The 56,235-nt window shown below is 60.3% G+C and carries 52 protein-coding genes (2 of these 52 only partly in view); 26 read left to right on the top strand and 26 right to left on the bottom strand.

The features are described from left to right. Nucleotides 1–457: the 5' portion of a class I SAM-dependent rRNA methyltransferase gene (locus MUN80_RS04935; protein ID WP_244720389.1), read on the bottom strand. Its footprint begins 731 nt before the window's first position; only the first 457 of its 1,188 coding nucleotides appear in the window; it begins with the start codon at nucleotides 455–457; its stop codon lies off the left edge, out of view. A 74-nt stretch (nucleotides 458–531) separates the two neighbouring features. Beyond that, complete coding sequence (locus MUN80_RS04930) at nucleotides 532–972, bottom strand: SRPBCC family protein (RefSeq protein WP_244720387.1); 441 nt, start codon at nucleotides 970–972, stop codon at nucleotides 532–534. A gap of 187 nt (nucleotides 973–1,159) precedes the next feature. On the opposite strand from MUN80_RS04930, the gene MUN80_RS04925 reads away from it, so the two are divergent. The 3 genes from MUN80_RS04925 (at nucleotide 1,160) to MUN80_RS04915 (ending at nucleotide 3,341) form a co-directional block, all read left to right on the top strand. Beyond that, entirely contained in the window at nucleotides 1,160–1,417 is a 258-nt protein-coding gene (locus MUN80_RS04925; RefSeq protein WP_244720385.1) for a hypothetical protein, read from the top strand. Nucleotides 1,418–1,516: 99 nt separating this feature from the next. Beyond that, nucleotides 1,517–2,239, top strand: a complete 723-nt coding sequence (locus tag MUN80_RS04920) for an SIMPL domain-containing protein (protein ID WP_244720383.1) — start codon at nucleotides 1,517–1,519, stop codon at nucleotides 2,237–2,239. A gap of 97 nt (nucleotides 2,240–2,336) precedes the next feature. Beyond that, nucleotides 2,337–3,341: an LLM class flavin-dependent oxidoreductase gene (locus tag MUN80_RS04915; RefSeq protein ID WP_244720381.1), complete on the top strand. Its 1,005-nt coding sequence runs from the start codon at nucleotides 2,337–2,339 to the stop codon at nucleotides 3,339–3,341. Between the two features lie 92 nt (nucleotides 3,342–3,433). On the opposite strand, the gene MUN80_RS04910 is transcribed toward MUN80_RS04915, so the two are convergent. The 4 genes from MUN80_RS04910 to MUN80_RS04895 all read right to left on the bottom strand — a co-directional run bounded on the left by MUN80_RS04910 (nucleotide 3,434) and on the right by MUN80_RS04895 (nucleotide 9,353). Continuing rightward, nucleotides 3,434–6,403 carry a DEAD/DEAH box helicase gene (locus MUN80_RS04910; RefSeq protein ID WP_244720379.1) on the bottom strand — a complete coding sequence of 990 codons (2,970 nt, stop codon included), beginning with the start codon at nucleotides 6,401–6,403 and terminating at the stop codon, nucleotides 3,434–3,436. A 178-nt stretch (nucleotides 6,404–6,581) separates the two neighbouring features. Continuing rightward, nucleotides 6,582–7,811: an FtsX-like permease family protein gene (locus MUN80_RS04905; RefSeq protein ID WP_244720377.1), complete on the bottom strand. Its 1,230-nt coding sequence runs from the start codon at nucleotides 7,809–7,811 to the stop codon at nucleotides 6,582–6,584. Nucleotides 7,812–7,985: 174 nt separating this feature from the next. Beyond that, a complete protein-coding gene (locus tag MUN80_RS04900; RefSeq protein WP_244720375.1) occupies nucleotides 7,986–8,795 on the bottom strand; it encodes a class I SAM-dependent methyltransferase in 810 nt (269 codons plus the stop codon). 120 nt (nucleotides 8,796–8,915) lie between these two features. Next, entirely contained in the window at nucleotides 8,916–9,353 is a 438-nt protein-coding gene (locus tag MUN80_RS04895) for a ribosome-binding factor A (protein ID WP_244720373.1), read from the bottom strand. 180 nt (nucleotides 9,354–9,533) lie between these two features. Between MUN80_RS04895 and MUN80_RS04890 the strand changes: the two genes are divergently transcribed. Continuing rightward, nucleotides 9,534–10,961 (top strand): hypothetical protein, encoded by a 1,428-nt coding sequence (locus MUN80_RS04890; RefSeq protein ID WP_244720371.1) that lies wholly within the window; start codon nucleotides 9,534–9,536, stop codon nucleotides 10,959–10,961. 87 nt (nucleotides 10,962–11,048) lie between these two features. Here MUN80_RS04890 and rpiB read toward each other — a convergent pair whose 3' ends face one another. From rpiB to glyA, 3 genes are all read right to left on the bottom strand, one after another. Continuing rightward, nucleotides 11,049–11,477, bottom strand: coding sequence for a ribose 5-phosphate isomerase B (gene rpiB / locus MUN80_RS04885; RefSeq protein ID WP_244720368.1), 429 nt, complete (start codon nucleotides 11,475–11,477; stop codon nucleotides 11,049–11,051). Nucleotides 11,478–11,604: 127 nt separating this feature from the next. Continuing rightward, nucleotides 11,605–12,462 (bottom strand): twin-arginine translocase subunit TatC, encoded by an 858-nt coding sequence (gene tatC, locus MUN80_RS04880; protein WP_244720365.1) that lies wholly within the window; start codon nucleotides 12,460–12,462, stop codon nucleotides 11,605–11,607. 150 nt (nucleotides 12,463–12,612) lie between these two features. Continuing rightward, nucleotides 12,613–13,905: a serine hydroxymethyltransferase gene (gene glyA, locus MUN80_RS04875; RefSeq protein WP_244720362.1), complete on the bottom strand. Its 1,293-nt coding sequence runs from the start codon at nucleotides 13,903–13,905 to the stop codon at nucleotides 12,613–12,615. Between the two features lie 165 nt (nucleotides 13,906–14,070). On the opposite strand from glyA, the gene MUN80_RS04870 reads away from it, so the two are divergent. Together MUN80_RS04870 and MUN80_RS04865 are read left to right on the top strand one after the other, a co-directional pair. After that, nucleotides 14,071–14,592: a hypothetical protein gene (locus MUN80_RS04870; RefSeq protein WP_244720360.1), complete on the top strand. Its 522-nt coding sequence runs from the start codon at nucleotides 14,071–14,073 to the stop codon at nucleotides 14,590–14,592. A gap of 63 nt (nucleotides 14,593–14,655) precedes the next feature. Then, nucleotides 14,656–15,447 carry a tetratricopeptide repeat protein gene (locus tag MUN80_RS04865; RefSeq protein ID WP_244720357.1) on the top strand — a complete coding sequence of 264 codons (792 nt, stop codon included), beginning with the start codon at nucleotides 14,656–14,658 and terminating at the stop codon, nucleotides 15,445–15,447. 17 nt (nucleotides 15,448–15,464) lie between these two features. Here the strand turns inward: MUN80_RS04865 and MUN80_RS04860 are convergent, their stop codons facing one another. The 5 genes from MUN80_RS04860 to MUN80_RS04840 form a co-directional block, all read right to left on the bottom strand. Continuing rightward, entirely contained in the window at nucleotides 15,465–16,163 is a 699-nt protein-coding gene (locus MUN80_RS04860; RefSeq protein ID WP_244720354.1) for a metallophosphoesterase family protein, read from the bottom strand. 76 nt (nucleotides 16,164–16,239) lie between these two features. Beyond that, the gene (locus MUN80_RS04855; protein ID WP_244720352.1) at nucleotides 16,240–18,705 is read right to left on the bottom strand and encodes a T9SS type A sorting domain-containing protein; all 2,466 of its coding nucleotides are present in this window, start codon (nucleotides 18,703–18,705) and stop codon (nucleotides 16,240–16,242) included. Nucleotides 18,706–18,745: 40 nt separating this feature from the next. Continuing rightward, a complete protein-coding gene (locus tag MUN80_RS04850; RefSeq protein ID WP_244720349.1) occupies nucleotides 18,746–19,477 on the bottom strand; it encodes a hypothetical protein in 732 nt (243 codons plus the stop codon). A gap of 245 nt (nucleotides 19,478–19,722) precedes the next feature. Further along, nucleotides 19,723–19,938 carry a hypothetical protein gene (locus tag MUN80_RS04845; RefSeq protein WP_244720347.1) on the bottom strand — a complete coding sequence of 72 codons (216 nt, stop codon included), beginning with the start codon at nucleotides 19,936–19,938 and terminating at the stop codon, nucleotides 19,723–19,725. Nucleotides 19,939–20,034: 96 nt separating this feature from the next. Beyond that, nucleotides 20,035–20,541, bottom strand: a complete 507-nt coding sequence (locus MUN80_RS04840) for a hypothetical protein (protein WP_244720344.1) — start codon at nucleotides 20,539–20,541, stop codon at nucleotides 20,035–20,037. Between the two features lie 110 nt (nucleotides 20,542–20,651). Between MUN80_RS04840 and ybiA the strand changes: the two genes are divergently transcribed. The 10 genes from ybiA (at nucleotide 20,652) to MUN80_RS04790 (ending at nucleotide 27,632) form a co-directional block, all read left to right on the top strand. Next, nucleotides 20,652–21,221 carry a riboflavin biosynthesis intermediates N-glycosidase gene (gene ybiA, locus MUN80_RS04835; RefSeq protein WP_244720341.1) on the top strand — a complete coding sequence of 190 codons (570 nt, stop codon included), beginning with the start codon at nucleotides 20,652–20,654 and terminating at the stop codon, nucleotides 21,219–21,221. A 5-nt stretch (nucleotides 21,222–21,226) separates the two neighbouring features. Then, complete coding sequence (locus MUN80_RS04830) at nucleotides 21,227–21,475, top strand: 4a-hydroxytetrahydrobiopterin dehydratase (RefSeq protein ID WP_244720338.1); 249 nt, start codon at nucleotides 21,227–21,229, stop codon at nucleotides 21,473–21,475. 176 nt (nucleotides 21,476–21,651) lie between these two features. Then, nucleotides 21,652–22,350, top strand: coding sequence for a 16S rRNA (cytidine(1402)-2'-O)-methyltransferase (rsmI, locus tag MUN80_RS04825; RefSeq protein ID WP_244720335.1), 699 nt, complete (start codon nucleotides 21,652–21,654; stop codon nucleotides 22,348–22,350). After that, nucleotides 22,322–24,004 carry an apolipoprotein N-acyltransferase gene (gene lnt, locus MUN80_RS04820; protein WP_244720332.1) on the top strand — a complete coding sequence of 561 codons (1,683 nt, stop codon included), beginning with the start codon at nucleotides 22,322–22,324 and terminating at the stop codon, nucleotides 24,002–24,004. Before rsmI ends, lnt begins: the two co-directional genes overlap by 29 nt. Beyond that, complete coding sequence (locus MUN80_RS04815; protein WP_244720329.1) at nucleotides 24,001–24,345, top strand: hypothetical protein; 345 nt, start codon at nucleotides 24,001–24,003, stop codon at nucleotides 24,343–24,345. The genes lnt and MUN80_RS04815 overlap by 4 nt, the downstream gene beginning before the upstream one ends. A 15-nt stretch (nucleotides 24,346–24,360) precedes the next feature. Further along, nucleotides 24,361–24,579 carry a hypothetical protein gene (locus tag MUN80_RS04810; RefSeq protein WP_244720327.1) on the top strand — a complete coding sequence of 73 codons (219 nt, stop codon included), beginning with the start codon at nucleotides 24,361–24,363 and terminating at the stop codon, nucleotides 24,577–24,579. Nucleotides 24,580–24,624: 45 nt separating this feature from the next. Then, a complete protein-coding gene (locus MUN80_RS04805; RefSeq protein ID WP_244720325.1) occupies nucleotides 24,625–25,443 on the top strand; it encodes an inositol monophosphatase family protein in 819 nt (272 codons plus the stop codon). A gap of 118 nt (nucleotides 25,444–25,561) precedes the next feature. Further along, nucleotides 25,562–25,759 (top strand): FeoB-associated Cys-rich membrane protein, encoded by a 198-nt coding sequence (locus tag MUN80_RS04800; protein ID WP_244720323.1) that lies wholly within the window; start codon nucleotides 25,562–25,564, stop codon nucleotides 25,757–25,759. Between the two features lie 144 nt (nucleotides 25,760–25,903). After that, complete coding sequence (locus tag MUN80_RS04795) at nucleotides 25,904–26,245, top strand: hypothetical protein (RefSeq protein ID WP_244720321.1); 342 nt, start codon at nucleotides 25,904–25,906, stop codon at nucleotides 26,243–26,245. Between the two features lie 88 nt (nucleotides 26,246–26,333). Further along, nucleotides 26,334–27,632, top strand: coding sequence for an erythromycin esterase family protein (locus tag MUN80_RS04790; protein ID WP_244720319.1), 1,299 nt, complete (start codon nucleotides 26,334–26,336; stop codon nucleotides 27,630–27,632). A gap of 200 nt (nucleotides 27,633–27,832) precedes the next feature. On the opposite strand, the gene MUN80_RS04785 is transcribed toward MUN80_RS04790, so the two are convergent. The 3 genes from MUN80_RS04785 to radA all read right to left on the bottom strand — a co-directional run bounded on the left by MUN80_RS04785 (nucleotide 27,833) and on the right by radA (nucleotide 32,083). Further along, nucleotides 27,833–28,852 carry an SPASM domain-containing protein gene (locus MUN80_RS04785; RefSeq protein ID WP_244720317.1) on the bottom strand — a complete coding sequence of 340 codons (1,020 nt, stop codon included), beginning with the start codon at nucleotides 28,850–28,852 and terminating at the stop codon, nucleotides 27,833–27,835. Between the two features lie 178 nt (nucleotides 28,853–29,030). Further along, nucleotides 29,031–30,500, bottom strand: coding sequence for a TlpA family protein disulfide reductase (locus MUN80_RS04780; protein ID WP_244720315.1), 1,470 nt, complete (start codon nucleotides 30,498–30,500; stop codon nucleotides 29,031–29,033). 197 nt (nucleotides 30,501–30,697) lie between these two features. Then, the gene (gene radA, locus MUN80_RS04775; protein ID WP_244720313.1) at nucleotides 30,698–32,083 is read right to left on the bottom strand and encodes a DNA repair protein RadA; all 1,386 of its coding nucleotides are present in this window, start codon (nucleotides 32,081–32,083) and stop codon (nucleotides 30,698–30,700) included. A 237-nt stretch (nucleotides 32,084–32,320) separates the two neighbouring features. Between radA and MUN80_RS04770 the strand changes: the two genes are divergently transcribed. Then, nucleotides 32,321–32,773, top strand: coding sequence for a DUF2846 domain-containing protein (locus MUN80_RS04770; protein ID WP_244720310.1), 453 nt, complete (start codon nucleotides 32,321–32,323; stop codon nucleotides 32,771–32,773). Between the two features lie 127 nt (nucleotides 32,774–32,900). Here the strand turns inward: MUN80_RS04770 and MUN80_RS04765 are convergent, their stop codons facing one another. Continuing rightward, complete coding sequence (locus MUN80_RS04765; RefSeq protein WP_244720307.1) at nucleotides 32,901–35,423, bottom strand: T9SS type A sorting domain-containing protein; 2,523 nt, start codon at nucleotides 35,421–35,423, stop codon at nucleotides 32,901–32,903. Between the two features lie 140 nt (nucleotides 35,424–35,563). On the opposite strand from MUN80_RS04765, the gene MUN80_RS04760 reads away from it, so the two are divergent. From MUN80_RS04760 to MUN80_RS04745, 4 genes are all read left to right on the top strand, one after another. Beyond that, complete coding sequence (locus MUN80_RS04760) at nucleotides 35,564–36,964, top strand: sensor histidine kinase (protein ID WP_244720304.1); 1,401 nt, start codon at nucleotides 35,564–35,566, stop codon at nucleotides 36,962–36,964. A 269-nt stretch (nucleotides 36,965–37,233) separates the two neighbouring features. Then, on the top strand, nucleotides 37,234–38,889 hold the full coding sequence (locus MUN80_RS04755) for an NAD(P)/FAD-dependent oxidoreductase (protein WP_244720301.1): 1,656 nt from the start codon (nucleotides 37,234–37,236) through the stop codon (nucleotides 38,887–38,889). A gap of 238 nt (nucleotides 38,890–39,127) precedes the next feature. Continuing rightward, entirely contained in the window at nucleotides 39,128–39,958 is an 831-nt protein-coding gene (locus tag MUN80_RS04750; RefSeq protein ID WP_244720298.1) for a metallophosphoesterase family protein, read from the top strand. Then, nucleotides 39,958–40,596, top strand: coding sequence for a hypothetical protein (locus tag MUN80_RS04745; protein ID WP_244720295.1), 639 nt, complete (start codon nucleotides 39,958–39,960; stop codon nucleotides 40,594–40,596). The genes MUN80_RS04750 and MUN80_RS04745 overlap by 1 nt, the downstream gene beginning before the upstream one ends. Before the next feature lie 88 nt (nucleotides 40,597–40,684). On the opposite strand, the gene MUN80_RS04740 is transcribed toward MUN80_RS04745, so the two are convergent. The 5 genes from MUN80_RS04740 to MUN80_RS04720 form a co-directional block, all read right to left on the bottom strand. Beyond that, complete coding sequence (locus MUN80_RS04740; RefSeq protein WP_244720293.1) at nucleotides 40,685–42,082, bottom strand: lysophospholipid acyltransferase family protein; 1,398 nt, start codon at nucleotides 42,080–42,082, stop codon at nucleotides 40,685–40,687. 630 nt (nucleotides 42,083–42,712) lie between these two features. Beyond that, on the bottom strand, nucleotides 42,713–43,783 hold the full coding sequence (locus MUN80_RS04735; RefSeq protein ID WP_244720290.1) for a chorismate mutase: 1,071 nt from the start codon (nucleotides 43,781–43,783) through the stop codon (nucleotides 42,713–42,715). Nucleotides 43,784–43,856: 73 nt separating this feature from the next. Continuing rightward, entirely contained in the window at nucleotides 43,857–44,702 is an 846-nt protein-coding gene (locus tag MUN80_RS04730; RefSeq protein ID WP_244720287.1) for a prephenate dehydrogenase, read from the bottom strand. After that, entirely contained in the window at nucleotides 44,699–45,892 is a 1,194-nt protein-coding gene (locus MUN80_RS04725) for a pyridoxal phosphate-dependent aminotransferase (RefSeq protein ID WP_244720284.1), read from the bottom strand. The genes MUN80_RS04730 and MUN80_RS04725 overlap by 4 nt, the downstream gene beginning before the upstream one ends. Before the next feature lie 41 nt (nucleotides 45,893–45,933). Further along, nucleotides 45,934–46,767, bottom strand: a complete 834-nt coding sequence (locus MUN80_RS04720; RefSeq protein WP_244720281.1) for a prephenate dehydratase — start codon at nucleotides 46,765–46,767, stop codon at nucleotides 45,934–45,936. Between the two features lie 487 nt (nucleotides 46,768–47,254). On the opposite strand from MUN80_RS04720, the gene MUN80_RS04715 reads away from it, so the two are divergent. After that, a complete protein-coding gene (locus MUN80_RS04715) occupies nucleotides 47,255–48,460 on the top strand; it encodes a tetratricopeptide repeat protein (RefSeq protein ID WP_244720278.1) in 1,206 nt (401 codons plus the stop codon). 12 nt (nucleotides 48,461–48,472) lie between these two features. On the opposite strand, the gene MUN80_RS04710 is transcribed toward MUN80_RS04715, so the two are convergent. Together MUN80_RS04710 and MUN80_RS04705 are read right to left on the bottom strand one after the other, a co-directional pair. Continuing rightward, nucleotides 48,473–50,101 (bottom strand): vWA domain-containing protein, encoded by a 1,629-nt coding sequence (locus tag MUN80_RS04710; RefSeq protein ID WP_244720275.1) that lies wholly within the window; start codon nucleotides 50,099–50,101, stop codon nucleotides 48,473–48,475. A 587-nt stretch (nucleotides 50,102–50,688) separates the two neighbouring features. After that, nucleotides 50,689–51,483, bottom strand: a complete 795-nt coding sequence (locus MUN80_RS04705) for a carboxypeptidase-like regulatory domain-containing protein (RefSeq protein ID WP_244720272.1) — start codon at nucleotides 51,481–51,483, stop codon at nucleotides 50,689–50,691. A gap of 734 nt (nucleotides 51,484–52,217) precedes the next feature. Here MUN80_RS04705 and MUN80_RS04700 point away from each other — a divergent pair. Further along, nucleotides 52,218–52,934, top strand: coding sequence for an RNA polymerase sigma factor (locus MUN80_RS04700; protein WP_244720269.1), 717 nt, complete (start codon nucleotides 52,218–52,220; stop codon nucleotides 52,932–52,934). Then, nucleotides 52,921–54,054, top strand: coding sequence for an energy transducer TonB (locus MUN80_RS04695; RefSeq protein WP_244720267.1), 1,134 nt, complete (start codon nucleotides 52,921–52,923; stop codon nucleotides 54,052–54,054). The genes MUN80_RS04700 and MUN80_RS04695 overlap by 14 nt, the downstream gene beginning before the upstream one ends. Nucleotides 54,055–54,283: 229 nt before the next feature. Here the strand turns inward: MUN80_RS04695 and MUN80_RS04690 are convergent, their stop codons facing one another. Beyond that, complete coding sequence (locus MUN80_RS04690; protein ID WP_244720265.1) at nucleotides 54,284–54,667, bottom strand: dodecin family protein; 384 nt, start codon at nucleotides 54,665–54,667, stop codon at nucleotides 54,284–54,286. 349 nt (nucleotides 54,668–55,016) lie between these two features. Here MUN80_RS04690 and MUN80_RS04685 point away from each other — a divergent pair, with 349 nt between their 5' ends. Together MUN80_RS04685 and fumC are read left to right on the top strand one after the other, a co-directional pair. Further along, on the top strand, nucleotides 55,017–55,781 hold the full coding sequence (locus MUN80_RS04685) for a porin family protein (protein ID WP_244720263.1): 765 nt from the start codon (nucleotides 55,017–55,019) through the stop codon (nucleotides 55,779–55,781). 145 nt (nucleotides 55,782–55,926) lie between these two features. Beyond that, on the top strand, nucleotides 55,927–56,235 hold the 5' portion of the coding sequence (gene fumC, locus MUN80_RS04680; protein WP_244720261.1) for a class II fumarate hydratase. 1,095 nt of this gene lie beyond the right edge of the window; 309 of the gene's 1,404 nt are visible here — the first part of the coding sequence; its start codon is at nucleotides 55,927–55,929; its stop codon lies off the right edge, out of view.

Genomic DNA, 56,235 nt, shown 5'->3' with positions numbered 1-56,235 from the left:
AGCCCGGAATAACGGCTTGCAAGGCGGCGGCAATCAGCGGCCGGGCCTTGTACATGCCCGCGCTGTGGGCCTGCACCACAGCCACGTCGCCGTACACGTCGATGATGAGGCCGGGCAGTCCGTCGCCCTCGGCGTGGGCCAGGCGGTATACGTTAGTATCGCCCTGACCGGTGAGTTGCAGACCTTTGCGCAGCTCGTAGGCGTTGCGGATACGGCTTTCCCAGAACGTGGCGTCGGGCAGTTGGGCCTCGGTGCCGAAGTCGAGCATACGCACGGCAATGGAGCCGGGAGCATAGTGACCCATGCCCAGCACTTCGCCATTCGAAGCCTGCACCATCACCACTTCGCCTTCCAAAACTTCGCCTTGCATCCGGCCGATGGCGCCCGAAAACACCCACGGATGACGGCGGCGCAGGGATTGGTCTTTACCAGGTTTGAGCGTGACAATGGCAGTCATAACGAAGAAGCTAAGTGACGATACGAATTACAAAAGTACGCCAAACCCGGCCAGCCGCCGTTATGCCCGGCGCATTAAGCGAATGCGCGGCGGTAAATGGGCTTGCGGTAGGCAAACTGGGCCCACATCAGCGGGTAAAGCAGGGCATCGAGCAGGCGGGAAGCGGTGCGAAACTCCAGGTCATCCACAATCACGCTGCCACCACCAGAGTCGGGCTCGATGAGGTGACGATGGCGCCAGAACCGCAGCGGCGCGGGCAGCACCTGGCCTTCGTCGATAAAGAAATGGGTGCCGTCGGGCTGCACGCCGTGGTCGGTAATGAGGCTGGTCCAGCGCTGTCGTAGCGGCCCGCTGATGAGTTCAATTTCAACCTGGTCGCCGCGGTGGCAGCCGTCGAAGCGGTGGAGCTCGAGGCGCGGAAACGGTGGGGCCAGGGCCAGAAATAGCTCCCGGGTGAAGCCGGCAAAAACCTGAGCCGGCGGCTGGGCTACAGGCGTACGAAGCGTGACGTGCATAGGCCGTGCTAACTCTGATTTAGGCGCTTTGGTTTTGGGCTGCGGTTGGTTTGGCCAGCCAACAGGCTGAACAGTAAAATCCGAAAAAGCGCTGAAAACAGGTCGAGCTTAGCGTTTTTTCGGCCCACAAAGCCAGCCTCAGAGCAAAAACGGGCCGTACAAAGGCGGTACCCATATTCCAAGCACCATGCCGCTCCACCCCGAACTAGACAAGAAGCTGAGCAAGACCTACGAGCCCTCGGCCAGCATCAATGATGTGTTCAAAGGCTACGACATAACGTTTGTAACCAACGAAAACGGGGAGCCGATGACCTTATTTTTCGGTAAGCGCCGCCCCGATGGCCTCATTGCCGGGGAGCGCTACACACGCACAATCAAGCGGGAGCCCGACGGGGTGGCCGTGAAGTCGAGTCACTGGGATTTGCGCGGTAAAATTATGCGCTGAAGCTGAATTTTACCTTGGCAAAAGAAAACGGTGGCGCTTCATACGCTGATGAGCCTAAAATCAGTTATATAGGCTCACTCCTATCTTGCTGCTTTCCGTATGGCTCGACTTTTTCCTTTTGCAACAACTGTTCTTCTTCTAGGCGGGCTCGGAGCCTGTCAGTCGGTTCCATCGGCGTCGACGGTCCCGCGGCAGGTGCGGAGCGTGGGCTACGGCAGCGTCACGGTGTATCCTGATTATGCCGAGCTAACCGTAGACGCGGCCTTTACCCGGCCCCGGCTCAAGGATGCGGTGGCCGAAGTGCAAGGGGTTGTCGACCAGGTCCTGACGCTGTCCAAGCGGTATGCGCCGGGCCCCAACGACGTACGAGTGAGCAGTACTTCGTCGAACAAGGAATTCACCTACGCCCGGGGCAAGGAGGTATTCGTGGGCTTCAACTCCACGCAATCCGTAACGGTGCGGATTACTGACCTAAAACAGCTAAGCCCATACCTGGAAGAGCTGCTGGCAACCCGCATCAGCCGCATCAAAAACCTAAGCTACGGCCACACCCGGGCCGACAGTCTGCGCCGCGAGGCCGACGTGCTGGCCCTGCGCGACGCAGTCAAAACGGCCGACAAGATGTGTGCCGCCCTCAACGTGAAACGGGGTGCGGTGCTGGAAGCCAGTGATTCTTCCAGCCCCGAAAGCAGCTCCGGCGGTTATGGGCAGTCGGCTGATATCGAGCTGTACGGCAAGGGGTTCGGAGGGCAAGGCTTCAAGACGACTCCCGAACTGCTGCGCTTCAACAGCACCTGCACCTTAGCTTCGGCACTAGAGTAAGCGTTGAGCAGATCATCGGACGTGAAGCCGGGCAGTAGTTGCGGCCAGGGAAACAACCGGGTGCCGTAGGCTGTTTTAGAGCCTTACGTCGAAACCAATGCCTGAACATAGCTCCCGAGTGCCCGTTTCCATTCTCGATCTGGCGGCCATTACTGAAGGCTCCACGCCCGCCGATACGTTCCGCAACAGCCTGGACCTGGCCCGGCACGCCGAGCAGTGGGGCTACACCCGCTACTGGCTGGCTGAGCACCACAACATGGCCAGCATTGCCAGCTCCGCTACTGCTGTGCTCATCGGCCACATTGCCGGCGGCACGTCCCGCATCCGGGTCGGGTCGGGCGGTATTATGCTGCCTAACCACGCCCCGCTGGTCGTAGCCGAGCAGTTTGGTACCCTGGCCTCGCTCTATCCCGGCCGCATCGACCTGGGTTTGGGCCGGGCCCCAGGCACGGACCAGGTAACGGCCCAGGCCCTGCGGCGTGACCGGCTCGGGGCCGGCACCGATTTTCCGCAGCAAGTCCAGGAGCTCGAGCAGTATCTATCGGCTGATAACCGGGTGAACCGGGTGCGGGCCGTGCCTGGCGAAGGGCTGGATATTCCCATCTGGCTGCTGGGCTCCAGCACCTACAGTGCCCAATTGGCCGGCATGTTGGGCCGGCCCTTCGCCTTTGCCAGCCACTTCGCCCCGACACATTTGCAAGCGGCCTTGCAGCTGTACCGCTCTTCTTTCCAGCCCTCCGAGCACCTCGAAAAGCCCTACGCCGCCGCCTGCGTCAACGTCATCCTGGCCGACACCGACGAGCAGGCCCAGCAGCTGGCCACGTCTTTCCACCAGTTTGCCCTGAACATCATTCGCGGCACGTCGCGCCCCCTGCAGGCCCCGGTACCCAGCATGGATGGCCTGTGGAATGAGCTGGAAGAAGAAGCCGTGAGCCACATGATGGCCTATTCCTTTATCGGCAGCCCCGCCACGGTGCAGAAGCAGTTGCAGTATTTCCTGGGTGCCACTCAGGTCGATGAGTTGCTGGCCGTAGCTCACATCTACGACCACTCGGCCCGCCTGCGCTCCTACGAACTGCTGGCCGAGGTTAGCAAGTGGTAGGTTAGCCGATACAACAGCGCACAAAAACAGCCGAGGCTTCCACGGGAAATTTCCTGTGAAAGTCTCGGCTGTTTTTATTTTAATCAAGGAGGCTACCCCAGCAGTTCTTCAATATCCTCCTTGGTCAGGCTCTTGATAATGGCCTCGTCGGTGGTTATCAGGTCCGTTACCAGCTGAATCTTCTTGTTCTGCAACGCCAGGATTTTCTCTTCTACCGTGTTCTTGGTGATGAACTTGTAGGTGAACACCGTGCGCTGCTGCCCAATGCGGTGGGCCCGGTCGACGGCCTGCGCTTCTACGGCGGGATTCCACCAGGGGTCCAGGATGAAGACGTAGTCGGCGGCGGTGAGGTTGAGGCCCACGCCGCCCGCCTTGAGCGAAATCAGGAACACGCGCAGCTCCTCGGTTTCCTGGAAACGGGTTACTTCCTTGTGCCGGTCCCGAGTGTTGCCGTCGAGGTAAGCATACTCCACCTGCTTCTCATCGAGAGAGGCCCGCACGATATCCAGGTGCTTTACAAACTGACTGAACACCAGTACCTTGTGTCCTTCCGAAACCACGCTGCGAATCATCCGAATCACCTCCCGCAGCTTGCCCGACTCGTGCTCGTAGTCCTCGTGAGCCATACGGGGGTGGTTGGCAATCTGGCGCAGCTTGGTCAGGCCCTGCAGGAGCATAAATTGGGTGCCAGCCGTGCCGTGTTCCTCAATGTTCTTGAGGATTTTATTGCGGTAGTAGCTCTTGGTTTCCTCGTAGCACTGAGCCTGCTCCTCGGTCATAGGACAATAGCTCAGGTGCTCAATTTTGCTCGGCAATTCCTTGGCTACCTGGGCCTTGTGGCGGCGCAAAATGAACGGCTTTATCAGGGCGTGCAGCTTGCGGGTGCGCACCTCATCCTTGCCTTTTTCGATGGGCTTGAGGAATTCCTTGCGGAAAAATGTCTGGGTGCCCAGCAAGCCAGGGTTGATAAACGACATCTGGGACCAGAGGTCCATCGTGCTGTTTTCCACCGGCGTACCGGTCAAAATCAGGCGGTGGCGGGAACGGAGGCCGCGCACGGCCTGGGAGGTCGTGGAGCTCGGGTTCTTAATGGCCTGCGACTCGTCCAGAATCACGTAGTCGAAGCCGTAGCTCCGCAGCAGCTCTGCATCCAGCCGCACGATGCCGTAACTGGTCAGCACCACGTCGTAGTCGGCAAACTGCTCCACGTTTTTGTCGCGGTAGGTGCCGGTATATGTCAGAATACGCAGGCCGGGCGTAAACTTGGTAGCCTCACTCAACCAGTTGTATACCAGGGAAGTCGGCATCACCAGCAATGACGCGGCCCCTTGGGATTCCCCGCTTTCTTTGCGCTGCAGCAGCAGGGCCAGGGTTTGCACCGTCTTGCCCAGGCCCATATCGTCGGCCAGGCAGCCGCCGAAGTGGTAGTCTTTCACGAAGTGCAGCCAGTTGTAGCCCGCCTTCTGGTAGGGCCGCAGCTCCCCCATGAAGCCGGCCGGCATAGGCTGGTCTTCCACCGTTTCAAACCCGCGCAGGCGCTCCAGCTTGCGTGACATGGTCACGGTGGCCAAGTTGCCGTTCTGCAGATCCGACACCAACGCCAGGTGGTGCTTGCGCAGGGTCAGGGTAGACTGATGCTCCTCGGCAAAGGCAAACAGCTCCAGGTACTGCGTAAACCACTCCTCGGGGATAATGGCAATCTGTCCGTTGGGCAGGCGGAACTCGTGGCGCCGACCCAGAATGTAGGGCCGCAGCTTGATAAAAGGTATTTCGAACTCGCCGAAGCTCACCGTGCCGTGCACGTCAAACCAGTCGTTGCCCTCGGTGATACCCACCTGCACCGTTACGGCACCGATGAAATAGTCTTTGCTGGAGGTAGTACCCTGCTGCACCGTGAAGCCCATGCGGGCCAGCTCCTCGGCGTGGCTGTGGAGCCAGCGGAAGGCAGTGGCTTTTTCCAGCACAGCCCGGCCGTTGCGTACTTCCAGGGCGCGGTCGGCCAGCTCCCGGATGATTTCCTGCTCCCGGTCCAGGTTGCGGATCAGGCGGTGGAAAATGTAGGAATCCTCGTTCTTTTCCAGCTTCACGCACACCCGCTTGTCGTAACTGTTGTGCACAGTATGGTCGCCGTAGCGGAACGAGAGGTCGAAGTGGATGTGCTCCGAAGGGGCCATAACGGCTGTAACCGAGTCGCTGCTGCTACCGCCGCGGCGCAGGGCTGCGGGCCGGCTGCGGTCTTCCTCAGCTACTACGGTAGCGCCGGGCACGTCGGAGAAAGTCAACTGGGGCCGGGCCACGTAGCGCTCCGAACGGATATCGAAGCCACGGGCGTGCACGTCGAATGACTCTACCAGGGGGGCTACAAAGCGCTGGAAGTAGCTATCCTCGACCTGGCGCGGAATGATGATGAATTTCTTGTTTAGAAAAGGCTGCAGCTTCTTGCCGTCCACATCGTTGCGGAAGTTGTGCAGCGTATCGTTGAGCAGCATCCAGGCGGGCTGGAAGCACACCATTACCGCATTCTTAAACTGGAAGTCGAGCTTTTGGCCCTGGTACTGGATGGTAGGAAAATAGTGGGTACTGTCCTCGTTGCGGCGGAAGTGAAACAAAACCGAGGCGGCCTCCGGAGCCACGTTGATTTCCTTCCAGGTTGGCTCCCCATCCTTGCCCATAATAAAGACCTGCTTGCCCTGTAGCCGCTCCAGAATCTGGCCCATGCGGTCCTGCACGTAGCGGCAGATGTTGTCCTGCAGGCCTTTGTCGCCTTTGTCGGGGTCGTAAATCTTGAAGAAGAAATCAGCGGGCGTGGTTTTTTTGGCCCAGAATTCTTTAATCACCACATCCTGCTGGATCTGGTCGGTGAGGGCAATCAGCTCGAAGTCGACTTCGTCCAGGCCATCCGCAAATTCGGGCGCGTTCTTGGCCGATACTGTCTGGTGCTGCAGCGTAAGCTGCCCTTTGGCATTACGCTGAACCACATAAGATTCAAATAGATAGCCTAGATACTCGTGCTCAAGTAACGAATATACAATCTGAAAAGGCTGTGAAGTGGAAACCTTCATAGTCGGATGAGAAGCCTGAATAAGGCATTGAAATTAAGGACAAATACTAAATACCATGGTATTTATAGAAAAGTAAAATTTATTATTGAAATAGTGAAATTTATAAGACAGGGACACTTGCTGTGGGGGATGAATGGGCCTTGTAGGTAGATGAACTACTACACTAACCGCGAAAGGGTTACAAGTTCTCCCGCAAATCCAGCCGTGCTGCATTCAGGGCCGGCCGGATGGAAACGGTGATGGTGATGACGATGATGGCAATGCCGGTAAGTACAATATCGGAAAGCTGCATCTTCACTGGGTATGAGTCGACTACGCTCGTGGCCATGCCCATAGATACAATATGGAAGGTCTGTTGGGCCCAGCAAATACCAATGCCTAGCGTGAGGCCGGTAATGGCACCCACCTGGGCCACGATGGCGCCTTCGAGGAGGAAGATGTTGCGCACGGTGCGGCTGGTAGCACCCATGGCCAGCAGAATAGCTACATCCTTCTTCTTATCGAGTACCAGCATCGAGAGCGAAAAGAAGATGTTGAGCGAGGCAATCAGCAGAATGAAGGCGAAGGTGATAAACACGAACATCTTCTCCACCTTAATGGCCTTGAGCAGGCTCACGTGCTGCTCGTCGGAGTCGTGCACGTAGAAATCCTTGCCCAGTACTTGCTGCAAATCCTGCTTGACTTCCTCGATGGTGCGGCTGGCCCCGACTTTCACTTCCAGGGCTGTGCGGCGGTTGCCGTAGTTGAGCAGGCTCTGGGCAAAGTCGATGGGCACGAAGATGTAGCTGTCGTCGATGTGCTGCTCGATCAGGAAGACCCCGCCGGCAATGATGGTTTGCTGGCTGAAGGCCGTTTCCGGGTTCATCGACAGCGTTTTCTTGCCCGTGTTGCGCGGGTAGAGCAAGTGCAGGGGCGCAAAGCGGTTGTCGAGGGCGATGCTGAGTTCGTGCTGCACGCCGGCCCCGAGCAGGGCGTAGCTTTCGCCGCCGCGCACCAGGCGGTGGTCACCTTCCACGATGGCCGAGTCGATGTCGCTCTGAGCGAAGTAGTTTTCACTCACGCCCTTCATCTTCACGACCATCTGCCGGTCGTGGTACTGCAGCAGGGCGTTGTCTTCGATTACCTCGGTGAGCAAGCCCACGCCGGTCGTGCTGCGGATGCGCTGCAAAAGCTGCTCGTTGGTTTCGAAAGACTTGCCTTGCACGGCAGTGATGAGCAGGTCGGGGTCCGACTTACCGTAGAGCGTGCGCACCAAATCCTCCAGCCCGTTGAACACCGACAGCACGATGATCAGCGCCATGGTACCCACGGCCACCCCCACCATCGAAATGTTGGAGATGATGCTGATGATGTTCCGCTTGTTCTTGGACGAAAAATAACGCCGGGCGATGAGCAGGGAGACGTTCATGCAGGGCGCTTTTTAGGGTTGAAGGGAGGAGAAGGTCGGCAACACGAAGCACTTGTACGAAAGAAGCTGCAGAAAGCCGTGTTTACTGGCTGCGCTTCCAGAATTAGCAGGCAAGATAACGCGTGCAAGGCAATTAAGCCCAACCGCGGCCTGCTTACTTGGCCGGGTGCGGCATTATTTCCAGGCTTTCACAATCAGGCCCGTACCCGAGTCGTGCTTGGCCGTGGAGTCAATCCAGTTTAGCAGCAGGCAGAAGGGGAAGGTGATGAGGTAGTAAAACGGCAGCAGGATGAAAAACCACTTCGAGATGCCCAGCATCAGAATCGGGTATTTCATGCTCAGGCGCCACGAAATCTGGCCCGGCTCGCCGTAGCTGTAGCGGGCCTCAATCCGCTCGAAGCCGGCGGTGCGCAGCTTCTGCTGAATCTCATGGATGTTGTAGCCGTCGCGCACGTGCTCCTCGATGAAGCTCGTTTCACCATCGGCGTGCACGTCGGAGCCGCCCTGGTCACTGGGCGTCGAAATCAGCAGCATGCCGCCGTCCTTGAGGGAGGCGTGGATGTTGCGGAACACTTCCACGTCCTCCAGGATGTGCTCCATCACGTCGACCGACAAGGCCAGATCAAACGAGTTGGGCTCCTGGTACAACACTAGGTCCTGGACGGCAAACTGCACGTTGGTGCGCCCGATCTGGCGGAAAAACTGGTTGGAATCGGCAATCTGCTCGTCCTTCACGTCGACGGCCAGGATGTTCCACTTCTTGCTCAGGCCCGACAGCCAGTAGGTGTACTGCCCGTAGCCCGAGCCGGCGTCCAGAATGTTCAGGTTCTCATCCTGGCGGCCGGCGGCCCACTGGCGCAGCTCGCGGTGCACGTGCCAGGTGCGCAGCAGCAGCAGATCGAGCAGGGTATAGAACAAGCGGCGCAGCCACGGCGTGCGGTTAAACACCTGGCCCAGTGACTTCTTAATCGGGTCGTAATACAAGGGGGAAAATCGTGAGATGGTGAGATGGTGAACTGGTGAGTTTGCTCTTCTGGTGGCTCGATTCGCGCAGACTGCGCAGATCAAACATCAACTCACCAGTTCACAATCTCACCCTCTCACCTATTCGTCTTCGTCGGCGAACAGCTTGGGGCGGGCGGGGCCTTTCTCGTCGGTAGATTTGGGGTCGGAGCTGTCCTCGGGCGTTTCGGCCGGAATATCCAGCTTGCCCAGCACGGCGTCCATGTGGGCAGCGTACTCGGCACTGTCGTCGAGGAAGAATACCAGCTCGGGGATGATGCGTACCTGCTTCCGAATCCGCTTAGCCAGGGCCTGGCGAATCTCTTTGCTGTTGTCGCGCACTAGTTCGAGCAAGGCCGGACCGGTGTTGGCCAGCAGGCTGCTCAGATACACGCGGGCCACGCCCAAATCAGGCGACACCCGGATAGTACTGATACCCGGCAGCAGGCCGGGAAACAGGTGCGGTAAGTCGCGTTGAAAGACGGCTGCCAGGTCCTGCTGCAGGAGACTGGCAAACTTTTGCTGTCGTTTACTTTCCATAAGAATCAGCAAAGATAGGGAGTTGAGCAGTCAGGAAGTTAGCTACTTGGCTTTTCCCCGATAATTACGGCCGTAGGCTAAGGCCAGCTAGGAAAGCCTGGGGGTGGCGGCGCGGCTTGCCCGGATGCGCGTACCTTTGCCTTCCCTTGTCTTCGAGCATCTTAGAACCCCGCTCCCATCTTGCTTCGTTTCTTTAAAAGTCCGCTCCCGACGCGCCTGGTGGCGTTGCTGCTGCTGGTGCTGGCCCTGCGCCTGCCGCTGCTCTGGCTGGGAATACCGCTCACGGCCGCCGAGCTGCGGGCCCTGCTCATTGGCGAACGGCTCAATGAAGGCGCCCTGCTCTACCGCGACATCTACGACAGCACGGCGCCGCTGGCGGCGCTGCTGTTCGGGGCCCTCGATGCCCTGCTGGGCCGGCCGCTCTGGCTCTACCGAATTCTGGCCCTGGTGCTGCTGCTGTTTCAGGCCCTGCGCCTCAACCTCGTGCTCAACCGCGCCGACGTGCACCCCGACCGGGGCTTCGTAGCGGCCCTCACCTATCTGCTGCTGGCCAGCCTCACCACCGACCTAGATACTCTCTCGCCGCTGCTGATTGGTCACACCTTTATCATAGCAGCCCTGAGTGCCCTGCTGCCGACTTCGCGGGAAGGCTACGACAACCGCCGCCTGTTTCGGGCGGGTTTCCTGATCGGGGTGGCGGCCTTGTGTTACCTGCCGCTGGCCTTGTTTCTGCTGGTGGGTTTGTTTGCCGTTATCATCTTCGCCGCCAACTCGTTCCGGAGCTTTCTGCTGCTGGTGTGCGGCTTTCTGTTTCCTTACGCGGCGGCCGGCACCTTCTTTCTCTACACCGAGTCGTTGCCCAGCTTCGCCCAGCTTCACCTCAAGCCCGTGCTGAGCGGCCTGGTGGCTGGCACCGACGGCCTGCCGCTGTTTGTGCAGCTGCGCCTGCTGATTCTGCCTGGCATCGTGCTGTTGCTGGCCTTGTTCCGCTCCTTTACCACCTCGTTGGGCCTGGTGTTTCAGGTTAAGTTTCAGCAGCTGATGCTGGTGTGGCTGCTGGTGGCGGTGGCCATGGCGGCGGCGGGCCGGGGCATGGCGCCGGGCACAATGGTGCTGGTGTTGCCGCCCATCACGTATTTCTGTCTGTATCTGTGGCAAAAAGCCTCTCGGGCCTGGGTTCCCGAGTTGCTGCTGCTGCTGATTATTGGGGCCGTAGTGGTGGGGCGTTACCGCACCACGCTGGGCCTGGAAAGCGTCATTCAGATTCCGGCCGAGCAGCGCTACGCCGTGCAGCCCAACCCCGCCTATGCTGCCTTGCAGGGCCACCGCCTCCTGGTGCTCGGGCCCGACCGGCGCTCCTACCTGAATAACCGCCTGGCCACGCCCTACCTCGACTGGCGCCTGGCCCAGGTCGATTTTGGCCACCTGAACGAGTACAGCGCCATCTTCCGTTTGGCTCACAACTTTGCCCAACTGCCCCCGGAGTATATCATCGATGAAGCCGGCCTTGTGCCCGAGTTGCAGTATAAAGTGCCCGCCGTATTTGCCCGCTACCAGCTAACCCGGATTCCGAAAGTGTACCAGCGGAAAGGTGAAATGGTGAAATAGTAAAATGGTGAGTTCCATGTTCAGACGACGCAAACTGCGCATCCAGAACATAAAACTCACCATCTCACCATTTCACTATCTCACTGCCTAGCAGTCAATCTTGCTCACACGGTTTTGGTGGCGGCCGCCTTCGAAGGCGGTGTTGAGGAACTTGCTGACGATGGCGCGGGCGGTTTCCTCGCTCACGAACCGCTCAGGCACGCAGATGATATTGGCGTTGTTGTGCTGCCGGGCCAGTTCGGCCAGCTCCGGCTGCCAGGCAATGGCGGCCCGGATACCCTTGTGCTTGTTAGCGGTAATAGCCACGCCGTTGGCCGAGCCGCACACCAGAATTCCCTGCTCAAACTCGCCGGCGGTAATGGCGTCGGCTACTGGGTGCACAAAGTCTGGATAATCCACGGAATCAGCGGAATGGGTGCCGAAATCTTTTACTTCATAGCCGTTGTCGCGCAGCCAGTGGGCCAGCATTTCCTTGTAAGCAAAGCCGGCATGGTCGGAACCGATGGCAAGTTTCATGGGTAAGGTGCTAATTACTTAATGGGCTGATGCGTTATTAATGTGACGAATGGGAAAATGGGGGAATGTGCTGGGGGATTATTCTCAAATCACTAGCACACTCCCCCCATTTTTCCCATTCGCCACATTAGCTAATCCCGTTATTCTGGGCTAGCTGGGCGTTTAAGGCTGCCGTGCGGCCTTTGGCCACGATGCGGGCAATATTGATGCTCAGCTCGTAGAGAATCAGAATCGGGATGGTGACGATGATCTGGGCCGAAATATCCGGGGGGGTGATGACGGCGGCAATGATGAGGATGACCACAATGGCGTGCTTGCGGTACAAACGCATGATTTCGGGAGTAATCAGTCCGGCTTTGGCCAGGAAGAACACTATCATGGGCAGCTCAAAGACGAAGGCCGTGGAAATGGACATCGTAGTGAGCGTGCTCAGGTAGCTCTGCATATCAATCTGGTTCTCGATGGTCGGATCGACAGTGTACGAGGCCAGGAAGTTGATGCTCAACGGGGCCGCAATGTAGTAACCGAACATGAGGCCCAGCGCAAACAGCACCGATACGAAGAATACCGCGCCCCGGGAATTTTGCTGCTCGTGCGGATAAAGCCCGGGCTTAATAAAGCGCCAAATTTCCCAGAATGTGTACGGGAAAGCCAGCACGATGCCCACCATAAACGAGGTGCTGATGTGCATCGTCAGCTGCCCGCTCATCTCCCGGTTCTGGATGATAAAGCCGACTTTGTCCATGCACAAATCCGGGGCCCCGATCCACTGGCCAAACCGGCAGAACATGCGGTAGGTCCAGAAATCGGCCCGTGAGGGGCCTAGCAGCAGATCGTGAAAAAGGAAGTCTTTGTTGAAAAAAGCTATGGTGGCAAAAACGACAATCGAGATGGCCGAGCGGATAATGTGCCACCGCAAGGCCTCCAGATGGTCGATGAAGGACATTTCGTGCGCTTCACCCACAATGGGTTGGTCAGTATTCAAGGGAACAGGTGAAAGGGTGAGATGAGGAAATGGTGAGTTGTCGTGCAGACAAATACCGGTGGAGAAACAAACGAAAAACCCCGGCAACAGGATGCTGGTTGCCGGAGGACGGTGAAAAACTCACCATTTCCCCATCTCACCATTTCGCAGTTAAGCAAACAGCGGATACTGCTGCATCCATTCGTTGATCTGGCCGCGCACCTTCAGCAGGTGGGCCTCGTCACTGTGGTGCATCAGCACGTCGTCGATAAACTCCACGATGCGGCCCATGTCGGTCTCACGCAGACCTCGGGTCGTCACGGCAGCCGAGCCAATGCGCATGCCGCTGGTCACGAAGGGCGACTTGTCGTCGAAGGGCACCATGTTCTTGTTGATGGTGATGTCGGCCTTGATGAGGGTGTTTTCGGCCAGCTTGCCGGTCAGGCCTTTGCTGCGCAGGTCAATGAGCATCAAATGGTTGTCGGTGCCGCCGCTGATAATCTGGTAGCCACGGTCCACGAAGCCTTTGGCCAGGGCCTGGGCGTTGCGGATAACCTGCTGGGTGTATTCGGTGTAGGCGTCCGAGAGGCACTCGCCGAAAGCCACGGCCTTGGCGCCGATAACGTGCTCCAGGGGGCCGCCCTGGGTGCCGGGGAACACGCCCGAGTCGAGCAGGGCCGACATCATGCGCAACTCACCCTTGGGCGTTTTCAAGCCAAAGGGGTTTTCGAAGTCCTTGCCCAGCATGATGAGGCCGCCGCGGGGGCCACGCAGGGTTTTGTGGGTCGTGGTGGTCACGATATGGCAGTGCTCGAAGGGCGAGTTGAGCAAGCCCTTGGCAATCAGGCCCGAGGGGTGGGAAATATCAGCCAGCAGCAGAGCGCCTACTTCGTCGGCGGCTTCGCGCAGGGCTTTGTAGTCCCAGTCGCGGGAGTATGCCGAGGCCCCGCAGATGATGAGTTTGGGCTGCTCCCGGCGGGCGGTTTCCTTTACTTTCTCCCAGTCAATCAGGCCGGTTTCGGGCTCTACGCCGTAAAACGAAGGCTTGTAAAGCTTGCCCGAGAAGTTGACCGGGGAGCCATGGGTCAGGTGGCCGCCGTGGCTTAGGTCGAAGCCCAGAATTTTGTCGCCGGGGTTCAGAATAGCCAGCATCACGGCTGCGTTGGCCTGAGCACCGGAGTGGGGCTGCACGTTCACCCATTCTACCCCGAACAACTCCTTGGCCCGGTCGATGGCCAGCTGCTCGACCTGGTCCACGATTTCGCAGCCGCCGTAGTAGCGCTTGCCGGGTAGGCCCTCAGCGTATTTATTGGTCAGGATGGAGCCCTGTGCCCGCATCACTTGCTCCGAAACGTAGTTTTCCGAGGCAATCAGTTCAATTCCGTGGGTCTGACGTTCCTTTTCCTGGCGGATGAGGTCGAACAGGACCGTGTCCTGGGCAATGGGGGCAGTGCGAGTTTCCATAGGTTCAAAGGTACGGGTGAATCAATTATCAGGGAACACTTGGCGGGCAACAATCGGTGAGAGGCCACAAGGTGGTGCGAACTTACGAGCGCCAGCTTATTAATACCGGGTTCGGCTTTTTGTGGCCTTCGCTCGTATTGTCATCCGTTAGTTGTTACTTGAAGCATGAACCAGCCTCTGGCCGAAGCGCTGACCCACCTGCGGATGGGCAATCAGACGTTTCTGATTACATTTTACGAGGCGCAGCGGGACCATTTTGCCCGTTGGGCCCGCCGTCAGCACCAGCTTGAGCCTGCCGCGGCTCACGAGTTGCTGCGCAGCGTGCTGCTCGATTTTTACGACCAGGTGGCTGATGGACGGGTAACCAAGCTGCCGCCCGACCTGCGCAACTATCTTTACGGCATGGCCCAGGAGCAGATTCAGGCCCAAAAAACCACTGCCGAGCTGCCCAAAGTGGAAGCCGGCCGCCGCCAGCAACTGCTCCGGGTATTCACCCAGCTCGGCTCCGACTGCCAGCAGGTGCTCATGTACTTCTACTTCCGGGGCTACAACTTCGAGAAAGTGGCGGGCAAGATGGGCTTCGCCAACGCCACCGTGGCCCGTTTGCAGAAAGCCAGCTGCCTGCGCAAGCTCATTGAGCTGCGGGCCCGGGCCATCGGCGAAGACGGCGAGTCAGTCGCCAGCTGATTCTGCGTAGCTTAGCGCCCTCCGACCGTTATTTTCTTCCGCTTTCCTCTGTTTTAACCCTGCATGATGTCGCCCGCTGAGCTACGCCCGTTTTTGGATGAGCTGGAACGCTTTGCCGATGGCCAGATGACGACTATCGAGCAGGATGCTTTCGAGGAGCGCCTGCAGCACGACCCTTACCTGCGGGAAGCCTATCAGGCGTTTGAGCAGGTGACGGCCGACCTGCGCTGGGTGGCCGGCCACGAAACCCTGCGCCACCGCCTACTGGCCCTCGACCGCCGCCTCGACCAGCGTCAGACGGCCCTGGTGCGCATCAAACGGCGGCAGCGCCGGGCCCAGACACGCTGGGGTACTGTGTTTACCGTGCTGGTAGCAGTATTGCTCGGCCTGTGGTTTTTGCTGCGTCCTGGTGGCGGCACCGATACTTCCTGGAGCACTTATTACGTCGCGGACCCCGGCCTGCCGCCGTCGGCAACGGAAGATGAGCACCGCCCGCTGCTGGGCCAGGCCATGGAGCAGTACCGGCAGGGCCACTACCCGGCTGCATTGCACGCCCTGCGCCGAGTGCCCACCGACAACCTGGGTGCCGATACCATGCTGTATTACAACGGGGTGTTTCTGCTCAGCCAGGGCGACGGCAGCGCGGCCCGGCCTTACCTGCGCCGCGTGATTCAGCAGCCGGGCTCAGCGTTGGTGCGCAAGGCCCGCTATCATCTGGCCGTGGCTCACTGGGCCGCCAAGCAGTGGCCCGAAGCCCGAGCCGCCTTCCGCGAAGTAGCCTCCGACTCGCTGAACCCGTACCGGCGGGCCGCCCAGAAAGTGCTGCACGCCGACGTGCTCCGGGGCGAGGAGTAGGCTCCCAGCGGCGGCACTTAGCGCTGCATGATAAAGTATGCCGGCTCAATATTGGGTTGCAGCGTGAGCTCAAACGAGTCCAGCTCCAGCACGGCCAGGTGGGAAAGCTCCGGGTTGAGGCGGTACACACAGCCGGCATCCAGCCCGATGGCCCCGGCTTTCTGCTTGACCCCCTGCTTTATATGAGCCGTAGGCGTAGGCACGTGGCCGTGCAGTAGGCGGCGACCCTGCAAGCGGGAAGCGTCGAAGGTAAACTGCTTGATGTTGAGCATCGTGTGCCAGTCGGTGCGCATCTTCTCGGGCGGCTGGCGAAAGTCGAAGCCGGCGTGGACCAGCGTGAAGCCCGGAATATCGAGCTGGTAAGGCAGCGCCTCCAGCCACTGCAGGTAAGGCTCGGGAATTTCCGCTGGCGCCGCCACTCCGAAGCTTTCGAGCGTCAGGCTACGGTCGGCCTGGGAGGCCCAGGCTAGGTGCGTCCGGCCTCGGGCCGCGTCGAGCAGCTCTTGATCGTGGTTGCCGCGTAGGCATTGCACCTGGTAGCCGCGCCGGGACAGATCCATCAGATAGTCGAGCACGCCGCGGCTGTTGGGGCCCTTGTTGACATAGTCGCCTAGCAGGTAGAGCTCATCACGGGGCTGTAAAACAAGCACACCCTCCACCAGATGGCGGAAGGTGTGCAGACAACCGTGAATATCGGTAGTGACGTAGCGGGCCATGCCAGGGGATAAATCCTGCCCGGGAGATAGGGCAGAATTTTTATACGAAGCTCCTGCGGTTTCCGGTTTGCCGGGCTTATTCGACTACCACTTTCTGGCTTACGCTCTTGGTGGGCGTACGCATTTTGAGCAGATACACGCCAACCGGCTGGCCCTGCAGGTCGAGCTGATACGCCGTGCTACCGGCCGGAATGTCTTTGATTTCGCGCAGCGTCCGACCGTAGAGGTCATACAGGGTCAGGGTGATGGGGCCGCTGGCCGCCAGCACGTTGGTTTCCACCGTTATTTTGCCCCGCGTCGGGTTGGGATACACCACGAAGCCCTCCGAGCGGACCGGATTGGTTTCCGTGGCGGCCAGCACCATGGGGCGGTAGGCGTTCAGGTTGTAGAGCGAATTCTGCACGTTTACCTCCACCAGACTATTGCCACAGTTGTTCTGGAACACCCCACCCGCGACAAAATTGGTACCGGGCGTGACGCCAAAGCCAGGCAGTAAGCTCACGGAGTAGCCCATGTAGTACGTCGGCGTGGTCGTGTTGGCATGGTCAACAAGGCCGGAGGCCGTGAGGTCACCCATGGCCTGGTACGTTCCGGGCCAGGTATACGTCGGGTCGTTGAGCGACTGCCAGTATTCGGGCTGCCCGGCCAGCAGGTTCGAGAAGGGCGGATCAGCAGGGTAGGCGGCATTTGGATAGCGGGGGTTGGTAGCCGTTACACCGCTGGTATTCACCTGCACAGCATAGTCCTGCACGAAGTAGATAACCGGCGAGTCATCGGTGGTACCCTGGCGCTTCAGCTCGGCTTTTACTCGCACGAAGACCTTAGTCCCACGCTTCACTGTGAAGGCCATGTTCTTGAAGCAGCTGATATCCACGAACTTGGTCTGGAACATGTTGGGCTGACCGGGTACATCGAGGCGGGTAATTTCCAGGATGTCCGAGTTGAACTGCCAGTCCATGTAGTTGTGGTAGACGCCGTCCTGGGTGACACCCGCACCATTATCCTCGTGGTACTCATAACTGTGCTCGAAAAGAGGTCCAGCTAGCTCCCCAACCAGAGCAGCCTGGGCCGAAACCAGCTCCAGCCCGGCAGGCTTGTTGAACGCGCCAACCAGGTCGTTTTGCACCTGGTACGAGTCCATAGCTTCTCGACGGTCCCGATAGTGACCCGTCGACATGCAATTGCCGTCCTGTCCATTGGCGCCGCAGGGGTCGTAAGACGTGTCGTAGCCGGCATAGTAGGTGTACTGCATTTTGTTCAGTACCGGCGTGTTCTTGATGGTAAAGACGCCCAGCGGGTTATTATAGTACGGCTGGGTCGACCGGTCATTGGCGTTGTGCGGCGTGCCGGGCACCTGTATGCTCACGCCCATCAGCGGATACGTGGTAGTAATGCTGCCCGACATCGAGATAGAGCCTTCGGAAATGGTGGGCGTAAAGGCGGGCTCGGAAGGAGCCGTGGCTTCATCAGCGGGCCAGATAGCGCCCACAATCTGCCCGATGATACCAAAGGCACTGCTGACCACGCTGGCCGCGCCCAGCACCGTGCCCACCGTTTTGCGCAGACCGCCGCCTTGGTTTGCCGGGCGGGTGGCATTGGCAATGGACAAGCCGGTGTTAGAGGCTTTGCTATTGCTGGAAGCTGCCAGCTTCAGGCCACCTTCGTGAACCTTGTTCAGAAACTTGTCGGCGTCGTCGGCCGAAACGGAACCCAGAACCCGCTTGCCGGTAGCCAGAAACTTCTTCAGGCGCGTCGGGTCACTCGGGTCGTTCTGCACCATCTGGGTTTTGGGCCCGGCCAGGGCATACCCTTCCTGCGCATCGGTCTTAAAGCTTAGGCTGCCGCCCAAGGTAATGTCGCTCGAAACCGTGCCAAAGATGTTGAAGTCCAGGGAATTGCCCGAGTAGCGGGAGTTGGCAAAGTGGGGGTCGTAGGTGGCGCTAAACTCCCCGACAATCCAGCCTTCCTGCGAGGTCATCTTGGCCACGTAGGATATCATTTCGTCGGTGTAGTTGTTGGTAGCCAAGTACTTGTCGGCCGCTACGAGCTGGGTATTGGTCATGGCCAGCACACCGGTGCTGCCGGTGCCGTTTACGGAGCTGTGGCTCATCGTAATAACGGCCCCGTTCTGGTACGTCCGGTTGTTAAGCCAGAAGTACGTCCGGATCATGCCCGTGTATTTGTTGTACAGAATCACGTAGGGCACGGCCACCGGGCTTTGAGCGCCCAGGTTCATCCGCAGCAATTCCCAGCCTTTGGCGCGGGTATAGTCCCGGTCGTAGGCAATGCGCTGAAGTTTGCCGGTTGCCCGCTCCCAAGGGGCCCCATGCGACACGCCCTGGGCTTGGTTGGTAGTCCGGATTGCCCAGATTTTGCAGTAGTTGGGGTCGGAGGGTGCGGTTTCCCAGTCCCAGGCGGCGAAGTTGCCCACCATGTCGGTGGGGTTTACCGCCCCGCACGATACCGGTGCTTGGGCCCAGGTAGGGGTGCTGCTACCGAGCAGCGAAAGGCCCAGTAAGCACCCGAGTGCAGTCTTTTTCATACGTAAGAGCTTCTAGTTAAGAGGGGTAAATAGAAGCCGCTTACTTGCTGGCCTGCGCGCTCTGGAGCTGCTGCACTTGCTTGTTGAGTTCAATCAGGTGTAGGGTCAGCTCCTCTACCTTTTTGAGCAGCAGCACGTTCATTTCACCCAGGTTGGCCCCGTTGGCGGCTACGTCGGCGGTGGTGGGCACTTCGGGCAGGTGATGATTCTGCTGCACGTAGCGCTCCAGTTCGGGCAGTGGGGTGAGCCGGTATTCTTTGTCGAACACGTAGTCGGCCCAGCTGCCGGGGCCGTCGGCCAGGATGTAGAGCGAAGTGGCCGTCACCTTACCATGCACCGACAGCTTGGCATCCTGGTGGACGCCGATGCTGCGCTTGTTGCCGATCTGCAGGCGGCCGTCGGGGTGCAGGGTCATGCGCACCAGGTTGGGCATGTTGACGTCGGAAATGGTCTGGCCGCCAGCCACCGCATTGGAAGTGGGCAGGGTCAGAAACATCAGAGAGCCCCCGATGCCGCCCACCACGGCCGAAGCGCCGTTGTTGCCACCGTCGGAGAAGGTTTTCCAGTCGCTGGTCCAGTAGTTTTGCTTGTTCAGGTTGAAGCCCACGTAGGAAGTGCTCCACAGATTGTAGGAAAAGGACGAGCCAATGCCCAACGAGTTGAGCGAGTTGTCGGCGTATATCTTGTGCTCCTGCTGGGCCTGGGCGGCAGAGGTGGCACCTACCAGAGCGGCAGCAATGAACAGAGGGCGGAGTAGCTGTTTGTAATTCATAGCACTAGAAGATGGATAAGGGCTAGCGGGCTGCTGCCAGGGGTTGAGGTATACCCTAAAGGTGGCAGGCAGGGGGCCTGGGCTAAAGTTTATTACACCAACACGCCGTTGGGCATGATAAACGGGGTGATTGTATAGCACTACTCGTATATTCGGTTGGCGGCTCAGCAAAAAACGAAGGCGCCCGGCCTCCGACGTAGTGTCGGGAGCCGGGCGCCTGTTGGTCGCCTAAGGTGTAAGCAGGTCTAGCTGTACGGAGGCTTGTCGAGGTCGGGCTTTTCGAGGTTGCGGTTGGGGTGGCGCTGCGGCGCATCCTGCGCTTCCTGTTCCAGACGGTCTTCCACTTCCTCGGGCCGGTCGTTTACCGGCAAATTACCGGCGCCTTTAGGCTGCTCGGTCTGGGAAGGGCTGCCGTGGTTTTCCTTGGACTGCTGGTTGGTGTTATTGCTCTTGTAAGGCATGGCGTTCTGCTGGTTAAGGGTGGAAAAGCAATGCAATAGAAAAAAATAAACCAACGGGCAAGGGGGCGCTAACGCACTGGCTACCGCCCCGCTGCCTTATTGGTCAATAGCCGTATCAGTGGCGTTGGGGTCGGTTAGCTCGGCGTTGGTCTGGGTGGAGGCCCCTACCTTGGAAGGGTCGGGTTGAATCTGCTCCATCTGGCCCATGCCCACGCGGGAGTTAGGGTTCTGCATTTCGTCGCGGCCGCGGCGCTGGTCGTCGGCTTCGAGTTCATCGATGGGCGGGGCTACGCGGCGCTCGTCCATGTCGTCTTCCGAAGGCAGGTCCTGGTTGGGGCGCTGGTCGGCACCTTCGTCGGCGGTGCGGAAGTTGTCGGCGGGGTGGTCGGGGCGGTCGGCATCTTCGTTGACCGATACGGCCGTGCTGCCCGTACCGCTGTCGGTGCCGTAGCCTTCCTTGCCTTCGCGGTTGCCGAAGCCCCCGCGGGCTGCTTCGTTCTTGGGCGGATCAGCATCGGGGATGATGTGGCCGGCCTCAAACTCCTGGTTGGTCGTGTCGTCGTTTATTACCCGCACAGGGCGGTTATTCGGGTCAATAGCCATGGGGGTCGGTTGTAGGGTTAGGTTGAACAGGGTGGTAAGGAGGTGTACTAGGTTTTTTTGCCTAGGGTTGTGCAATGTGGTTTCGGGAAAGGCCGTAAACTGCGGCTGCTATGGCAAACTCTCCTTACTCCGCTCCTATCTACACCCTGGACGCCCTGCGCACGGCACTGGCCGCCGGGCAGTCATTTGAGTACTTCTACTTCTGGGGCCACACTGGCAAACCCGGCACGGTGGGCAAGGAATGCTTCAGCCAGTGGTACCCGGCTGTTTTTGAGCTCGAAGGACATTCCTACCCCACAGCCGAGCACTACATGATGGCCGAAAAGGCCCGGCTCTTTCAGGACGAAACCACCCGGGCCGCCATCCTGGCCGCCAAAAGCCCCAACGATGCCAAGCGCCTGGGTCGCCAAATCAAGAACTTCGACGAGGCCGCCTGGCTGGCGGCCCGCTTCGACATTGTGGTGCAAGGCAACGCGGCCAAGTTCAGTCAGCACCCGGCTTTGCAGGAGTTTCTGCTCCAGACCGCAAGCCGAGTGTTGGTAGAAGCCAGCCCCGTGGATGCTATTTGGGGCATCGGCCTAGCCCAGGACCACGCCGACGCTGCCACTCCCGAAACCTGGCGTGGCCTCAACCTGCTCGGCTTTGCCCTGATGCAGGTGCGCTACCAGCTAACTGCCTAACCGCCATGTGGACCGAATACGACAATAGCCTGACTCGCAGCTTCGTCTTCCCTGATTTTAAAACCGCCTGGGCCTTTATGGCGGAAGTGGCCGCCGAAGCCGAGCGCCTCGACCACCATCCGTGGTGGGCCAATGAGTACAATAGAGTCGAATTTCGCCTGCGCACCCACGACGCGGGCAACACCGTCACCAAGCGCGACCACCGTCTGGCCGCTGCCATTGACATTGTGGCCGTGCGGTATGGCGTGAGCTAGTAGGTATCAAAACCAGGCTTCAGTGTATCTGAAATCGGTTTTGGGGTATACTAATGCTTCTGCGGTGTATTCAAGTAGAGCCTGAGTGGCAGAAAGGCAGCTTGGATGGACGGGTAAGTCGGTAGACTTACCAAGGGCGGGTGCCGGTAGCGGCTGCGGGTGTTACCTTTGCTTCTATGTCTGACTCGTCTGAAACGCCTACTGTTCTGTATCTGGTGCCCACGCCCATCGGCAACCTGGAGGATATCACCCTGCGAGCCATCCGGATTCTGGGCGAAGTGGATGTGGTGCTGGCCGAAGATACCCGCACCAGCGGCCGGCTGATGCAGCATTTGGGGTTGAAAAAGCCCATGCTCAGCTACCACCTGCACAACGAGCACCAGACCGTGCAGCGGGTGCTGGACCGCCTCGAAAAAGGCGAGAAAATGGCTCTGGTGTCGGATGCCGGCACGCCCGGAATTTCCGACCCGGGGTTTTTGTTGGTACGCGAGTGCCTGGCCAAAGGGCTGAAAGTGGAGTGCCTGCCCGGGGCCACGGCCTTCGTGCCGGCGCTGCTCAAGTCGGGCTTCGGGGCCGAGCGGTTCACGTTTGAGGGCTTTTTGCCGGTCAAGAAAGGCCGGCAAACCCGCATTCGGGAGTTGCAGCAGGAAACCCGCACCATGATTTTTTACGAGTCGCCCCACCGCATCGTCAAGACGCTGGAGCAGCTGGCCGAGGCCTTTGGGCCCGAGCGGCTGGCTTCCGTGAGCAGGGAGCTGACCAAATTATTCGAGGAAACCGTGAACGGGACGCTGGCCGAGCTGGCGGCCGATTTTGCGGGCCGTCAAGCCATTAAAGGAGAAATCGTTGTCGTCGTTCAAGGAAATCGGGAATAGCACGTGGGGGCCGGCGGGGCTGGCCCTGCTCACCGCGGCATTGTTGTGGACGGGCTGGCCGGTGCATCCGGCGCCGCTGGCCTTGCTCTTGCTCGTGGCCTGGGTGCCGTATCTGCGAATGGAGCAGGTACTGGTGCAGCGGGGCAGCAGCGGCTGGAAGGTGTTTCGCTACACCTACCTCACGCTGGTACTCTGGAACCTGTTTGTAACCTACTGGGTGAGCTACAGCACGGTGGGCGGTGGCGTCACGGCCGTGGTGCTCAACTCCCTGCTGATGTGCCTGCCCACCATGGCCTTCTACCACACCAAACGGCTGGCGGGCCCGGTGCTGGGTTACATTTCCCTGCCTATCTACTGGATTGCCTTCGAGCAACTCCATCTGCACTGGGATTTTACCTGGCCCTGGCTTACGCTCGGCAACGGCTTTGCCCAGGCCAACCAGCTGATTCAGTGGTATGAGTACACCGGCTTTTTGGGCGGCTCGCTCTGGGTGTGGGTGGTCAATCTTCTGATCTTCAAGGCCCTGTTTGGGTTAGGTGCCAAGTCCGAAACGACGGTAGCCACTATGCCCTGGCGCCGCTGGCTGGGTCCAGTGCTGGCTACGGTTCTGCCCATCGGCCTGTCCTTTTTGATTGGCGAAACCTACCAGGAAAAGGGCAAGCAAGTGGAAGTGCTGGTGATTCAGCCCAACGTAGACCCTTTCCAGGAGAAGTTTGAGGGTACGGCCAACTTCATTTCCTACGATGAGCAGCTCACCCGCCTGATTCAGCTCACCGAAAAGCAGCTCACCCCCCAGACCCGCCTGGTGCTCTGGCCCGAAACTGCCCTGGATGAACCTTACTGGGAGCAAAACTTTGAAACCTACCCCAAGGTGCAGCGCGTGCGGCAGTTTTTGGGGATGCACCCCGGCGTCGAGCTCATCACCGGCGTGACCAGCGTGGTGGCTTACCCAAGCAAGGAAACGGCCAGCGAAACGGCCCGCTTCCGCGACGACCTGGGCTACTACGACTTCTTCAACACGGCCGTCCATTTTCCTAGCGCAATAGGCAAAGCCGAGTTTTACCATAAGTCGCGGCTGGTGCCGGGCGTGGAGGGCGTGCCCAACTGGGTGAAAGCCGCCACCATCGACCTGGGCGGCACGGCCGGCGGCCTGGGCAGCCAGAAGGAGCGCACCGTGTACCGCATGGCCGCTGCCGACTCCACATTGCGCGTGGCCCCGGTCATCTGCTACGAATCGGTGTACGGCGACTTTGTAAACCAGTACATTAAGAACGGGGCCACGCTGATTGGCATCATCACCAACGACGGGTGGTGGAGCGACTCACCCGGCCACAACCAGCACTTGCAGTACGCCACGCTGCGTGCCATCGAAACCCGCCGCGACATTGCCCGCTCGGCCAACACCGGCATTTCGGCCTTCATCGACCAGAAAGGCCGTATCCGGAGCCAAACCGGCTGGTGGGTGCAAACCGGCCGCCGCTACACCGTGCAGCTCAATGAGGAGCTGACGTTCTACGTGCGTCACGGCGAGCTGCTGGGCCCGGGGATGCAAGTACTGGCCGTGCTGCTGCTCATCGGCACGCTTATTATGGGCCTGAACCGCCGCTTTGCCGGCCAGCCTGCCGCAACGGAGCCGGTAGCCCGCCCGGCATGAGGAAGGGCGCCCAGGTACCCCAGCCCACCACGGAAGTAGTGCGGTTGATGATTCATGACGATAGCGCCAGTGGCGTGTACCTCTTCGGCTTTGCTTCTCTCCAAGACGGCGAGAACCTCTGGGATGAGTGGTACGAGACAGTGGCAGACGCCGAAAGCATGGTGCAGCAGAAGTACAGCGTAGCGCCCAGCGACTGGTATCCGTTGCCTGACGTAGTCGAGCATTGTCAGCAGAACTGGATTGCCCCGGTGCGCATTAAAGGCCAGGCGGAGGGAAATCCGCAGTGGGGCAGCCGGGAAAAGCTCGTTGATGGCCGGTGGGTTGATTTCCGGCCCGAATAATCTGTTTCTGAACCTATGGAACTTGTGCCCCCGTGGCTGCTGCCGCTGATTTTCTACACCATCATGCTCTGGTTTTACCGTCTGACGGAAGGCAAAACCGTGCTGGGCAAACCCCGGCAGCAGGTGGATGAATCCTGGAAAGCTACCACCGGACGCACGTTGCGGCGGGCCATTATTATCATTTCCGGGGCCTACACCGCCCTGCTCCTGCTCCAGCTGCGCGCCACACTCTAATCCCTGCTTCCGTAACCCGGCACCCGTGCCGGAGTATTCTTCCTTATGACCGATTTGACCCAACTTAGCCTCGGCCTGGCCGAAGTATGCCGCCGCGCCGGCCAGTTTATTCGCCAGGAAGCCGCCTCCTTCGACCGGAGCCGGGTCGAAACCAAAGGCTTGCACGACCTGGTCTCGTACGTCGACCAGGAAGCAGAGCGCCTGCTCGTGGCCGGCCTCCGGGAGCTCCTGCCCGCCGCGGGCTTTATCACTGAGGAAGGCACTGCCGGCGGCAACAGCCTGGCTACCAGCTCCGATACCGAATACACCTGGATTATCGACCCGCTTGATGGCACCACCAACTTCATCCACGGGCTGCCCTGCTACTGCGTAAGCGTGGGCCTCTTGCACAACGGCGAATTGGCCGCTGGTGTGGTGTACGAAGTGACCCGGGACGAAGCCTTCCGGGCCGTGCGCGGCGGCGGGGCCTTCTGCAACGACCAGCCCATCCGCGTGTCCGATGCCGAAACGCTAAGCCAGAGCCTGATTGCCACCGGTTTTCCCTATACCCAGTTTGGTCAGCTTCAGGACTACCTCCAGGTACTGGGTGCCTTTATGCAACGCTCCCACGGCGTGCGCCGGGTAGGCTCCGCCGCCGCCGACCTGGCCTGGGTAGCCGCTGGCCGCTTCGAGGGCTTCTTCGAATTCAACCTCAACTCCTACGACGTAGCGGCTGGCATCCTGCTCGTGCGCGAAGCCGGCGGCCGTGTCACACAGTTTCTGCACGACGGCGACCCGCTCTTCGGCCGCCAGATAGTGGCCAGCAACAGCCGCGTCCACACCGAAATGCAGCAAACGATAGGGCAGTTCTGGCAGCAGGGGTAAGGTGCGACTTTCCCGTCTGTCCTTCTTCCTCACAGGGACACGTGGAGCATCAACTCATTCTCCCTTTTAGCCCATTAGCCTTAAACTTTTCTCCCTTCCTCGTAGTTTTGTGGGCGTTATGATTCTGCAATACACCATCATTGCCCTGCTTTTCCTGGCGGCTACGTTCTACGTGGGCCGGATCTTCTGGCGGGCCTTTTTCGTCAAAACGGCCAGCGGCTGCGCCAAAGGCTGCGGCGGCGCCTGCTCGACCATTGACGTGGACCGGCTGCAGCGTACCATCGAAACGGCTACGGCCCGGGCTGCTGCTAAATAAGCTTCCGGCGCGGTTTTAATTTCCGCTTAACTTCAGACAACCTGCCCCCGTCTTCGCTGCGTATAGCGGAGACGGGGGCTTTGTTTTTACCTTTCTTTCCTACTTTCCAAAACACCACTCCCGCCAACCCGAACCCCTACGACCATGCAAGACAAAGAAGAAGAACGCTCCCTGATTAACGTAGAGAAAAAGCTCAGCTCCGACGGCTTCTCCGAAGACTTTACCGTGCGCGAAGGCCGCCTCTGCTCTTTCAACTCGGAGAACAAGAAAACCTACGGCCCTGAGGAAGTAACCATCGTCGATTTCTACCGTTTCGAGGGCGAAAGTGACCCCGACGATATGTCGATTCTCTACGCCATTGAGTGTAATGACGGTCTGCGGGGTACTATTTCTTCCGCCTATGGCACCTACGCCGAATCCGATACGCTGGAGTTCTTTACCAAGGTAGAAGACCTCGGTAAAAACCTGAAAAAGGCCCACAAATAGCCTTTTAGCTTAACTACCAAGCTCAACTGAGCGCGCTTTGGCCTGGCCAAGGCGCGTTTTTGCGTTTTCACCCCACCCAACCTGAACTGTGAAGAACGTTGCCCTACCCACCCACCCGCTTCGCTCCGCCACCGACCTCGATGCGGTGCTCTCCGCCATTGGCGACGCCCGCATCGTGCTGCTTGGGGAAGCCTCCCACGGCACCCACGAATACTACACCTGGCGCGCGGCCCTGAGCAAGCGCCTGATTCAGGAAAAAGGCTTCAACTTCATTGCCGTGGAAGGCGACTGGCCCGACTGCTTTGAAGTCAACTGCGCTATTAAGCAGGACCAGAAGGAGTATGGCACTGCTGCCAAGCTCCTGCAAACCTTCAACCGCTGGCCCACCTGGATGTGGGGCAACTGGGAAATAGCGGCCCTCATCGACTGGCTACACCAGCACAACCAGCAGCACCCCATGCCCGAGCGGGTGGGCTTCTACGGCCTCGACGTGTACAGCCTCTGGGAGTCGTTGCAGGAGATTTTGCAGTTCGTTAGCAAGCAGGGCGACGGAGCCGTGGCCGCCGCGCATAAAGCCTTCAAGTGCTTTGAGCCCTACGGCGACGACCCGCAGGAGTACGCCCAGGCCGTGGCCTTCGTTTCCGACGACTGCGAGGACGAGGTAACCACCATGCTACAAACCCTGCGGCGGCAGCTACGTGCCACCAAAACTCACGCCGGCCTCGACCGGGAAACGGCCTTTGCCGCCGAGCAGAATGCCCTAGTCGCCGTGAATGCCGAGCGCTACTACCGGGCCATGATCAAAGGTGGGCCTGCTTCCTGGAATGTGCGCGACGGCCACATGATGGAAACCCTGACCCGCCTGCTCGACTTGCACGGCCCCGACAGCAAACCCATTATCTGGGAGCACAACACCCACATCGGCGACGCCCGTTTCACCGACATGGCCCGCGACAACACCGTGAACATCGGCCAGTTGGCCCGGGAGCAGTACGGTCGGGAGCAGGTGTTTGCCGTGGGCTTTGGCTCCTACCAGGGTAGCGTCATTGCCGGCAAGCGTTGGGGGGCGCCGTGGGAGGTGATGCCCGTGCCGCGCGCTACCCGGGGCTCCTGGGAGGAGCTGCTGCACAACCAGTTGGAAGGAGAAAATGCTTTGCTTCTTTCCTCCGAGCTAAAAGGCACGGCCGCCCGGCAGCAGACCTTTGGCCACCGCGCCATCGGTGTCGTCTACCGTCCGGAGTTTGAGCAGTACGGCAATTACGTTCCCTCCCTGATGGCCGAGCGCTACGACGCCTTCCTCTTCCTCGACCAGACCAAAGCCCTGCACCCGCTACCCACTGAGGCCAATAAACACACTCCGCCGGATATGTACCCCTGGACGGAATAGCGGTGAGATAATGAAATGATGAAATGGTGGTTCTCTCTTCTACCAGAAAGCCCTTTTCCGTTGCGACGAAAAAGGGCTTTTCATATAAGGGAGCTTAGTACATTTCACAGGACGGATGGCCACGGCTGCGCCTCGCAATGACACGGGGGGTGCCGTCAGCTCTGCTGGAACAAAAAACTCACCAGTTCACCAGTTCACCGCTACCCCCACACTTTGGTGCCTTCGGTGCAGTTGCGGCACATTTCTATCTGGTCCCGGCCTTTGAGCAGGGAGGCGCGGAACTGCTGGTACTTGGCACCATGCCAGAGCTGGCGGAATGACTCGGTTTTGAGGTCGCCCTGGCGGTATTCAGCGTCTTTGTCGAAGCAGCAGGGCACTACCAGGCCGTCCCAGGTGATGACGCAGCTATGCCACATTTTCCAGCAGTGGTTGATGAGCTTGTTCTTGATACTCCAGGTACCGTTGTTGTTCTCGTAGCGCGAGTAGTAGTCGATGGTCGGGATGAGCGGGGAGCCTTGCTGGTAGTCGTAGATTTGAGCGGTTTTAAACCAAACGTCATCCACGCCCAGATCTTTGGCCAGCTGCTTGGCGTCTTCAATCTGGTGCTCGTTGGGCCGCACCACCAAGAATTGGAAGATAATGCGCGGGGTGCTGGATTTCAGTTCCTTGCGCCACTTTACGATGTTCTTGGTGCCTTCCAGGACCTTATCCAGCTTGCCGCCCACCCGGTACTGCTGGTACACTTCCTGGGTGGTACCATCGAGGGAAATAATCAACCGGTCGAGGCCTGACTCCACCGTGCGCCGGGCATTGTTGTCGTTGAGGTAGTGGGCGTTGGTGCTGGTGGCGGTATAGATACCCTTATCGGCGGCATACTTTACCAAGTCCAGGAAGTTAGGGTGCAGATACGGCTCCCCCTGGAAGTAGAAAATCAGGTACCACAGCCGCTTGTGCAGTTCGTCGATGGTGCGCTTGAAGAGCTCGTCGGGCAGCATGCCAGTAGGGCGCGTGAAGGAGCGCAGGCCGCTGGGACACTCCGGGCAGCGCAGGTTGCAGCTGGTTGTGGGCTCGAAACTTAAGGCCAGCGGCAAGCCCCAGTGCCGGGCCTTGCCCGTGAGTTTGCTCAGGGCGTAGCCGCCCACCACCTGGGCCGTGTTCAGGGCCCGGCGCGGGGTGAGCTTGCTCAGAAAATTCAGACCGTCGGTAAGAGTGGAAGCCATGCGCAGTAAAGGTCGGCAACAGCAGCCGAAGTGCGGCAAGTAACCCCGCGTTACGGTAAAGAGTTTGCGCCCGAGTTCATTTCGGTGGTTTTGGCTGCTCGTTGCTACAAGCAAAGGGCAAGAAAAACGCCTCCCAGATAACTGAGAGGCGTTTTGAGTAACTGAATATGGGCTGCGCTTATTTGCCTGCTGATGAGGGTAGCGTGCTGCTATACGTGGAAGCCTTGCCGAACGACTCCTTGATTTCGTCTACGGCAGCGCGGCTGCTCAGGCGCTTAGGCTTGGTATTGAGAAAAGTGCCATCCTCGGCGAGCAGGAAGTAGGCCGGCACGTCCTGAATGGCATAGGCCCGGGCAATGGCGGAGCGCATACCACCGGTAGCCCGGACGTGGGTGCCCGCCAGCTTTTTGCCGATAACCAGTTGTTTCCAGGCCGGCTCGTTCTCGTCGAGCGCCACATTGAGAAACACAATAGGCTTACCGTCGAACTTCTTGGCCAGCTCGGCCGCATAGGGCAGGTCGCGCAGACTCAGGCCGCTGGTGGTGCGCCAGAAGTTGATATACACCAGCTTGCCGCGCAGGCTGTGCAGGGTAATACTGTCGCCGGTAGAGGAAATTAGCTTGAAATCCGGGGCCGGGGCGCCAATGGCGAAGGCCTTATGAGTTTCAAAATCGTGCTGGAGCACGGGGTAATACTCGTTCTTGGTGTCGATGCTGTGGTAGTTCTGCAGCATAGCCGCCGACTGCTTCACGTGCCCGAAGCGGAACGACTCCTGCAGTACCCGGCCCATAATAACCGCCCGTACGGGGTCGGAGAGCTGGTTTTTGGCCATGTCGTAGCACACCTGGTAGAAGTCGGGGTCGGAGCGTTGGTGGTTGCTGGCAACGGCCAGGTGATGCACGTAGTTGATGAGAAACTCCTGGTACTGCTCGTTCTCCAAAGCCGCCGGGTTGTTGATCAAGGCCTTGTCATTGAGGAAGTCGTAGTAGGTCGGCGTCATTTTCAGACGACCCTCGGTGGCGACCACCTGTTCGCGCAGGTCCTGGAACGTAAGCCGGTCGTTGGCGTAGCTGTACTCGATTTCGGCCTTGGCGTATTCCTTAAAGGCCGGGCTCAGATCGTTGCTCTGGGAGTAGTTCTCAAAAAACTTCTTTTCCTCTTTGCGCCGGTAGTCCAGAAACGACAGAAAAGGGGCCTCGTAGAGGTTGATGTTGTCGGGCAGTACCTGAAAACCGTCGTTTTCCACAAACCGCTCATCCAGCTCGGCCAGGTAGGTGTTGGCTTCGGCGCCCTTGCCCTTAAAGCTCACCGTCGAGGACAGGTCCTTGCCCTTGAAGCGGATTTCCATGGCATTGCCGGGCTCCAGAAACAGGCTGGCCACGTCGTCGCCGTACACTAGGTCAGCCTTGGTGGGGCCGTTCACCGTCAGGGCCAGGCGAAACTCACCCCGGTTGTCGACCTTGGCATAGGTGATCTGCTCTTTGGGGTCCAGCGGACTTTCGCGCACGGATACGGCTACTGTATCGTTCGTTTTACTGCTGATTTTGCCGGTCAGGGTCACGGTGCCCTGCGCCCGACCCACCAGGGGTAAGGCTAGCAGCGCGCCCACGAGTAGGCCTGGTATACAGGAGCGGAAAGAATATGCCATCGGTAGGTGATATCAAGCGCTAGTTATTCGTGGGAATTAGCTTTATCCCAGCCCGTATTGTTTAAAACCGTGCGGGACTAGGATTTCGCGGGAAAAGCCAATTCTTATACCGAAGATACGGTATTCGGGTTGAGAAAGTCCAATCCAGATTTTGGCTTTTTTCGTAAGGGCCCCGCAGAACCTAGGTTTTAAAGGTTTTACCCGAATAATCCGCTAAGTACTTCGTCGAGGCGGCCTACCGGTTGAGCTCTGATTCCGTATCGGGCCAAATCTAATCCGCGGGCGTTGAACTGGGAGATGTACATTTCCCGGAACCCCAGCTTCTCGGCTTCCGACAGCCGCTGATCCAGCCGGCTTACCGCCCGGATTTCGCCACTCAACCCCACTTCCGCCGCCAAGCACACGTTGCCAGGAATTGGCAAGTCGTTCAGCGACGATACCACCGCGGCGCACACGGCCACGTCCAGGGCCGGGTCGTCGAGGCGCAGGCCGCCGGCAATGTTGAGGAACACGTCGTGCTGGCCCAGGCGCAGGCCGCTACGCTTTTCGAGCACGGCCAGCAGCATGTTCAGGCGCTTGGCGTCGAAGCCAGTGGCCGAGCGCTGGGGCGTGCCGTAGGTAGCCGGCGTTACCAGGGCCTGCACTTCCACCAGCAGGGGCCGGTTACCTTCCAGCGTGGCCCCAATGGCCATGCCGCTGAGGCTCTCGGTGCGCTGGCTGAGCAGAATCTCCGAGGGGTTGCTCACCTGGCGCAGACCGGTGCCCTGCATTTCGTAAATACCGAGCTCCGAAGTGCTACCGAAGCGGTTTTTGGTGGTGCGCAGGATGCGGTACGAGAGGTGCCGGTCGCCCTCAAACTGCAGTACGGTGTCCACCATGTGCTCCAGGATCTTGGGGCCGGCAATGGAGCCGTCCTTGGTGATGTGGCCGATGATGAGCACCGGCACGCCGGTTTCCTTGGCAAACTTGAGCAGCTCAGCGGTGCACTCGCGCACCTGGCTTACCGAGCCCGCCCCCGATTCCACCAGGCCCGAATGCAGGGTCTGGATAGAGTCCACGATGACCACGTTGGGCTGCAGCTGGTCGATCTGCTTGAAAATGTTCTGGGTGTTGGTTTCGGTCAGGATATAGCACTGCGGGTGCTGGGGACCCAGGCGCTCGGCCCGCATCTTGATCTGCTGCTCACTTTCCTCGCCCGAAATGTAGAGCACCTTCATTTGCTGCAAGCTCATGGCAATCTGCAGCATCAGGGTGCTTTTGCCAATGCCCGGCTCCCCGCCAATCAGCACCAACGAGCCCGGCACGAGGCCGCCGCCCAGTACCCGGTTTAGCTCCGAGTCATTGGTGTCGAAGCGGGATTCTTCCTCGTAGTGAATTTCACCGATGACGCGGGGCTTGGCTACGGTTTTGCCGCCGGGGCTGGCCGTAGGCGGTTTCCAGGAGCCAGCCGCCTGGGTGTCGTCCTTCTGGATTACTTCCTCCACGTAGGTGTTCCACTCGCCGCAGGACGGGCAGCGCCCGATCCACTTAGCTGACTGGGCACCGCATTTTTGACAGAAATAGAGAGTCTTGAGCTTGGCCATGTAAACAGGTAGGAGAGAATACTAAATAATGCGTGCGGCGGCTAAATAGTTTGGCAAGAACGGAGTTTTTGCCGGCTTTCACGCGGGAGCGGCGGGGCCGGGACCCTGAGCCAGAAGCCCGGAGAGTTACGGAATGAAGAAACGATTAAATCGGCGAGAAATCCGGCCCCAAAGCTGAACAATGCGGCCCACGGCTCTATATTTAGGGGTTAAACTCTTTATCCTTCTTAACTGCATATGCGCTACGCACTCTGCACCGGCCTGTTCTTGGCCGTAGCCTCCGGCACCTGCTTTGCCCAGGGCCCCTTGCCCACCCCCACGCCCGAAATGGCCACCGTGGTATTCTACCGTCCACCGATGCTGGGGCAGGCTGCCACCAACTTTACCGTGCGTGCCAACGGTGTGGAGCTGTGCCGCCTTAGCAACAAGCGCTACTTCGTGAGTACGCTCAAGCCCGGAGAAACTTCGTTTACTTCGGTGGCCGGCGGCCTCAATCTGCCCGACCAAGACAAGTTCGACCTGAACCTGGAAGCCGGTAAAGTGTACTACATCCAGGGCGACGTGAAAACCCGCCTGATGACGGTGAAGATGACGTTCACGGAAGTAACCGAGTCGACGTACAAAAAGAAGAACGCCGACCTAAAACCCGACAACTGCGAGACTCCGGCCGCCCCAGCCACGGGCAAGTAAGCACGCGACTGGTTCTCTAACTGCCGCTCCGACCAGCCCGAACGGTCTTTGTGCGTTGGGGGCGGTAACCAAAAAAGCCGGCCTGTCGAACGACGGGCCGGCTTTTATACATTAGGCTCAACTCTTATCAGTGCGCTACTACCTTTTGCTGGTATAAGCCACCGGCATCCTGTACCTGCAGCAAGTACACACCGGCCGGCAGGGTCTCCAGGCTCAGGGGCATCTCGGCCTGGCGGGCTGGTATGGTCCAGGTGCGCACGAGGCGGCCCTGCAAATCGAGCAGGGTAGCGGGTCGGGCCTGCAAGGTCGCGGGCAGCCGCACCGTCACGGCCTCGTGGGCCGGGTTGGGATACACTTCCAGCGGCCGGGCGGCCAGGGCGGGGCGCGTCGCCAGAACGCCGACGTTGGTGAGCCGGGCCAAACCGATGCGCACCTGCCCGGCTACGTAGTAGAACGAGCCGTAGAGCAGGATTTTATTGTCGGCGGGCTGCAGTTTGATACCCGTTATGTTACCATCATTGGTAAAAATCGAATGTGGCACGGCCACCGGGCTGAAGCCGGTATCCAGACTGCCATCGGCATTGAGGCGCACCAGTGCGGCGCTAGCACCGGGTGAAGGCGTGTTGCTCTGCAGGGCCAGTAAGCGGCCATCGGGCTGCACTAGACGCGGAATGTAGTAAGTCGTTACGCCCGTGTAGGTAGGGTCGGGGGCGCCGTCGGCGGTCAGGCGCGTGAGGCCGTAAGGGGCGGCCTGTCCGTTGAAGCTGGTAAAGGGGCCGCTTACCAGCAGCTTGCCATCAGGCTGCATCACTACCTGGTAGCTGGCCCCGGAGCCGGCGGCACTACCCACCGAGAAGCTGTTGTCGGCACTGCCGTCGGCGTTGAGGCGGGTCACGGTGGTGATGAAGGTATTCACTACATCGGACACGACGACAAGCTTACCGCTGGGCTGGGTCAGCACTTGCTGCACGCGCCGGTCGGTGGGGGCAGAGGCCGGCACGAAGGTATTATCCGGGGTACCGTCGGCGTTGAGACGTATCAGTCCGCTCAGGCCCGTGCGGCTGCCATAGCTATTAAACTGGCCGTGCACAAACACCTGCCCGTTGGGTAGCGCCACTACGCCCTGGACTGAGGAGAAGGAGGAAAAAGCCTGGGCGGTGAAGGTATTGTCCAGGGTACCATCGGCCAGGTAGCGGCGCAGCGTAGTGCCGCTGGTGACGTAGAAGCTGCCATCGACCTGCACGGCATGCAGCGTTCCGGTTGCCAGTGCCGTGAAGTTGCCATCCAGGCTGCCGTCGGGGTTGAGGCGGCGCACTGAGTTAGCGGCCCCAGCTACGGCCTGCCCGTTGAGCTGGGTGAAGTTGCCGCTGACCAGCATCTGCCCGCTGGGCAAAGGTAGCAGCTGGCTCAGCGTGCCACGGGCTTCGATAATCGGACCAAAAGCCGCTTCGGCCTGACCCGTAGTGGCATTCAGGCGCACCAAACCGCTGTAGTTAGCCCCGTCGTGCTGCGTGAAGCCCCCGGCCAGCAGTATTTGCCCGGTGGGCAGCAGCGCCAGGGCGCTGGTAGTGGCATTCACGCCGGCTCCGGTCGCGAAGCTGGCATCCAGGCTACCAGTGGCCGATAGGCGGGCTACGCGGCCCCGGCTCACGCCGTTTACTTGCGTGAAAGACCCAGTAATCAGAATGCCGCCGCTGGACTCCAGATACAGGGCCCGCACGACGCTATTAGGACCGGTGCCCGGCTGGAAGGAGTTGTCGTAAGTACCGTCGGGCAATAGGCGGGCTATGTATTTTGCAGGCTGGCCGCCCAGCTGCAAGAAGCTGCCACCCACGAGCAGCTTACCATCAGGCTGCTGAGCCAGCGTAAATACGGGGCCTACGGTCGTATTTATATTGGCCGTATAAAAGGTCGGGTCAATAGCCCCCGTGCTGGTCAGCCGAACCAAGGAGGCAATGCCCTGCCTGTTGAAGTCGGTGAAGGTGCCACCAACCACGATCTTGCCATCAGGCTGTACCAGGATGGCCCAAATCATCTCTCCCTGTACCAGCGTGCCCCCAACGCTGAATGAAGAATCCAGGGAGCCGTCAGGGTTCAACCGCACTAGCCCCCCGGTTTGGGGAGTATTCTGCAAGCTCAGGCCGCCGCCCACCAGAATCTTACCGTCGGGCTGCAACGCCAGGCTGCCGATCTGGCGCACGGAAGCGGCCGAACCGAACGTAAACGTGTTGTCGAGTGAGCCGTCGGTGTTGAGCCGCACCACCATGCTGCGGGCCTGCCCATTGAAGGTAGTAAAGCCGCCGCCGACTAGAATCTTGCCATTGGGCTGCACCAGCACCGTCGATACGTACCCATTGGCTCCCAGGCCGTCCATATTGAACGTTGGGTCGGGGGTGCCATCCAGGTTGAGGCGCAGCAGCTTGCCCGTCAGGTCGCCATTGATGAAGTCGAAGCCCCCGCCGACCAGGATTTTACCATCCGCCTGCACGGCTAGCGTGTTCACGGCTTGTAAACCACCTACTGCAAGCGGGGCTTTCAGCACGGTGGGCTTAAAGATGGGGTCCAGGGACTGGGCCTGGACTGAAACGCAGCTGCTAAGCCAGCATACGAGCAGAACAGCCAGCGAATAAAAAGTAAGAGTTGGACGCATCCGCAAAACATGATAGGTTAGGAAAGACTGGTCGAAATTTACGGACAAAACCCGGCTTCCTAGGCTATCCAGCCCCCGGCAAACCCCGGCCCTGTTCACGTGGTTTGCCCTATATTTCCTGGCTCTAACGTTCTGCTGCCATGACCCCTACCCTCACCCCCGCCGACTTACTGGTCATTCCTACCTTCGTGGGGTTGCCGCCCGAAACCCTCGACTGGCTGATAACTCACGGTGAGCAGCGGGCCTACGCTCCCAACGAAACCGTGCTCCAGCCCGGCGATGAGGCCAGCTATATGATGGCTATTCTGGCCGGCGGCCTACAGTACTATGCCGTGCGCAACGGGCAGCGGGAGCCGATATTTCGCATGGAAGCCGGCCAGGTGAGCGGAGTACTGCCTTACTCCCGCCTGCGCACTGTGGGCGGCTACGGCTTGGCCGTGGGTCATACGGTATTGTATATGCTGCACCGTGACCTGTTTCCCCAGCTGGAGCAAGCTAGTCCCGAGCTGGTGCAGCGCCTGGTGAGCCTGATGAGCGACCGGGCCCGCGACGAAGCCCGTGGGCAGGAGCGCGACGAGAAGCTGCGGGCCTTGGGCAAGCTCTCGGCCGGCCTCGCCCACGAGCTCAACAACCCCGCTGCCGCCATCGCCCGCGGGGCCCAGGCCCTGCGCGAGCGGGCCGATGCCAAGCCCGGCCTGCTGCTGGAGCTGGTGCGCCACTGCCCCGAGCCCGATGCCCTGGCGGCCCTGATGGCCCTGGCCGTGCCCGGCGAGTCGCCGCTGGGGGTGATGTCGGCGCTGGTGTGCGCCGATCGGGAAGACGATATTGCCAGCTGGCTTGAAGACCGGGGCATACCCGACGGCTACCGCCTGGCGGCCGGCCTGATGGAGGCCGGCCTGACCCTGGAGCAGCTGGAGCCCGTGGGCGCGGCCCTGCCCGAGGCCGCCTTGCCCGCCGCCTTTGCCTGGCTTGAAGGCCAGCTTACCATGCTGCGCCTGATTCACGACGTGCAGGAAAGCGGGGCCCGCATCAGTACGCTGGTGCAGAACGTGAAAACCTACTCCCACATGGACCGGGGCGGCGACTACGCTCTGCTTGACGTGAAAGCCGGCCTGGAAAGTACCCTCAACATGTTGGGCTACCAGTTGCGGGCTAAGAACATTCGCCTCACCCGCGACTACGCCGAAACCTTGCCTGCCATCCGGGGCCAAGTCAGCAGCCTCAACCAGGTGTGGACCAACCTGCTCGACAACGCCATCGACGCGCTGCCCGCCGGGGGCGAAATCACCGTGCGCACCCGCCTGGAGGGCGACTTCCTGCGGGTCTTCATCCTCGATAATGGTCCGGGCATTAAACCTGAAGTGTTGCCCCATATCTTTGAGCCGTTCTACACCACCAAGCAGGCCGGTGAAGGCACCGGCCTGGGCCTCGACATTGCCCAGCGCATCATCCGTAACCACGGCGGCCGGCTAGAAGTCCACTCCCAACCCGGCCACACCGAGTTTTGCGCCTGGCTGCCAGTTGGTGAGGTGGTGAGATAGTGAATGAGTGAAGCATGTCATGGCGAGCGTAGCGAAACAATGACGCGGGCCTACTCCATCAAAACCCTGGCTAAAGCGTCTGCCGGGGAAAGGGCTGCTCAGATGCCCGATAGTAATTTTTCAATGCTACCTTCTTAGGGTGGGTAAAGGGTGCCTATACTGTGCCTATACGGATGGTATACGGAAAGCCGCCGGCCCAATTAGCCCGAAAAGCAGGTCAGAAATTAAACAAAACCAGGAAAGCCGCCGGCACTTTAGTTGATAAACCCATGACAAAGAAACCCGTTCTACTCGCCGTCGACGACGACCCCCAGGTGCTGGGCGCCATCGACCGGGACCTGCGCAGCGAGTTCCGGCGCGACTATCGGGTGCTGCGTGCTTCTTCCGGGGCCGAGGCTCTGGCAACCCTGCACGAACTCAAGGCCCGTAATGAACCCCTGGCCCTGATTCTGGCCGATCAGCGCATGCCCGAAATGGAGGGCGTGGAGTTTCTGGAGCAGGCCCGGCGCATCTACCCCGATGCCAAACGGGTGCTGCTGACCGCCTACGCCGATACCGAAGCCGCTATCCGGGCTATCAACAACGCCCGCCTCGACCACTACCTGATGAAGCCCTGGGACCCGCCCCAGGAGCTGCTCTTCCCTACCCTGCACGACCTGCTGGCTGCCTGGCAGGCCCAATACAAGCCCCGTTTCCAGGGATTGCGCCTGATTGGGTTTCAATGGTCGCCGCTGTCCCACGAACTCAAGGACTTCTTGGCCGGCTACATGGCCGCCTATCAGTGGCTTGATTTCGAAACCAATCCTGAGGCTCAGGTTTTGTTGGGTAGCACCGGCTTCACGGCCCAAGATCTGCCCGTGATAGTCTTCGAAGACGGCACGGCCCTCTCGCGGCCGGAGCGTGGGGCTGTAGCTGCCCGCATGGGCCTGGCCTCCGAGGCCACCCAGGAGCTCTACGACGTAGTGGTTATTGGGGCGGGGCCCTCCGGGCTAGCCGCGGCCGTGTACGGGGCTTCCGAAGGACTCAAAACCCTGATTGTGGAGCGCCAGTCGCCGGGCGGGCAGGCGGGCACCAGCTCCCGTATCGAAAACTACCTGGGCTTTCCTACCGGCCTGAGCGGCGCCGAACTGGCTCACCGCGCCTGGACCCAGGCCGTGCGCCTCGGGGCCGAAATGCTGGCTCCGCAGGAAGTCACTAGTCTTTGCGTGCAGGATGGCTATAAAGTGCTGACCCTGAGTAACGGCAGCAACATCCGCACCCGGGCCGTGGTCCTGACCATGGGCGTGAGCTACCGTACCCTGGAAGTGCCCGGCATCGACCAGCTGACGGGCGCGGGCGTGTACTACGGCGCGGCCCGAACCGAGGCCCGCTCCTGCGACCAGCAGGACGTCTACATCGTCGGGGGCGGTAACTCGGCCGGGCAGGCCGCTATGTACTTAGCCACTTACGCCCGCAAAGTCTACATCCTGATTCGGGGCGAGTCGTTGGCCGCGTCCATGTCGGCCTACCTTATCGAGCAGATCCGCCAGACGCCCAACATTGAGATTCTGCCCTTTACTCAGGTGAAGGAAGTGCGGGGCCAGGACCACCTCGAAGAAGTCGTCATCGATAACAACGGGCAGCGAGAAGTGCGGCCGGCCCGGGCGTTATTCGTCTTTATCGGGGCAAAGCCCAGCACCGAATGGATCTGCGACCTGGCCCTCTGCGACGCCAAAGGCTTCCTGCTCACCGGTCGCGACCTGGTAGCCGACCCGCGCTACGCCACCAGCTGGAAGCACAGCCGGGAGCCCTACCTGCTCGAAACCTGCGTGCCCGGCATCTTCGCCGCCGGCGACAGTCGGGCCGGGGCCATGGCCCGGGTGGCTTCGGCGGTGGGCGAGGGGTCCATGGCCATCAAGTTTGTGCACCAGTATTTGGATGAGTAGGTGGGCGGCTTGTAGTTTTTTTTGGGAAACACAGAAAAACCTCAGAATTAACTTATCGGCTAAAAGAGGGCTTAACCGGCTGAAAAGCGACATTGACCGGCTACTGATGGAAACGAGCCGGTTTTGACGGTCGCCGTTGAGCTTAGGGGCGGAAACAAGCCGCCACACGGTACAGTATATAGCGCCAGACCTATCTGTAGTCGGATAGGTTGTTTCCGTTGTACCAGTGCCGAGTGCTATGTTTCAAGCGTTACGCTTCCGCCCCAAACTTTCTCTGCTTTCCCTCGCAACTGCTTTTGCCTTAAGTGGCTGCGATCTGCTGGAGTTCAGCCCCAACGATTACCGCGCCCCCGAGGACGAGCGCCACCTTACCGAGAAGAACCTTGCCCGTTTGCAGCAGAACCCGCTGCCGGCCGGCGACACGCTCCGTTTTGTCTTCACCGGCGACTCTCAGCGTTACTACGACGATGCCGACGACCTGGTAGCCAGCGTCAACCAGCAGCCGGGTATTTCCTTCATGGTCGTGGCCGGCGACATTTCCGACTTCGGCTTTGCCAAGGAAATGCGCTGGGTGAACGAGAAGCTGCGCAAGCTGAAGGTGCCTTACGTCACTGTTATCGGCAACCACGACTCGGTTGGCAATGGCCGGGAAGCCTACCAGGAGATATTCGGGCCCCTGAACTACTCCTTTATCTACGGCGACACGAAGTTTATTTTGGTCGATACCAATGGCCGGGAATATAACTTCGACGGTCATATTCCCAGCATGCCCTGGGTGAATCAGCAACTCAGCAATCTGCAAGGCGCCCGGCGGCAGGTAGTGATTTCGCACGTGCCCCCGCAGGACGAGGACTTCGACCCGGCCGTGCGGGCCCCCTACACCCAGGCCCTGCGCGAGGCTAAAAACCTGGTGTTCGAGATGAATGGGCACCGCCACAGCTCCAGCATCGGCCAGCCCTACGGCGACGGAGTGTGGTACGTCAACTCCGACGCTTTTTCGGAGCGTCGCTACATGGTTGTCACGGTGTGGGGCGACAAGCAATTCCGCGTTAAACAGATCAAATTCTAATGAAACAGCGCCTTTTACCCTTCGTTGCGCTGGCCGCGGCTCTACTTGCGCCCTCGCTCACCCGGGCCTCCGACCCCGAAACCCCTACTGCTCCGGCAGCCCCAGCTTCCGACAAGCCCCAGCCCTGGTATCGGCCGCGCCACCTGGTGCTGCAAACGGCTGGCGGTCTGGGCATGGTATCGGCCGGTGCGGGCTATACTTACCTCAACGGCAAAGTGGATACCGACATCCTATTGGGTTACGTGCCTAAGAAGCTGGCCGGCTCCACCCTCACGCTGGCTTCGGCCAAGCTGTTGTATTCGCCCTTCACCATCCGGATTTCCGAGAAGTGGCAGGTGAAGCCCGTGTCGGTGGGTGCGTATTTCAGCTACACCCACGGCACGCTCAACGACGAGGAGCGCGGTCAGTACACCCGCGACTACTACTGGTGGTCATCGGATACGCGCTATGGCCCCCTGGCCGGCGGCCGGGTAACTTATGTGCGTCCGCCCAAGACTAACGGCCGGCCCCGCAACCTGTCGGTGTACTACGATCTGAGCACCAACGACCTGTACCTGCACAGCTACCTCACCAACACCAAAGGCTTGAGCATCGGCCAGATACTAGTGTTGGGCCTGGGAGTAAAGGCTGATTTCTAGGAAGCTACAAGCTACAGTTGATATAAAACAGAACGTCATGTCGACCAGCGGAAGACATGACGTTTTTATGTTCTTGATTTCTGGGAGTTTACCCGGCCTTGCGCGGCTCAGGGGTGCCCGTGGCGGCCAGGAAAGCGGCGCGGGCTTCGCCGAGCAGCTTGATAATGGCTTGGCGCTGGCGCAGCAGGTCTTCCATTACCGGGCGCTTAGTGCGGAACAGCTTCAGGGCACGCAGGCGCAGCAACCGGGCCCGCAGGTTGTTCCAATAGCTCAGGGCGTAGAAGCCGGCGGGGGCTAGGCTTAGGGCGTAAAGCAAGGTCCAGAGCCAGTTTTGGGTGAAGTGGTGAACCAGGCCAATCTGCAGGGCGTAGCCGATGCCGAAGGTCAGAATGCCGGTAACCAGCATGATGGGCGCCACGAATTCCAAGTCCTTGGTGGCCCGTTTGGCAATCATGGAGGGCAGAATGTAGGGAATGTAGTTGTTGACGAGCCCGTATACATATAATGGGAAGCCCAGCACCAGCTTCAGGCCCGAAACAGTGGCGCGGGCCCAGCGCTGCCCCCGGCCCTTGCTCGACTCCAAGGCTTCGTCGGTGAGGCGGAGACGGTCCAGGTCGAGGAGGTAGTTGCTGAGCTTCTCGCGCACCTGTAGCAGGCGGGCCGGATCGTGCTGCTCGAAGTAGGGCACGGCTTCGAGTAGGGCCCGGCTGAGTTGGAAGTTATCGTAGAGGGTTTCCTCATCGTCCGGAATCAGGTGCTCGCCGAAGGTGCGTTCTATTTGCAAGACCAGCTCGTCCTCGGCCGCGTCGCGGGTGATGATGAGGCGGTATTCCAGGCGGCGGCGAATTTCCTCGGTCAATTGGTCGGCGGCGGCCTCGGGGTCGGCGGCGTAGGCGGCGGCGTAGTCGGCCACCACGATGGGCTTGCCAATGTTGACGAACACGTCGGAGCGGAAGCGGCTGGGGTCGAAGTAGTTGATGCCGATGGGGAGGATGGTCAGACCCAGCTTGAAGTCGTGGCGGGCTTCGGCGCCGAGGCTGATGCGGGCCGCGCCGGTTTTGAGGGGCCGCAGGCGCCGCTCACTCACGCTGGTACCCTCGGGGAAAATCTGGATGGAGCCGCCCTTGTCGAAGTAGTCGTAGCACTGGCCGAAGGCAGCCTCGTTGCGGGCGGCCAGTTCTTCGGGCGTCACGCCCGCGTCGCCACTTTCGGCATCCTGGCGGCGGTAGATGGGAATGCAGTTGCCCGACAAGAAGATGGCCCTTGAAATCGGGTTTTTGAAAAAGGTGCTCTTGGCCAGAAAGGCAATGGGCGTGCGGCGGTTGGCGGCCACCACCAGCGGGTCCATGAGGGTATTAGGGTGGTTAGAAACGATGAGCATAGGGCCCGGAGCTTCCAGCCGCTCGTGGTGGCGGATTTCGAGGCGGCGGAAAAACACCCGGAGGGCGAGCTGCACTATGGGCTTGGCAACAGTGTAGAAGAGCATGGGCCTAAGTACGGCCAATTCGCGGAGCCGGGCAATGAAACGGGCCGGATTGGCGGCCGTCGGGCGTTTGGTGAAAAGTCTGATGCTGAAAGCGGGATTTGGGCGCGGCCCTGACGTAAAACCCACTATTCGTAGCGGAACAGTGCCAACCAAATGTCTACCAAACAGATTTTTTACCCACAGCCTGCCGGTCCGAACCTATGGTGAAGAGCCAAAAGGTGGCTTCTGCGGCTATTGGTATAGCTCCTAAGGGCTACAATCTGATTCCTAGCATAGGAAGCGAGGTTCCTAGAGTCCTGATTGTGGTTCCTATGCCCTAAAGTATCGTTCCTGGAAGCCTCAATACGATTCCTAAGACATAAAATCCGGTTCCTAGGAGCCTTGGTGGGGTTCCTGGAGTCTAAAGTATGGCTCCTAGGGTAGCAAGAGTGGCTTCGAACAAGTCGGCGGGGGCTGTAGTGCATAAAAGCCGCCCTTCACTGACGGGCAGCGGAGGGCGGCTTGGGGCTATAGATTGAGACGCCTATTTGCGTCTCAATCGTTGCTGATGATGTTTGGTCGAACGGCAGTCGTTCGACGATGAGACGCAAGTATACGTCTCTACATGAGCGGCCGGTACAACGTAAGGGCTTACCCTTCCATCACCTTGTTCTGGTGGTTGATGGACTCCAGGTGGACGGCGGCGAAGTACTGCTCGATAAACTCCGGGGTGAGGCCCACGGAGCTGCCTTGGCGCTGGGCCCGCTCTAGCACCTCATTCCAGCGGCTGGTTTGGAGGATGGTGATGTCGTTTTCCTTTTTGTAGACACCGATTTTCTCGGCTACGGCCATACGGCGGCCCAGGAGCTGGATGATTTCGGCGTCGAGCTGGTTGATTTGCTCGCGCAGGCTGGAAAGGGCCGTCAGGAACTCGCGCTGGTTGGTGGTTTCGTGGCGCCATACCAGGTCGGTGATGAGGTCCTTGAGCACCTCGGGGGTAATTTGCTGCTTGGCGTCGCTCCAGGCGTTGTCGGGGTCGATGTGGCTTTCAATCATGTTGCCGTCGAAGCCCAGGTTGAGGGCCTGCTGGGCCACGGTGAAGAGCGTGTCGCGGCGGCCGCAGATGTGGCTGGGGTCGCAGAGCAGGGGCATGTCGGGGTGGCGGCGCTTCATTTCGATGGGCAGATGCCACATCGGGGCGTTACGGAAGTCGGTATTGCCGTAGGAGCTGAAGCCCCGGTGAATCAGGCCGACTTTCTCCAAACCAGCCTTTTGGAGGCGCTCCACGGCGCCTACCCACAGTTCCAGCTCGGGGTGAATCGGGTTCTTGACCAGGACCGGCACCTGCACGCCGCGCAGCACGTTGGCAATTTCCTGCACCGAGAAGGGGTTCCCGGTGGTACGCGCGCCCACCCACAGAATATCGACGCCGAAGGCCAGGCAGTCTTCCACGTGCTTGGCGGTGGCTACTTCCACGGCAATGGGCAGGCCGGTCAGCTCACTGGCTTTCTTGAGCCAGGGCAAACCCTTGGTGCCGATGCCCTCGAAGCCGCCGGGCTTGGTGCGGGGCTTCCAGATGCCGGCGCGCAGGGCCTGGACTTTACCAGTCGCAGCCAGACGCTGGCAGGTTTCGAGTACTTGCTCCTCGGTTTCGGCCGAGCAGGGGCCCGAAATGAGGAAGGGTTTGTCGTCGGGCTGGCGGTTGAAGAGTGCAGACTGCATGGTATGGGAGGAGGTTACGTTTTCGGTTGAAAGGCTGTTAGTCGACATGACGTTTGGCTTATGGGGTTCTGGTTTACTTCAGAATCTTCTTAATCAGGTTGGCTTGCTCAATTTGCTGGTAGACGGCGGGGTAGTCTTCCTGGGCAATGAGGTGGCGTAGGTGCTGAAGCTGGTGGATGTGCTCGTCGAGCACGTCGAGCACGTTGACGCGGTTTTGTCGGAAGATGGGCACCCACATATCGGGCGAGCTTTTGGCCAGGCGCACCGTGGAGGCAAAGCCCCCGCTGGCCAAAGCGAAAATCTGCTGCTCCTCTTTCTCCTTCTCTAATACCGTGAGGGCCAGGGCGAAGGAGGTAATGTGGGAAATGTGCGACACGTACGCCGTGTGCAAATCGTGGGCGGCAGCGTCGAGGTACTCGATGCGCATCCGAAGCTGCTCGAAGAGGCGCTGCACCTGGTTGACGGCGTCGGCGTCGCTCTGCTCGGCGTCGCAGATAACCAGGGTTTTGTCGGTAAACAGCTCAGGCACGGCGGCCTCGGGGCCGGAATACTCGGTGCCGGCCATGGGGTGCACCGCCACAAAACGGCCCCGGCGCGGGTGCCCGGCCACGGCCGCCAGCAGCATGGATTTGGTGGAACCCACGTCGATTACTACTTGCTGATCTGCTTCATCCAGCACCTGGGGCAGCACGGTCAGCATGGCGTCCATGGGCACGGCCACCACGACCAGGTCGGCACGGCGCACAGCCGTGGCTAGGTCGGTGCTGCCTTCATTGATGAGGTGCAGGTCCTGGGCTTTCCGGAGGTTTTCAGGGCTGCGGTCCACACCTATAATATGCTCGGCCAGGCCATGCTGCTTCAGGCTAAGTGCCAAAGAGCCGCCGATGAGTCCTACGCCTATTATTGTGACAGTTTTCATACAGTCGTGGAGGTAAAAGAAGGTTGCGGCCGGGCTTCCCGGATTCGGCCTAAAGCAGCTTCCAGCACTTGGGTGGTTTGACAGAGGCTGACGCGGATAAAGTGGTTGCCATTGGAGCCGAAGATGCCGCCGGGGGTAAGGAAGACCTTGGCCGCGTGCAGCAGCTCGTCGCTCAGGGCATAGCCGTCGGCGTACCCGGCCGGAATGGCGGCCCACACGAACAGGCCCACCTGGTTTCGCTCGTAGCGGCAGCCGATGGTATCTAGGAGTTCGAAGACCAGCTCCCGGCGGGCCGCGTAGTGGGCGTTGAGCTCCTGGTACCAGCTTTCATCGAGGCTGAGGGCTTCCACGGCAGCCAGCTGCACCGGCAAAAACATGCCCGAGTCGAGGTTGCTCTTGAAGCGCAGCACTTCCTGCAGCAGGTCACCGCGGCCCAGGAGCATGCCCACGCGCCAGCCCGCCATGTTGTGCGACTTGCTCAGAGAGTTCAGCTCCAGTACCACTTCCCGGGCCCCGGGCACGGCTAGCAGGCTCTGGGCCGGCTCCTGATTCAGGATAAAACTGTACGGGTTGTCGTGGACCAGCAGAATGTTGTGCGCCGTGGTGAAGGCTACCAGCCGGGCGAAGAACGCCGCGTCGGGCGGGGTGCCGGTGGGCATGTGGGGGTAGTTGACCCACATGAGCTTCACCCGGCTTAAGTCGCGCTGGGCCAGGGCTTCCAGGTCCGGCAGCCAGTTGTTTTCGGCTCTCAGGTCGTAGTCAACCGGAGTAGCGCCGGCCAGATGAGCGGCGGCGCGGTAGGCCGGGTAACCGGGGTTGGGAATGAGCACTTCGTCGCCGGCTTCCAGAAAGGTCATGCTCACGTGGATGATGCCTTCCTTGGAGCCCAGCAGGGGCAGCACTTCCGTTTCGGGGTCCAGGCTGACGCCATAGCTGCGCCCGTACCAGCCGGCCATGGCCTGGCGCAACGCCGGTACACCCTTGTAGTTCTGGTAGGCGTGGGTGTTGGGCTGAGCGGCGGCCGAGGTCAGGGCCGCAATTACCCGCGGGTGGGGCGGCATGTCGGGGCTGCCGATGCCCAGGTTAATAACCTGGGCCCCGGCCTTATTCATAGCGTCAATTTCGCGCAGCTTGCGGGAGAAGTAGTATTCCTGGGTATGCTGCAGGCGGCTGGCGACGGAGACTTGCATGGCTTTGGGGTAAGCTGAAGATGTTCGTGGGGCTGTTTTTATTACTTGTGCGTGGTGCCTTTGTGATACACGCCCAGCACTTCTAGGCCTTCAGTCACGGGCTTCATGGCTTGCAAAGCCGCTTCGAGCTGGGCCGGGTCGTCGAATTCGAGGTCGGCGTGGAAGTAGTAGTGCCAGGTTTTGGCCGGAATCGGGAAGGACTGCAGTTTGGAGAGGTTGATGCCCTGGTCGGCAATGCGGATCAGGACCTGGGCCAGGCTGCCCTGGGCGTGGGTGGTATGGAAGTAGAGCGAGGCCTTGTTGGGCGCCTCCACGGCCGCTGCGTTTTCGGGCCGGTCGACTACCAGAAAGCGGGTGTAGTTCTTCTTTTCAGAGTGGATATCCTTTTCCAGAATCTCCAGGTCGAACAGCTCGGCGGCCAGCTTGCCGGCTACCGCGGCGGTGCCGGTGCGCAGTCCTTCCCGGATGCGCTGGGCACTCAGAGCCGTGTCTTCCGTTTCGACCAGGCGCCAGGGGCCGTGCTGGTTCAGAAAGTCGGCGCACTGCAGCAGGGCCATGGGGTGGGAGTGCACCTCCTGAATATCAGCCAGCTGCTGGCCGGGCAGCGCCATCAGGTGCTGGCGAATCTGCAGGTACACTTCCCCAGTCACGCGCAGGCCGGCTTGGCGCAGCAGGTTGTAGTTGGGCAGAATGCTGCCGGCAATGGAGTTTTCAATGGCCATCAGTCCGTGCCCGGCTGTGCCGCTGCTCACCTGCCGCACCACTTCCCCAAACGTGGCGCAGGGCGTAGTCAGGACCGAAGGGGTGAAGTAGTGGCGAGCAGCTATCTGGTGGAAACTACCTTCAAAGCCCTGAATGGCGACGGTGGAAAGCATAACGGGGGTGCGGGGAAATGACATAAAAAAAGGCCTCCGGGGTGCGGGGCCTGTTGCTTCTGGTGCTGCGCTCTGGTCAGCTCTGGCAAACGGGGCCCCGCTTCTTCGTAAAAAAGAAGTAGGTATAGCCGTAATAAAAAAAGACTGAAGCGGGCATGTGAAGCGGAGAAGTAAGCGTAAAAAAAAGCGCCTCCCGAGGTTGTCGAGAGGCGCTGAGGATTTCGGTTGGAAAAGCTACAGGAGGGCCGCTCGACTACGCTGTGGCGTAGTAGAAGTAATAGCTAAAAAAGAAGCGGCCGGTGTGCTGAGGCATGAGAATCAGGTGCTTTGCGAGGGCAAGGTGGGGCAGACGTCCGGTAATTCCAAATTAAATCTGGAAAAATAAGCTCTAACAAACGTTCGGTAGTTCGTCGGAAATGCCCGAAATACCGCATCTTACCGGCATATTCCGGCTCTAAAAATTTCTTGATTTATCCTGTCGTTATCCATGCGCTTTTCCTTGTTGCTGGCTGCCGCCCTGCTGGCAGCCCCCGGCCTGCGGGCTCAGACTACGGCCCCAAAGTCGACGCCGGACCTGCTGGCCCGGGCCCAGCAGCTGGTGCAGGCCAAGCAGTACGAGTCGGCCTATCAGCTGCTCGACCAGGCCGACCCCAAAAATCAGCAGCCCGCAGTACTGCTGGCCAAGGAGAAGCTGATCCTCGACAACTATCTGGTCAGCATTGGCCACCGCATGTTTGGCCTCCAAAACCTGAAGCCCAGCCAAACCGTGGCGCAGCTGCGAGGTAAGGAAGGCAACTACAGCATGCACCCCCTCGATTTGCCCCTGGAGCTGAACCGCCTGCAGCGCAAGTTTCCCACCGACTACACCCTGGCTAAGGGGCTGGGCGACTATTATTACCAGGTGCAGCAGTGCCACTGCGGCGAAAAGGACAAAAACGACGAGCAGCTTCTGGACCTGGTGCTGCGCTATTATAACTCCGCCCACGCCCATGGCCTCGGCGACTATATGTCGTATTACGCCGTCGGTTACGCCAACCTGGTGCGGGAGCAGGCTGCCCCAAGCGTGGTCCCATTCGAGAAATCTATTGCCCTGAACCCGCAGTACCCGACCTCGCACTACAACCTGGCCTACGCCCTGATGCAGTTGAAGCGGCCCGCTGAAGCCCTGCCCCAGGCTCGCCTGGCCTTCGACCTGTACACAGATGCGGAGCTCAAGGCCGACGCCGCCCGCATGCTGGGGCACCTGTATCAGCAGCAGAAGCAGCCCGGCGAAGCCCAAAAGGCCTACCAGCAAAGCTTGGCCCTGCAGCCCGACAGCTACCCGACGTTGCGCGCGTTGTTGGCCCTGGCAGTGCCGACTCACCAGCCCGAGGCTCCGAAGCTGGCCGCCGAGCTTTTTCGTCTCAATCCCGCCAACGATGAGATGTACGAGGATATCATGGATATCTACCAGGCTAGCAATCAGTGGAAAGAAGTGGAGGCCTTTTTCCAGAGCCAGCTGCCCACGGCCCCCAAAGAGCCTATTCCCCAGGGACTGCTGCACTTCTATCTGGCTATTCTGAACATGCAGCTGGAACAGCCCAAGGCCGCGCGGCCCCACTTCATTGAGGCCCAGAAGCACCTGTCGAAAGTAGCCTCTCCCGACAATCCTATGTTCACGACCATCAAGAAAGGCCTAGATGCTACAAAGTAAGCCGCGCTGGCCTTACCGGTAGCTCCACTGCTCCCGGGGCAAGGTCTGGTCGGCTTCGTTGCTCAGCTCGGCAGCCTGCCGCACCAGCTCCGCAAATTCCCGTTGGGAGCCATCCGTATCCCGGCCGCGCACCGACTGCGCCCGGCACAGGGCTGCTGCGTAGCTGGCCGCGCCCCGGTGCTCTGACTGCCGCAGCAAGAGGCCAAACTCGGCCACGGATGCGGCCAGGCGGAGGTTGTTGGATGCTTGCTCTACGCTGGTATCGGTGCCGCGCACGGGCAGTTTGAGCAGGCGGCTGGCGCTGCCCTGAGGCTCTTGGTAGCGCAGCTTCACGGTGAGCAGCTCGGCGCTGCTGGTGTAGGCGGCCTCGTAGTCGGAGGTGCCGGTGGGCTGGTACTTGAGCGGGTCGACGGCGGGGCGAGCGTTGGTGGGCACTATTTCGTAGAGGGCCGTTACCTGCTGGCCCGCGCCCAGTTCCCCGGCGTCCTTAGTGTCGTCGTTGAAATCTTCGGCGGCCAACAGGCGGTTTTCGTAGCCGAGCAGGCGGTATTGCTGCACCTGGGCCGGGTTAAACTCGACCTGTATTTTCACGTCTTTGGCCAACGTAAAGAGCGTGCCGCCAAACTGCTGCACCAGTACCCGCCGGGCCTCGTTGAGGTTGTCGATGTAGGCATAGTTGCCGTTGCCCTTATCGGCCAGCAGCTCCATCTTGCTATCCTGCAGGTTGCCTTCCCCGAAGCCCAGTACCGACAAAAACACGCCCGACTGCCGCTCCTCGGTAACTAGCTGTTCCATAGCCGCGTCAGAGCTTTCCCCCACGTTGAAGTCGCCGTCGGTAGCCAGAATAATGCGGGTGTTGGTACCGGGCCGGGCCTGCATCCGGGCCACCTGGTATGCTAGGCGCAGTCCTTCCCCGCCCGCCGTAGAGCCACCCGCTTCCAGATTATCCAGGGCCGCCATAATTTCCTGGGGCCGGCTGCCCGAGGTAGGTGGCAGCACCAAACCCGCCGCGCCGGCATACACCACAATGGATACATAGTCCTGGGCCCGCAGCCGGGGCAGCAGCTGGCGCAGGCTGGCCTTGAGCAGGGGCAGTTTGTCTTCATCATTCATCGAGCCCGACACGTCGAGCAGGAAAACCAGGTTGGCCGGGGGCAATTCGGCGTGAGCTGTTTGGCGGCCCTGCACGCCCACCAGGACCAGCTGGTGAGCCGGGTTCCAGGGGCAGCGGGCCACTTCCGCGTGCAGCGTGGCCGGCTCGTCGGGCCGCGTGGGCTGGGGGTAGTCGTAGTGGAAGTAGTTGATAAGCTCTTCCAGGCGCACGGCTTCGGGCGGGGGCAGCTGGCGGTTTTGCGTTAGGAAACGCCGCACGTTGCTGTAGGAGGCCGGGTCTACGTCGATGGCGAAGGTGCTCAACGGGGCTTGCCGTACGGTTTCGAACGGGTTTTCCGGGAGCCGGGCGTACGACTCGCCGCTAGGTGGGGGTAGCGGAGCCGGAGCTTCGGCGTAGTCGGCGGCGGGTGGCATTTCGTAAGTGGACGTGGCCTCCAAGGGCACTTCGGAGGATTGTTGTTGGTGGCAGGCGGGCAGCAGCAAGCCGCCGGCCAGCAGCCCCAGGGGCCACAAGCGGGATATAAACATGGGAACAGACGGGCTAGAGGAGTGGAAAGACTACCGAAAAAGCCATGCTTCCGCCGCTGAAATCAGGGGGCTGAATTCAGAACTTTTCCAGGAAAAGAAGCGCGTGGTCAGGCGTGTCCGTCGCGAGCGGAGCGACCTGAGAACGGGGCGGTAAGGCTCTGCCAGGAGAGCTGCGGATTCGGGTATTACTGCGAAAGCGGCGCCGCTTAGTGGTTGTTTATACTGCCGGAGCAAATACGTAACCCAACTTTGGATGATTTTTTTCTAACATAATTCGGGCTGGAATAGCCGCTGGGTAATTGTATAATAAAAAGCCGGGTGCGACGTTGGCAACCGGCCCAAACGAAAAACTCCTGACCGGTCGCCCACCAGTCAGGAGTTTCTTCGGGTTGGAGCCGGAGCGGGAAAAGCGGGAACCCGCCGAACCGGCTCCCGCTTGGTGGCGCCCGACAAGCCGGGGCCCGGCCGCGGCTATGCCCGGGCCACTTGCTGCCATTGGGTAGCAGCCGTGCGGCCCAGACGCTGACTCTACCGGCCGCCAGTACCCGGCGCCAGCAGGAAATAAGAAGGGCAGAACTTCTCATGGCTTAGTGGCGCTGAAAAGCATTTCTCATGCGCCACGGAATGCTGCGAAGCCGCTGCCACACGCCCTGGGGCGTGTAAATGGGCGAATAGTGGTAGCCGGTGGTAACTACTACTTCGCCGCTTAGCATACCTTTCACGTCGGCGCTCATCCGGATAGCCATAGGTTGTTGGCTGGCTGGCTGAGCCAGGGTTTGTGGCACGTACCCAATAGAGCTAATAAGCAAAGGCCGGTGCTGATCCTCCGGAAAGACCGTCAGGGAAAAGGCCCCTTCGGCATTGGTAGAAACACCGTGCGTGGTTCCTTCGAGCAGCACTGTCACGTAGGGCAATGCTTCTCCCGATTCGTTATCTACGACCCGGCCCGTAAGCAACAGGGGCTTTCCGCCGGTCGGCGCGGGTATGGCGGTCTTGGTAACCGCCTGTAGGGCTAGTTCGGGCTGGTTGGTGGACGGGCGTTGGCTGATGGGGTGCTGGGCCTGAGCGGCCGGGGGCAGTACCGCCTGCAACCCCAGTACTGCCGCCGTGGCCGCCACAGCGGTCTGCCACCACGCAGCCCGGGGCGCTACCAGCAGTGGCTGTAGCGGCCGGCCCAGCTGACTGGCTGCAAAACGCCCGCAGGTTCGGCCGGCTGCCGCGGCTTGCAGCATCGCCAGGATTTCGGCGTCGGTTTTCTGGGTGAAGTCAATAACTACTTTCTGGCAGGCGGCGCAGTGGCGGCCGGCACCCTGGGACGTCATGGCGGCCCAAGGCTGGGCGCAGGGCTCGGGGATACGGAGTGCAATAGTAGACTTAGGCATAGCAGGGCTGCAAGGGCAACGGTAAAGGACGGATGCTGGATAGGAGAGGAGTCGGGGAAGCTCCGGGGGCGCTGTCGTGGGCTGGGCCGCAGTCAAAGCGGCGGTAGGTCAGGAGGGCCGCAGAGCGGGGAGGCGCGGAATGGTTGAATACAGCTGCTGCAACAGGCATATTCGTTTAGGCTTCCTTTGCCGCATCCTCCCCGCCGAAGCCAGTGTGCCCGTCAATTGGGTAGCTGCTGAAGTGGCTACCACCCGCAAACCCAGGCTGCCCGTAGGCCGCGCAACGCAGCCGAGGGCCGGCGTCCTAACGACGCCAAGCCGCCATTCGGGGCCCGGCAGGCCGGCAATATTTTGCGGGGCGGCCGGGTAGTTCGCCAAAGCCGGCCCCGAGCTCACTGGGATAAGGAGACAATATTGGCCGGCAGGGTTGCTTGCCGGGCCGCGTCGGGGGCATTTTTCTAGGAAGACGAGTGGGCTCATGACAGACGCTGGCGGAAGGGTTTCACAGTGTGTGATGCGGCCCGGGGCCGGATTCCACACCGGTATGCCTAAATATTTAGCTCCGGCCGGGTTCTTTTATCTTGCTGACTACTATAGCGGAGCTTCCAATCAGGGGGCTTAGTCTGATTGATTAGTCAGGCTTCCCACCTTATCCCTGTACTTCGACGCCAGACGTTGATGCTGAGCTAGGCCACTTTTAATCCTCTCTTACTTTCCGTTCCTGTCTACACCCGGTGGCTTGCTCAGTTTCGGTGATGAGCCGCGCCGGACCCAACAACGGCCCCGATGCCGTATCTTGGCCCCTGCTGGCCGTATTGGCCCCGCCCGCCGCTATGTTTTTCAAACGCCGCCCTAAGTCGCCCACTGAGCTCTCCGATGAGGAGCTGCTCACGCGCTACCGCCTTGAGGGGGCCGTGGCCGACCTGGGCGTGCTCTACGAGCGGCACATGCCCCTGGTCTTTGCCGTGTGCCGCAAGTACCTGCGCCCCGACGAAGATGCCCAGGATGCGGTGATGCAGCTCTTCGAAAAGCTCATTGATACGCTGCGCCGCCACGAGGTCGGCAACTTTCCGGCCTGGCTCCAAACCACGGCCCGCAACCACTGCCTGATGATACTCAGGGCCCGGCAGCGGGCCGGCCCCGACGGGGCGCTGGTGCTGCACTTTCCCGATGCCGCCGATATGGAATCGGCGGGCGTACTGCATCAGACAGGTGATGCTACTGATGAACAAGTTCTTACCGAAGCCCGCCTCCAGGCCCTGGAGCACGCCCTGGCCGATTTACCTGCGGGCCAGCGCCGTTGTCTGGAGCTGTTTTACCTCGAAAAAAAGTGTTACCGCGACATTGCCGACCTCACCGGTTTTGACCTGGGCCTGGTGAAAAGTCACCTGCAAAACGGCAAGCGCAACCTCAAACGTTACCTCGACTCAGCTCCCAATGCGGCCCGCTAATCAGCCTCCTGTTCCACCCTCGTCCCCGGCCCCCGATGCGGCCGGGCACCTGCCGCTGCCCCTGCTGCGGCAGTACGTGGCCGGAGCTTTGCCTGCCGCTGAGCAGTACCGCGTGGAGGCCCATACCCTGGACTGCAGCCGCTGCGCCGAGCTTCTGGAAGGCCTGGAGCTAACCAACCCCGCCACCACCGACCAGGCCCTGCACGAGCTCCGGCAGCGTCTGCACCAGCGTGTGGCCCGGGAGCATGCCCCGCACGCCGGCATTCGGGCCTGGCAAGCAATGGCCGCCGCCCTGCTTTTGCTGCTGGTGAGCACTGCCCTGTGGTGGGGGCTGCGCCGCCCTGTGGCTTCGGTATCCGAGTCGCGGCCCATAGCAGTCCAGGCGCCCGCGCCGGTGTCGGAATCCGCTCCGGTCCCAGCTGCTCCCGAGGCTGCCTCGGCTTCAGCCGAAGTAGCGGCCGTGACGGAGCCGGTGCCCGATGCCGCCCGTTCGACTGCTGCCCCGGCCACCGGTTCGGTTGCCCGGCGTGCGGCTCCCGTGGCCCGGCGTGGTCGGCGGCCGGTGGTAGCTGCCGCGCCCTTGCCCCCGCCCGCGGCGGCTGATGCTACTGCTGATCAGGTCATGGCGGGCTCCGTGGCTATGCAGGCGCCGGTGGTAGCAGCCCCTACGCAGGCTGAACCCGCGGAAATGAAGGCCGCCCAGAGCCGGGTAATGATGGCACAGAAAGTAGAAGTGGCTGACACAGCAGTTACTCAGCCGGCCGCAGCTAAGGCCCCGGTGGCCGCGCCTGAGGAAAGTGCCAAGCGCAAAGCTGCTCTGCCACCCGTGCCGGTTATCAGTCCGCAGCCGGTGGGAGGCTATACCAAGCTGCGCGAGTATCTGCGGCGCGAGGCCATGTTTGTGCCCGACCCGCCCGCCCCGCAGCTCTCGGGCAGCGTACGGGTACGCTTCACGGTGAAGGCTGACGGCACGCTCGACAACTTCAAGGTGCTACGGGGCCTGCGCCGCGACTACGACCAGGAGGCCATCCGCATCCTCTGCGAAGGTCCCACCTGGCAGCCCGGTGCTGCCAACGGCCGCCGCGCCGACCAGGTCGTGGACATCAGCGTGACCTTTTAAGGGGTGAGGGGTGAAATGATGGGATAGTGAGTTCTAGCTTCTTTCCCACCCATTCTGACGCGCAGCCGAAGGAGGCCTTCCTTACCGACCCCACAGCAGGTTATGCCAACACGAAAAAGCCCTTTACCAAACTAGTGGTAAAGGGCTTTTTCGTGCTGAATGCAGCTTCTCACTTAAGCAAGGAAGGTCTTTGGCAAAACTCAGGGTGACAAAGGGGGCTGGCTTCAGCTTAGTTGCTGTAACCACCGCCACTCTCGGGGGCAGTAGCGCTACCGCCGGGCTCAACGTCGCGGGGCAGGTCGGGCTGGGTTTTCACCTGCACCTGGCTGTAGTCGGGGCTGCCGTCGCCGGCAGGAATAGGCGTGTCGATGGCTGCGGCGGGCTGGTGCTGGGCACTGGGGTCCCACTTGTGCATTACCTCGAAGCTGATCTTGGCCGTGATGCGGTACTCCACAATCTTGTTGTCGCGCACGCGGCAGCTCTGGTCCTTGATATAGATAGACTTGATGCCGTTCACAGTAGTGCTGGCTTCGGTCAGAGCGCGTTGCAGGGCGTCTTCGAAGCTCTTCTCGGAAGAGGCCAGGACCTCAATTACTTTCTTGATTGTGCTCATGGCGCGGGGTGTTTGGCGTAAATGGTTGGGAGAAGGTGTACGTAGTCCACGGTCAAACAGCTGCCGGGCTCGGCCAATTCGTGCCGTTCTGCTGCCGTTCAGCCGGCTCAGTCGTTAGGTGCCCGGCTGCCCACCGGTCGGGAGTTTGACCGATTTAGTCGATGTGAGCAAAGTTCAAGTAGTTGATTTTCAGAAATGACAGTAGAGCAGGGCCGCAGCACTGACCGTTAGTAGGCCCAACTGGCACGGTTTTGTAATGTATGCTCTTCATAAGCCCGCTGCAGCAATGCGCGCCCCGCTGCGGCCGGCTCCTTTCTCCGACATCTCCCTCCTGACTTTCCTTTTTGCCATGAACTCCAAAAGCCTTTTCGGGCGCTTGGCTGTAGCCGCGCTGTTGCTTTCCTCGTCGTTTTCCGTTGCTCAGGCCCAGGTGCGCCGCTCCACTTATTCCACGGCTCCAGCCCGGCCAGTATACTCGGCCCCGGTGCGTACGACTCCTACTACGCCTGGCGTAAAATTTGGCCTGCGGGCCGGCGTCAACGTGTCGGACTGGTCCGGTGATGCCGTGCAAAGCGTTATGGACCTGGCCGGCTATACCAACGGTGCCGTGACCAAAGAAATGAAGCCTGGCTTCCACGCTGGCCTGTACGCTACCATTCCGCTTGGTGCCGGCTTTGCCATAGAGCCTGGCGTTTCGTACTCCGAGAAAGGTGCCAAGCTGGTCGGTACCCTGCCCTGGGAGCAGTTCGACTTCCTCAATGCCCGCGTGACGGCCACTTCGCGCATGTCCTATATTGATGTGCCCGTGCTGTTCAAAGGCTACCTGACGCCGGGCTTCTATTTGTTTGCCGGTCCGCAGGCCTCGTTCCTGGTTAGTAATAAAGTACGGGTGCAGGCCGGTGCCCTGGGCTTCAACGCCTTCTCCACCGACTTCGACGTGAAAGACCAGTTCCGCTCCGTCGACTTCGGCGTGGTAGGCGGCCTGGGTTACCAGTTCGACAACGGTCTGGGCCTCAGTGCCGGCTACGACTTCGGCCTCTCGTCCCTGGACAAGAACAACAACTTCGATGCCCAGAACCGGGTGATTAAAGCCTCGGTGAACTACTCGTTCTAAGCAGGCTCGCCTGTTGGGAGCCTCTGCCTTTCCCGCCGGCCTCGTTGCTTTTGCAGCGGGGCCGGCGTCTTTTTAGGCCTGAGTTCGGGTTGTTGCGTACTTTTACCGCTACCACGAAACGGATTCGTCACTTCATTCCCGCTACATGCAATTCCGCACCGAGAAAGACACCATGGGCACCGTGCAGGTGCCGGCCGACGCCTACTGGGGCGCCCAGACCCAACGCTCTATCGAGAACTTCCAGATTGCGCAGGATATCAACCGCATGCCCAAGGAAATCATCCGGGCGTTTGCTATTCTGAAGAAGGCTGCGGCCCTCACCAACCGCGACGCCGGCGTGTTGCCCGCTGAAAAAGCGGAGCTGATTGGGAAAGTGTGTGACGAAATCCTGGCTGGCGAGCTGGCCGATGCCTTCCCGCTGGTGGTATGGCAAACCGGCTCGGGCACCCAGTCC

It is taken from the genome of Hymenobacter cellulosivorans (assembly GCF_022919135.1).
Lineage (GTDB): Bacteria > Bacteroidota > Bacteroidia > Cytophagales > Hymenobacteraceae > Hymenobacter > Hymenobacter cellulosivorans.
This window is presented reverse-complemented; position numbering and strand designations above follow the sequence as displayed.

Coding starts and splice junctions, on each gene's coding strand:
- MUN80_RS04930 (WP_244720387.1), bottom strand. CDS start 972: ATGCACGTCACGCTTCGTACGCCTGTAGCCCAGCCGCCGGCTCAGGTT.
- MUN80_RS04925 (WP_244720385.1), top strand. CDS start 1,160: ATGCCGCTCCACCCCGAACTAGACAAGAAGCTGAGCAAGACCTACGAG.
- MUN80_RS04920 (WP_244720383.1), top strand. CDS start 1,517: ATGGCTCGACTTTTTCCTTTTGCAACAACTGTTCTTCTTCTAGGCGGG.
- MUN80_RS04915 (WP_244720381.1), top strand. CDS start 2,337: ATGCCTGAACATAGCTCCCGAGTGCCCGTTTCCATTCTCGATCTGGCG.
- MUN80_RS04910 (WP_244720379.1), bottom strand. CDS start 6,403: ATGAAGGTTTCCACTTCACAGCCTTTTCAGATTGTATATTCGTTACTT.
- MUN80_RS04905 (WP_244720377.1), bottom strand. CDS start 7,811: ATGAACGTCTCCCTGCTCATCGCCCGGCGTTATTTTTCGTCCAAGAAC.
- MUN80_RS04895 (WP_244720373.1), bottom strand. CDS start 9,353: ATGGAAAGTAAACGACAGCAAAAGTTTGCCAGTCTCCTGCAGCAGGAC.
- rpiB (WP_244720368.1), bottom strand. CDS start 11,477: ATGAAACTTGCCATCGGTTCCGACCATGCCGGCTTTGCTTACAAGGAA.
- glyA (WP_244720362.1), bottom strand. CDS start 13,905: ATGGAAACTCGCACTGCCCCCATTGCCCAGGACACGGTCCTGTTCGAC.
- MUN80_RS04870 (WP_244720360.1), top strand. CDS start 14,071: ATGAACCAGCCTCTGGCCGAAGCGCTGACCCACCTGCGGATGGGCAAT.
- MUN80_RS04865 (WP_244720357.1), top strand. CDS start 14,656: ATGATGTCGCCCGCTGAGCTACGCCCGTTTTTGGATGAGCTGGAACGC.
- MUN80_RS04860 (WP_244720354.1), bottom strand. CDS start 16,163: ATGGCCCGCTACGTCACTACCGATATTCACGGTTGTCTGCACACCTTC.
- MUN80_RS04855 (WP_244720352.1), bottom strand. CDS start 18,705: ATGAAAAAGACTGCACTCGGGTGCTTACTGGGCCTTTCGCTGCTCGGT.
- MUN80_RS04850 (WP_244720349.1), bottom strand. CDS start 19,477: ATGAATTACAAACAGCTACTCCGCCCTCTGTTCATTGCTGCCGCTCTG.
- MUN80_RS04845 (WP_244720347.1), bottom strand. CDS start 19,938: ATGCCTTACAAGAGCAATAACACCAACCAGCAGTCCAAGGAAAACCAC.
- MUN80_RS04840 (WP_244720344.1), bottom strand. CDS start 20,541: ATGGCTATTGACCCGAATAACCGCCCTGTGCGGGTAATAAACGACGAC.
- ybiA (WP_244720341.1), top strand. CDS start 20,652: ATGGCAAACTCTCCTTACTCCGCTCCTATCTACACCCTGGACGCCCTG.
- MUN80_RS04830 (WP_244720338.1), top strand. CDS start 21,227: ATGTGGACCGAATACGACAATAGCCTGACTCGCAGCTTCGTCTTCCCT.
- rsmI (WP_244720335.1), top strand. CDS start 21,652: ATGTCTGACTCGTCTGAAACGCCTACTGTTCTGTATCTGGTGCCCACG.
- MUN80_RS04815 (WP_244720329.1), top strand. CDS start 24,001: ATGAGGAAGGGCGCCCAGGTACCCCAGCCCACCACGGAAGTAGTGCGG.
- MUN80_RS04810 (WP_244720327.1), top strand. CDS start 24,361: ATGGAACTTGTGCCCCCGTGGCTGCTGCCGCTGATTTTCTACACCATC.
- MUN80_RS04805 (WP_244720325.1), top strand. CDS start 24,625: ATGACCGATTTGACCCAACTTAGCCTCGGCCTGGCCGAAGTATGCCGC.
- MUN80_RS04800 (WP_244720323.1), top strand. CDS start 25,562: ATGATTCTGCAATACACCATCATTGCCCTGCTTTTCCTGGCGGCTACG.
- MUN80_RS04795 (WP_244720321.1), top strand. CDS start 25,904: ATGCAAGACAAAGAAGAAGAACGCTCCCTGATTAACGTAGAGAAAAAG.
- MUN80_RS04785 (WP_244720317.1), bottom strand. CDS start 28,852: ATGGCTTCCACTCTTACCGACGGTCTGAATTTTCTGAGCAAGCTCACC.
- MUN80_RS04780 (WP_244720315.1), bottom strand. CDS start 30,500: ATGGCATATTCTTTCCGCTCCTGTATACCAGGCCTACTCGTGGGCGCG.
- radA (WP_244720313.1), bottom strand. CDS start 32,083: ATGGCCAAGCTCAAGACTCTCTATTTCTGTCAAAAATGCGGTGCCCAG.
- MUN80_RS04770 (WP_244720310.1), top strand. CDS start 32,321: ATGCGCTACGCACTCTGCACCGGCCTGTTCTTGGCCGTAGCCTCCGGC.
- MUN80_RS04765 (WP_244720307.1), bottom strand. CDS start 35,423: ATGCGTCCAACTCTTACTTTTTATTCGCTGGCTGTTCTGCTCGTATGC.
- MUN80_RS04760 (WP_244720304.1), top strand. CDS start 35,564: ATGACCCCTACCCTCACCCCCGCCGACTTACTGGTCATTCCTACCTTC.
- MUN80_RS04755 (WP_244720301.1), top strand. CDS start 37,234: ATGACAAAGAAACCCGTTCTACTCGCCGTCGACGACGACCCCCAGGTG.
- MUN80_RS04750 (WP_244720298.1), top strand. CDS start 39,128: ATGTTTCAAGCGTTACGCTTCCGCCCCAAACTTTCTCTGCTTTCCCTC.
- MUN80_RS04745 (WP_244720295.1), top strand. CDS start 39,958: ATGAAACAGCGCCTTTTACCCTTCGTTGCGCTGGCCGCGGCTCTACTT.
- MUN80_RS04740 (WP_244720293.1), bottom strand. CDS start 42,082: ATGCTCTTCTACACTGTTGCCAAGCCCATAGTGCAGCTCGCCCTCCGG.
- MUN80_RS04735 (WP_244720290.1), bottom strand. CDS start 43,783: ATGCAGTCTGCACTCTTCAACCGCCAGCCCGACGACAAACCCTTCCTC.
- MUN80_RS04730 (WP_244720287.1), bottom strand. CDS start 44,702: ATGAAAACTGTCACAATAATAGGCGTAGGACTCATCGGCGGCTCTTTG.
- MUN80_RS04725 (WP_244720284.1), bottom strand. CDS start 45,892: ATGCAAGTCTCCGTCGCCAGCCGCCTGCAGCATACCCAGGAATACTAC.
- MUN80_RS04720 (WP_244720281.1), bottom strand. CDS start 46,767: ATGCTTTCCACCGTCGCCATTCAGGGCTTTGAAGGTAGTTTCCACCAG.
- MUN80_RS04715 (WP_244720278.1), top strand. CDS start 47,255: ATGCGCTTTTCCTTGTTGCTGGCTGCCGCCCTGCTGGCAGCCCCCGGC.
- MUN80_RS04710 (WP_244720275.1), bottom strand. CDS start 50,101: ATGTTTATATCCCGCTTGTGGCCCCTGGGGCTGCTGGCCGGCGGCTTG.
- MUN80_RS04705 (WP_244720272.1), bottom strand. CDS start 51,483: ATGCCTAAGTCTACTATTGCACTCCGTATCCCCGAGCCCTGCGCCCAG.
- MUN80_RS04695 (WP_244720267.1), top strand. CDS start 52,921: ATGCGGCCCGCTAATCAGCCTCCTGTTCCACCCTCGTCCCCGGCCCCC.
- MUN80_RS04690 (WP_244720265.1), bottom strand. CDS start 54,667: ATGAGCACAATCAAGAAAGTAATTGAGGTCCTGGCCTCTTCCGAGAAG.
- MUN80_RS04685 (WP_244720263.1), top strand. CDS start 55,017: ATGAACTCCAAAAGCCTTTTCGGGCGCTTGGCTGTAGCCGCGCTGTTG.